The following is a 55,750-nucleotide window of genomic DNA, read 5'->3' as shown; positions in this document are numbered from 1 at the left end:
CGGCCGGAGCTGCTGATCGCGCGGCCGTACCTGCTGGATGCGCTGACAGGGGCGCTGGACGTGCCGATCGAGTTCGGCAGCCGGGTGCGCGACGTGGAGGATCTCGCGGCCGGTCACGACCTGGTGGTCGGCGCGGACGGCATCCGCAGCGCGGTGCGGGAGGGGCGCTTCGGCGGGCGCAGCGGCCCGCGCCACGTGGGGACGGTGGCATGGATCGGCATCGCCGGATTCGACAGCGGCATCCACGGCGAGACGTGGGGCACGGGGCGGTTCTTCGGGATGACGCCGGTCGAGCCGGGCAAGACCAACTGGTACGCGACGGTGCCGGAGGCCACCACCGCCGGGGAACTGCGTGAGCTGTTCCGCGGCTGGCACGACCCGATCCCCCGCATCCTGCACGAGACGGATCCCTCGGAGTGGATCCGCTACGAGATGCGCCACCTCCACCCCGCCCTGCCCTCCTTCACCAGCGGCGGGAACGTGGCGCTCGTCGGCGACGCGGCGCACGCGATGACGCCCAACCTGGGCCAGGGGGCGTGCACGGCGATCCTCGACGCCGAGGCGCTGACCAGGGCGATCGCCACGCACGCCACGCTGCCGGCGGCGCTGCGGGCCTACGACGCCGAGCGGCGGCGCAGCGCGCAGCGGGTGGCGTTCGGCTCGCGCAGCCTGCACCGGTTCATGACGGTACGGCGCACCGGGCTGCGCGACTCGCTCCTGCGCCTGCTGCCGGCGTGAGCCGGGCGCTCACCAGCCGACCTTGCCCTTACCGCTGATCAGGGCTTTGGCGATCACCAGGCGCTGCACGTCGTTGGTGCCCTCGCCGATGGCCATCAGCGGGGCGTCGCGGTAGAGGCGCTCCACGACGTACTCCTGGCTGTAGCCGTAGCCGCCGTGGATGCGCATCGACTCCAGCGACGCCTTCAGCGCCACCTCGGAGGCGAAGTACTTGGCCATCGCGGCCTCCATGTCCACCCGCTTGCCGCCGTCGGCCTGCGAGGCGGCCCAGTAGGTCAGCAGCCGCGCGGCCTGGATCTCCGTGGCCAGGTCGGCGAGCTTCAGCTGGACCGCCTGGAACTCGGCGATCGGCTGCCCGAACGCCTCGCGCTGACGGGAGTAGGAAAGGGCGGCGTCGTAGGCGGCCTGGGCCACCCCGACGGCCCTGGCGGCGATGTTGACCCGGCCGATCTCCAGGCCGGACAGCACCTGCTGCATGCCCCTGCCTTCCTCGCCGCCGAGCAGGGCCGAGACCGGGACCCGGACGTCCTGCAGCGCGACCTCGCAGGTCTCGGTGCCCTTGTAGCCGAGCTTGGGCAGGTCGCGGCTGACCGTGAACCCGGGCGTTCCGGCGTCCACGAGCAGCACTGACATGCCCTTGTGCGCGGGCTCGGTGATCGCGGTCTTGACCAGCACGGGAAGCGGGTCGGCGTGGCGGGCGTTGGTGATCCAGGTCTTGACGCCGTTGACGACGTAGTGCTCGCCGTCGCGGACCGCGCGCGTCTGGATGCCCTGCAGGTCCGTGCCCGCTCCCGGCTCGGTCAGCGCCAATCCGGTACGGCGGGCGCCGCTCGCCAGATCCGGCAGGTAGCGGCGTTTCTGCTCCTCGGTGCCGTGGCGGGCGATCATCCAGGCCGACAGCGAGTGGGAGCCGATGGTCCCGGCCACGCCCATCCAGCCTCTGGCGATCTCCTCGAAGACCAGGGCGAAGGTCACCATGTCGGCGTCGAGCCCGCCGTACTCCTCGGGGACGGTCAGCCCGAACAGGCCCATCTCCTTCATCTTCGCCACGATCTCTGTGGGATACCTCCCGGAGTGCTCCCACTCGGTGGCCACGGGGACGATCTCCTTCTCGACGAAGGCGCGCAACGTCTCCCTGAAGGCCCTCTGGTCGTCGGTCAGCTCGAAATCCATGGCGCGTTACTCCTTCTCGAAGACGGGCAGCCCTTGCCACCAGGTGAGCCGTACCCGCTCGTCGCAGGCCCACGGGCCGGGGCCGGCCAGGCGGGTGAGCAGGACGGGGCCCTCGTCCAGGCGGACTCGGGCGATCACGTACGGGGGTTGGAAGTCCTCGGACGGGGCGCGGCGGACCTCGGTGAAGGTGTCCACGGAGCCGCCTCCCTCCGCCTCGCGCGGGGCCAGGTCGCCCGAGCCGCAGCCGAGGCACAGCGGCCTCGGGTAGTGCTGGCGGCGGCCGCAGTCCCGGCACTCCTGCAGTTCCAGGCGGTCAGCCACGGTCGGCTCCCAGCAGCACGGTGGCGTGTGTGGACAGGATGCCGCCGGTGCCGTGGGCCAGCGCCACCTCGGCGCCGGGCGCCTGGCGCGGGCCGCACGCGCCGCGCAGCTGGCGGACCGCCTCGACCAGCAGGAACAGGCCGAACATGCCCGGGTGACAGTGGGACAGGCCGCCGCCGGTGGTGTTCAACGGGAACGCGCCGCCCGGCCCCGCCTCCTTCACGAGGTCGCCGGCGCGGCCCGGCTCGCAGAAGCCCAGGGCCTCCAGGGTGAGCAGGACCGTGATCGTGAACGAGTCGTACACCTGGGCCACGTCCACGTCGCCCGGTGAGAGGGCGGCCATGGCGAAGGCTCTCCGGCCCGCTTCTGCGGCGCCGGTGTCCAGGATGTCGGGGGCCTGGGACATGCTGGCCGTCGCGGTGGCCTCGCCGTACCCGAGGACCGTGACGGGGAGCTTCGGCAGGTGGCGGGCGCGGTCGAGGGCGGTGAGCACGATCGCGGCGCCGCCGTCGGTGACCAGGCAGCAGTCCGCGGCGGTGAGCGGCGTGGAGATCATGGGTGCGGCGAGGACCTGCTCGACCGTCAGGGGACCGGCGGCGTGGCGGTAGGCGCGCGGGTTCAGCAGCGCCCACTCGCGGGCGGCCACGGCGACCTGGGCCAGGTCGGCCCGGCTTCTGCCGTACTGGTGGAGGTAGCGCTGGGCGGCCATCGCGTAGTAGGAGATCGGGTAGAGCGGGCCGTACGGGGCCTCGTGGGTGGTCTGCGGGACGTCACCCTCGTGGACGCCGGACAGGGAGCGGGTGCGGGCGCTGCGCTGGTTCGAGCCGTAGGAGATCAGCACCGTCGCGCACTGCCCGGCCCCGATCGCCTGTACGGCCCGCGCCACGTACATCTCGAAGGCGGACCCGCCGGCGAATGTGGAGTCGGTCCAGGCCGGGCGCAGCCCCAGGTACTCCGCGACCTGGGTGGCGGCGAACCTGCCCACGCCCGCGGTGGCCAGTCCGTCGACGTCGCGCAGGGTGAGGCCGGCGTCGGCCAGGGCGCGGGTGGCCGCCTGGGCCTGGAGTTCGAGCGCGCTCCTGCCGGTGACCCCGAGATCGGACTCGGCCGCCCCGACGATGGCCACCGCGGTCATGGCCGCCTCTTCACCACGGACGTCGCGGGGGCCACGGCGACTCTGGGGTTGTCGCCGATGACCTCGACCTGCTGTTCCACCGTGAGCAGGCCGTCCTGCTCGGCCACCACCCGCCCGGTGCAGCGCACGGTCTCGCCCGCGAACACCATCGAGCGAAGCCGGAAGCTCATGCGGGTGATCCGCGCCCTCGGGCCGAGCCAGTCCTGCAGGTGCTCGGCAAGGAGCGCGCCGAAGAGCTGACCGTCCACGACCGGCGCCGGCAGGCCCCTGTCCGCCACGTAGACGGAGTCGTGGTGGAGGCGGTGCCAGTCCCAGGTGGCCCCGGCGTACGCGATCATGCCGGCTCGGTCGATCTCGCGTTCCAGAGGGGGGATCACGGGGCCTCCAGCGGCACGTAGATCAGGGTCTCCTCGTTGACGGCCAGCAGGTCGGCGTGCTGGTTGGTGTAGGTGGCGGTGGACGTCACGAAGATCTTGCCCGCCTTGCGGACGATGTCGCCCAGGCGCCAGGTGACGGTGATGACGTCGGCGGGCCGTACCGGCTGGTGGAGTTCGTAGGTGTTGCCGCCGCGCACGAGGCGGGTGCCGGGGAAATCGAGGTCCCAGGTGTGGCCGCAGTAGCCGTCGGGGTCGCGGGGCAGGCCGGTGAACTGGTTCGTCTCGAAGATCAGGGTGGGCGGGGCGATGACGCCGTCGTAGCCGTGCTCGCGGGCGTAGGCGTCGTCGGTGTAGAGCGGGTTGGCGTCGCCCACGGCCTGGGCGAAGTAGCGGATCGCGGCGCGGCCGAGCTCTTCTGGGGCGGTGTAGGTGACCTCGTTCACCGGAGTACCGCCGTGGGGACGACCTCGATGAGGAACTCGGGGCGGAGCAGAGCCGTGCAGACGACTGAGGTGAGGGCCGGGCGGTTGGGGAAGTGGCGCTCCCTGACCGCCACTATTTCCGGATATTTCGTGATGGCGGGTGGGGTGATGTATTCGACCAGTCTGACCACGTCCGAGCCGGTCAGGTTCTCCTCGCGCAGCACGGCGGCGATCGCCGTGTAGGTGTACTCGGCCTGCGCCACCAGGTCCCCCTCGAACAGCGAGCGCTGGGTCGCCGGCTCCAGCGCGCCGAAGCCCGACATGAACAGCGTGCCGCCCGCCGCCACCCCCGGCTTGTACGTGAGCGTGTCATAGCGCGTCCAGCCGGGGTTGACGGCGCGCAGCGGCAAGCGCGAGCCCACCGCGTCCAGCGTGACCTTCGCGCCCTCCACGGCGGCGCGGTCCACCAGGATCCCGGCCGCGCCCGGATGCACGGGCCGCCCGTCGCTGCCCTCGCCGCCCAGCAGGTCCTTGCGGGGGCGGCCGCAGCGCGGGTAGTCGGCCCGGGTGGCGGTCGCGGTGTAGTCGGTGGTCTGCACCAGCCCCTCGGGCCCGATCCCGGCCACCTTGAGCAGCTCGGCCGCCACCTCCAGGCAGGAGCGGTACTGCTCGCCGAACCCCGCCGACAGGTCGGCCGGGACGACGGCGGGCAGATACACGATCTCCCCCGCCACGGTCACCACGCCGCGGCCGGTGGCGAACCGCTCGCCGCCCCCTCGGCAGGCCGTCACCTCGACGGCCACCTCGTGCCCGTCCTCCAGCACGCCCTCGACCGCGATCGCCGACAGCGTGACCCCTTCCGGCCTGGCCGCCGGGTCCGGCCGGGCGCTCGCGTACTCCCGCACGTGCACCGCGTCCGCCCACGTCAGCCCGAGCGCGCCCAGCGCGACGCGGGCCCGTTCGTAGGCGTCGCGGGCGTCGGTGCCGGTCAGCGCGGGCAGCCGCACGGTCCTGTCCCTCACATCGGCTCCTCCATCACGCTCAGCTCCTTCAGCAGGTCGTCGAGGGCGGGCAGTTCGTGCAGGCGCAGCGCGAGGTTCACGGCGCGCTCGCTCAGCCCGTTTTCCAGAGCCTTGCCGGTGACCAGGCGGTCGATGCGGGGGTCGCCGGGTCCGCCCGAACCGCGCGCCACCTCCGCGACCACCCTGCGCCCGTCCGTCAGCAGCGCGCGCAGGCGTCCGTGCTGGTCGGCCGCGGGGCCCCGGTGCCCGGATGGCACGTGCCGTACCCTCGCGGCGAGATCACACACGTCGGCGCGTGCGGGCCGGGCGAACGTGCGCGCGGTCAGCTCGCCGTCGACCAGCATCGCCGCCACGCACCAGGCCAGGCTGAACTTCGCCGCGTACGGCGTGCGCGGCCGCTCCTTGCCCGCCCCGCACACCAGCGCCGCGGCGTCGTCGTGGACCTCCGCCTCGATCTCGGCCACCTCCTCCGCGGCGGCCAGCCCCCGCAGGACCTTCGCGGCGTCGACGGCGGCGTGCAACAGCCGGCAGGCGGGATACGGCTTGATCGTGATCCGGCCGACCTCCCAGCCGCGCCCCAGGTCGCCGAACGGGTCGACGCCCGGGCGGCCGAGCAGCGCGCCGTACAGGCCGTGCTCGCCCTCCACCACCGTCGCGGGCCCGCTCGCCCCCGCCCGCGCCAGCCGCGCGGCCAGCACCCCCGCCTGGGCGGCGAAGCCCGGGTGGAGCTGTTTGGTGGAGGCCCCGGTGTTCAGGAACTCCAGCAGGCCACCGGACATGCTGCCCGCGATGCCCAGCGCGGCGACCGCCTCGCGGTGCGCGAGCCCGTACAGCCGGGAGGCGACGAGCGCGGCGGCCAGGGGTCCGCAGGCCGAGGTGGCGTGCAGGCCACGAGCATGAAATCCATGCGGTACGGCACCGCCGAGCCGGCAGATCGCCTCATACCCGGCGAGGGCGGCGGTGAGCACCTCGGCCCCGCTCGCCCCAGTCTCCTCCCCCACCGCGAACGCCACCGGCAGCACCGGGGCGGTGGCATGAACCAGCCCCCGGGCATGGGTGTCGTCGAAGTCCAGCGCGTGCACCAGCGCCCCGTTGGCCAGCGCCGCCGCCACCGCCCCGACCCGGCGCCCGGTCCCGAACACCGTCGCCTCCGGCGGCCCGCCCATCTCCCCGGCAACCCGAACAGCAGCCCAAGCCCCGCCGTCCCGCACCACCCCGTCGTCCTCTGCCACCCTGTCGTCCCGCGCCGCTCCGTCTTCTCGTGCCGTCTCCCCCGCGGCCCCTCCGGGCCACGCCCTTGTGACCGCCCCGGGCCACGCCCCGTCCCGCGCACCGTCTTGGGAGGCTGCCTCCGGCCGTTCGCCCTGCCCGGCGGCCGCGGCGGCGCAGCCGAGGCCGTCGAGCAGGTGCCGCAGGGCGGCGGCGCGCGCCTCGTCGGGGACGTCGTCCAGCCGGAGCCCCAGCCCCCACGCGACCAGCGTCTCGGCGGCCGTCATCCCGGCTCCCCGAAAGCGCCCGCCCCGGCCAGGGCTTTGACGTGCGCCTGCGTGTATCCGAGCAGCCCTCGCAGCACCTCCTCCGCGTGTTCGCCCAGCCGGGGCGCCCGGTGATGCCCGGCCGGCTCGCCGCCCACCCGCACCGGCGACCGGAGCTGCAGCACCCGGCCGTAGCGGGGATGGGCGGTCTCCACCACCAGCCCCCTGGCCGTGGTGTGCTCCTCGGCCAGCGCCTCGTGCACGGAGTTGACCGGCCCGCACGGGATTCCGGCCGGCCGCAGCACCGCCAGCCACTCGTCCACGGTCCTGGTCAGGAAGACGTCGGCGAGGGCGGGCAGCAGCCGGTCGGCGTTGCGCCTCCGGCCGGCGAAGTCGGCGTACCCGGGATCGGTGTCGAACGGCGCTCCGAGGATCGCGGCCAGCCGCCGCCAGAACTTCTCCTTGGCGCATCCCACGACCAGCCACCCGTCGGCCGCGGCGAAGTTCTGGAACGGCACCAGCGACGGATGCGCCGACCGCGCGGTCCGGGCGGGCTCGTAGTCCGTGTTCAACGCCCAGGTCCCGACATAGGTGAGCATGGTGATCGCCGTGTCGTACAGGGACAGGTCGCAGTCCAGCCCCACCCCGTCCCTGCGCGCCGCGTGCACCCCGGCCACCAGCGCGAGCGCCGCGACCAGCCCGCCGGAGTAGTCCACCAGCGAGAGGCCGGACTTGGCCGGCGGACCGCCGGGTTCGCCGGTCAGCGTCATCCATCCGGCCAGGCCCTGGAGGATGTAGTCGTAGCCGGGCTCGGCCGCACGCGGCCCGGTCATCCCGAACCCGGTCAGCGAACAGCAGACCACGCGGGGGTTGAGATGCCGGAGATCGGCGTAGGTGAGCCGCATCTTGGCCGGGACGTCGCCGCGCAGGTTGGAGTAGACGGCGTCGCCGTGCCGTACCAGATCCTCGAGGACCTCCCGCCCCGCCGCGCACCCCAGGTCCAGCGCGATCGACTTCTTGTTGCGGTTGAACGTCTCGAAGAACAGCGAATCCCCGCCCTCCGCATACGGCGGAACGTACCGCCCCACATCGCCTCCGGCCCGGGGGTCCTCGACCTTGATGATCTCCGCGCCGAGGTCGGCGAGGTGCACGCTCCCGAACGGCCCGGCGCCGTACTGCTCCAGGCTGATGACCCTGACGTCCTCCAGCGGCCTCATGTCAGCTCCTTGATGAGCGCGATGATGCGGGCCTGCGACTCGCGCACGGCCTCGGGCGGCCGGCCGTACACGGGCGGGGTGAGCTTGATCGTGGTGGCGAGCCCGCGGTAGGCGTCGATCCCGGCCGCGACCTGCGCGGGCGTGCCGGCCAGTGCCAGCCGCTCCACCATCCGATCCGGTACGGCTGCCGCCAGCCCGTCGGCCGGCGTCCCCGAGCGAAAGGCCTCGATGACCGCCTCCTGCTCTTCGGCCAGACCGTGGAAGGCGAAGAAGTCGCGGTAGGTGGCGACGCTGGCGTAGAAGCCGAGGACGCCCTTGGCCTGCCGGCGCGCCTCGGCAGGGTCGGCGTCGATGGCGCAACAACCCGAAACCACCACATCCACCCCCGGCCCGGCGGGCAACCCCGCTCCCGGGTCCGCCCGCGCGCCCGGCGGCACGTCCGCCCCCGAGTCCTCTCCTGGATCTGGGCTGTTGCCGTGGTCCGGGGCTGGCGCCCGGCTCAGGTTGGGCAGGACGTGCTCGCGGACGTAGGCGGGCGAGCACAGCTCATGCGAGATCCACCCGTCGGCGATCCGCCCGGCCAGGCGGGTGAGCTGGGGCCCCACGGCGGCCAGGTAGATGGGGATGGCGGCACGGACCGGCCGGTGCGGCCGCCGGAACCCGCGCAGGTCGGCGCGCCGCGTCTCCCCCTCGACGACCGGCGGGGTACCCGCGACCACGGCCCTGATGATCTCGACGGTCTCGCGTAATCGGGTGACGGGACGGTCGGCCGCGACCTGATGCCAGCGCTCGTTCAGGCGGCGCGCCCCCACGCCGAGGCCGAGCACGAACCGTCCGCCGGTCAGCTCGTCCAGGTCGAGCGCCTCCAGGGCCAGGGTCAGCGGGCTGCGGGTGAAGGCCAGCGCGACCGCGGTGCCGACGCCCGCCCGGCTCAGCACCGGCGCGACGGCGGCGGCGGTCACGGTGGCGCTGCGGTGCAGCTCGGGCAGCCACACCACCTCGGCCCCGGCCTCCTCGGCGGCCCGCGCCGCCCCGGTCAGTTCGGCGAGCGTCTCGCCCCACGGGCCGTAGGTGATCCTCATGTGGTCATGGGACCGTTCTTGGCCTGGGGGAAATAGTCCTTGTCGTGCGGGGCGTCGCGCTTGTACACCATGACCGTCCTGGCCCAGGACATGATCTCGTCGCCGTCCTGGTTGAGCCCGCGCGTCCGTGCCGTGACGATCCCCGCGTACGGCCGCGACCGCGACTCCCGCTTCGCGGTGACCAGCGATTCTGCGTAGACGGTGTCGCCGATGAAGACGGGGTGGGTGAGCTTGATGTCCTCCCAGCCCAGGTTCATGATCGCGGTCTGGCTGACGTCCATCACGGACAGTCCCAGCACGATCGCCACCGTCAGGCCCGAGTTCACGATGACCTTGCCTACGGGGGCTTTGGCGGCGAAGTGGGCGTTGAAGTGGTTCTGGTTCGTGTTCATCGTGAGCAGCGTGAACCACGTGTTGTCGGCCTCGCTGATCGTGCGCCCCAACGGGTGCTGGTAGACGTCGCCGACCACGAAGTCCTCGTAGTAGCGGCCGATGGCCGCCTCATGCACGGTCACCTTCGCCACGTTAATCGTCAGACGTTTTCCCGGTCAACGCCCCACACCCACCCCCTCCCCACCACGCCGAACCCACCACCCCCGAGAACCCACCCCCAGCCACACCGGTACCCGCACCGGCAGACACCGCAGTCGATCACGGCCCGCCACCCAAACACGTGTTCCTCCCACGCGGGCCACACCCCGCACGAGCGCCCATCCAACGCAGGATCCACCCCGCACAGGAGCCGTCCCTCGCGTGGACACACCTCGCACCGCCCCGGGGCCGGCTTGTGTGCGTGGGGCCGGTGGGCTTAGGGCTGGTGGGTGGTTTCTGGGGTGCGGCCGGACAGCTTGGCCACTACGTCGGCGATGCGGGTGGCGCGGTGGAGTTCGGCTCGGTGGAAGGCGGGGCCGACGGAGCGGGCCACCACGATGTGGAGTTCGGCGACGGGCAGCACCATGAGGCGTAGGTCGGTGCCGGCTCGGGCGGCGGGGCGCAGGGGTGGGTCGGGCAGGTCGAAGGCGGAGGGGGCGGCCAGGCTGGCATGCCGTACCACTCCATCGGCCAGCGCGAGCGCCCAGTCGGCCCCGCACAGGCCGGGCAGGGCGTCCACCAGCGTCGCGAGCCCGCGCGCGGGGTCGGCGGCCACCTGCGTGAGGACGTCGTAGTCGGGCGCGGAACCCGGGACCTCCTTGGTCGGCCAGCAGCCCTCCACGCGCACGCCGGGCGCGCCGGACAGGCGGTCGCTCACCTCGCCCGCGGCGGCCGGCCAGTTGACGGTGAACTCGTCCAAGGCCCGACCGGCCTCGCGTTCCAGGACGGTCACCTGAAGGATGTCGGCGCCGAGTGCGCCCAGTGCCCTGGCTACCTGGCCCAGTCCACCGGGCCGGTCCGGCAGGGACACCCTGATCCGAAGCAGCATCGTCCGCCCCCTTTCGTGAGGGTCCACGGTGCCGTGTCGAGGTTTCCACCACGTTCCACGGAGATGTCACGCATGATGCGGCTATATCGCATTATTGCTGGTCGAACATCTGGGTGTAGAGCCGTTCCAAGGCCACCACGACCGCGCCGCGCAGTACCGGATCGCCCTCGACCGTTCCGGGCACCACCCGCGTGGGCAACGGGATCAGCGCCGCCAGCCGCTCCTCCACCCTGGCCGCCAGGTCTTCCCCTCCGGCCCTGCCGATGGTCCCCGCGAGGATCAGGACACCGGGGTCGAGCACCGCGCAGACGGCCCGCGCCCCGAACACGATCCGATCGGCAAGAGCGTCCAGAAACGCGGGTGGCGCCTGCCTGACAACCTCACCAAGCTCCTCCGCCCCCAGCCGCCCCACGGCCAAGCCACCTGCCTGTCGGGCATCGGGTGAAGGGGTGCGGGGCGTGCGAGCAGAAGGCCAGGAGATGGCGGCCGAACTGCCGAGCGTGGGGTCAGAAGCTCCGAGTGGTGCGACCGCGCCGCCGGGAGCGTGGGGCGCGGAGGAGCGTTCCGGCGACGCGGAGGTGCCGCCCGGCGGGTTGGGTGTGGCTTCGCGTGGGGTGGGAGGGGCCTCGGCGGAGGTGGAGGTACCGGCAGGTGGGGCGGGGGTAACGGTGGGTGGGGTGAGGCCGTGGGTTTGGGCGAGGGTCAGGAGGGCGGGGGCGGCTATCAGGTCGGGGAAGGTGGAGCCGGTCAGGCCCAGGGGGAGGTAGGAGATTTCGCCGGCGCCGCCCGATCGGCCCCGGTGCAGGCGGCCGTTCAGGATGACGGCCATGCCGACGCCCGTGCCCAGCGACAGCAGCGCGAACGTGGTTTCGCCCTGGGCGGCGCCGAGGCGGTGTTCGGCCAGACCCACCAGGTTGACCTCGTTCTCGACCAGGACGGGCAGGCCGCCCAGGCGGGCGCGCAGGCCCGGCAGGAGGTTGGCGTGCCAGGTGGGCAGCGCGCCGACGTAGGAGACGTCGCCGGTCTCCGGGTCGATGAGGCCGGGGGTGCCGACCACGACGCCGTCCAGGCGCCCGGGGTCCAGGTGGGCGTCCAGAAGAGCGGCGGTGATGGTGTCGAAGACGAGCTGGTCGGGTTCGGCGGCCGGGTCGAGGGGACGGCGGGCGGAACCTACCTGGTTGCCGGTCAGGTCGTTGACCGAGGCCAGTACCTCGCCCGCCCGCACCTCCACGCCCGCCACGTGCGCCCGGTCGGCGACCACGCCGTAGAGGACGGCGTTCGGGCCGCGGCGCCGGGCAGGGGACTCCCCCACCGGGGTGATGAGGTTGCCGGCCTCCAGGCGGTCCACCAGATCGCCGATGGTGGCCCGGGAGAGCCCGGTGCGCTGCTGCAACTCCGCTCTGGACAGGCTGCCGTGCTCCAGCAGCAGGTCGAAGGCCGCCCGGTCGTTGATGAGGCGGGCGGTGTGGGGCGAGGCGGTGCGCGGCATGGGCCAAGATGTACCACATAGCCTTTCTTTCTGGATACCATCCTGTTAATTTGCTGGCATGAGCGATCGATACGCACTCCTCGTCCCTGCTCCCCGGCACGCCGCGGCCCGGCCCGGCTCGTTCACGCTCGACGCGGGCACGCTTCTGCACGCGGAACCCGAGGTCGCCCACCTGGTACGGCGCCTCCTGCACCCCCTGAACCTGCCCCTCGCACCGGGCTCCGCACCCGAGGGGGTGCTCTCGGTCCGGATCGAGGACGGCGGGCAGGCCGAGGGCTACCGGCTGCGCGTCTCCGGCGACGGCATCGCGATCACGGCGACGGACCTGGCCGGCGTACGGCATGCCGTACAGGCGCTGAAGCAACTGCTCACGGCGGACGCGTGGCGGGCGGCGGCGCTGCCGGGACGGTGGGAGGCGCCGTGCGGCGAGATCGAGGACGCGCCCGCGGTCGGCTGGCGCGGCGGGATGCTCGACGTGTCACGACATTTCATGACTAAGGGGGCGGTGCTCAAGTACGTCGACCTCCTCGCCATGCACCGCATGAACCGCCTCCACCTCCACCTCACCGACGACCAGGGCTGGCGGGTCGAGAGCCGCCGGCACCCGGCGATCAACCGCAGGTCCACGCACCGGCCCGACACGCTCATCGGCCACCGGCGCCACTCCAACGACTACGACGGCACCCCGCACGGCGGCTACTACACCCTCGACGACCTCGCCGAGATCTCCGCCTACGCGGCGGAGCGCGGCATCACCGTCGTGCCGGAACTGGACCTGCCCGGCCACGCCTCCGCCCTGCTGGCCGCCTTCCCCGAACTGGGCACCGGCAGCCGCGAGGTGCTCGGCGGCTGGGGCGTCTCGGCCGGGGTGCTCAAGCCGATCCCCGCGGCCGTCACGCTGGTGTGCGAGCTTCTGGACGAGGTGCTGGAGGCCGTCGACACCCCGTACGTGCACCTCGGCGGCGACGAGTGCCCGACCGAGGACTGGCCGCTCGACCCCGAGGTGTCCGCGCACATGGCCGCGCTCGGCGTCACGCGGGCACGCGAGATGCACGGCTGGTTCCTGCGCGAGATCGCCGAACACCTGGCCACGCGGGGCAAGCGCATGATCGTCTGGGACGAGGGCTTCCAGAGCGGCGGCGTGCGCGCGGACTCGATCGTCATGTGCTGGCGCGGCGACGCGATCGCCCGCCAGGCCGCCGCGGCCGGGTACGACGTGGTCCGCGCCCCCACCTACCCCACCTACTTCGACTACGACCAGTCCACGCTGCCCAGTGAGCCGCTGTCCATCGGCGGCCCGATCACGCTGGAGGACGCGGCGACGTTCGAGGTCCTGCCCGGCGCCTGGTCGGAGGAGGAGCGCGGGCGCGTGCTGGGCGGGCAGTTCCAGGTGTGGCGCGAGTACATCCCGGACGACCGCCACCTCGACTACATGACCTTCCCGAGGGCGTGCGCGATCGCCGAGGCCGTGTGGTCCGGCCGCCCCGCCGACTTCGCCGACCTGACCCGCCGCCTGAGCGAGGCCCACCTGGCCCGGCTGGAGGCCGCGGGCTGCGAGTACCGCCCGCTCGACGGCCCGCGCCCGTGGCAGACCGGCGGCACCGGCCGCCGCACCCGCGAGACCAACGACCCGCACCGCACCCGCGAGAACTGGCTGGCCTGGCGCGCCCAGCTTCCCCCCACCGACGTGCACGTCTCCGCCGTCGACCGTCCCTCCTAAACCTCTCCCATAAGTTACGGCCCAGCCGCCCCGCCCCCACCCCGCGCACGGGGCTGGGGGCACTCCAGGAAAACGGCAGGCAGGCCGCGCGGGGCGGGCCGCCGTAACGCCCGCCCCGTGGACCGGCCAGGTGGCCAAGGCAAAAGAGCAGTGGGTCAGGGCTTCAGGCCGGCCAGGACCGCGTCCAGGCGGCGGTAGCCCTCGCCCACCCCGCGTTCCATGGGTGACCGGAGCGCCACATCCCGCACCTCCCGCGACGAGTACGTGATCGTCGTGGTCAACGTGGTCCGCCCGCCATGCTCGTCCAGGGTCTGCGTGGCCAGCGACTCCCCCTCCACCCACTGGTCGTCGTACGACTCGGTGAACACCAGCCGCGACTCAGCCACGATCTCCCGATAAATCCCGCCATGCGCCATCTCCGCCCCACCGGGCCCGGCCGACACGAACCGCCACGCGCCGCCCACCCGCAGGTCGATCTCGCACCGCACGATCTGCCACCCCTGCGCCCCCATCCACCGCGGCACCAGCGCGGGATCGGTCAGCGCCGCCCACAGCAGGCGCCGCGGCGCGTCGAACGGGCGGATCATGATGATCTCGGTCTCGCCGAGCGCCTCGACGGTGAGCGTCACGGCCGCTCCTTCAGCTCGTCCAGCAACGCGTCCAGCCGCGCGTAGCTCTCCTGCCAGAAGTCCCGGTAGTTCTCCAGCCAGTCGGTGGCCTCCTTGAGCGGGCGGGCCTCCAACCGGCAGGGACGGCGCTGGGCGTCGCGCCCGCGCGAGATGAGCCCGGCCCGCTCCAGCACCTTCAGATGCTTGGAGATCGCGGGCTGGCTCATCGCGAACGGCTCCGCCAGTTCGCCGACGGTCGCCTCCCCCGCGCGCAACCTGGCCAGGATGGCCCGGCGGGTCGGATCGGCCAGCGCGGCGAACGTGGCGTCCAGATGTTCATAACTGTCCAGTTCCATAACTAGACGGTTTTATATGACGTGCGCATGCCGTATGTCAAGAGGATCTGACCACCTGCGGACCCGAGCCGGTCGAGCCGCGCACGATCAGCTCCGGCTGGAAGACCAGCTCGGAGTGCCGCGGCGGCGCGCCGCCGAACGCCTCCATCAACGTCTGCACCGCCGCCGTCACCATAGCCCTGATCGGCTGCCGGACCGTCGTGAGCGGCGGGTCGGTGAACGCGATCAGCGGCGAGTCGTCGTAACCGACCACCGAGACGTCGCCCGGCACCGAAAGGCCGCGCTCGCGGCAGGCGCGGATCGCGCCGAGCGCCATGAGGTCGCTGGCGCACACGATGCCCGTGCAGTCCTGGTCGAGGAGCTGGGCGGCGGCGGCCTGACCGCCCTCCACCGAGAACAGCGAATGGGCCACCAGGCCGGGACCGCCCACGGCCTCCCGGTAGCCCTCGATCTTCCTGATCACCGGGACGAACCGGGCAGGCCCCGCCGCCAGGCCGATGCGCGCGTGCCCGAGGTCCACGAGATGCTGTACGGCCAGCCGCGCCGCCAGCCGGTCATCGGGGGAGATGAAGGGCGCCGGCACGTCGGCCGCGTAGCCGTTCAGCAGCACGATCGGCACGCCCTGGCCGATCAGCTGCACATAGCGGTCGGAGCGCGCGGCGGTGTCGGCGTGCAGGCCGGACAGGAAGACGATGCCGCTCACCCCGCGCTCGACCAGCAGTTCGGTGAACTCGTCCTCGGCCGCGCCGCCGGGTGTCTGGGTGCACAGCAGCGGCGTGTAGCCGTGCTGGACCAGGGCGCGCTCGAAGGCCTGGGCGAACGCAGGGAAGATCGGGTTCTCCAGTTCGGGCGTCACCAGCCCGACCAGTCCGGCGCTGCGCCGGCGCAGGCGGGGCGAACGCTCGTACCCCAGCACGTCGAGCGCGGCGAGGACGGCCTGCCGGGTCGCGGGCGAGACGCCCGGCCGGCCGTTGAGCACTCTGCTCACCGTGGCCTCGCTCACCTCGGCCTGGGCGGCGATGTCGGCGAGCCTCACAGCTTCGTGGCGCCCGCGGTCAGCCCCGTCACCAGGTGGCGCTGGACCAGCAGGAAGACCGCCGCGGCCGGGATCGCGATGAGCGCGGCGGCCGCGGTGAGCAGCCCCCAGTCCGACCAGTGCTGCCCGACGAACTGCTGGAGGCCGACACCGAGCGTGCGCTTCTCCTCCTGTGACATGAACACGGTCGCGTAGGCGACCTCGCCCCAGGCGGTCATGAAGCAGTAGAAAGCGGTGACGGCCAGGCCGGGGCGGGCCAGAGGCAGCACCACCCGCCAGAACGCGCCGAACGGGCTGAGCCCGTCGACCATCCCGGCCTGGTCGATCTCCTGCGGGATGGTGTCGAAGTAGCTCTTCATCATCCAGGCGCAGAACGGCACCGCCACCGTCATGTACGCGATGACCAGCCCGGGAAGCTGGTTGAGTAGCTTGAGCGAGGCCATCAGGTTGTACAGGGGCACGATGAGGATCGCCACCGGGAACATCTGGGTGATCAGCAGCAGCCACATGACGCCCCGGTAGCCGGGGAAGCGGAAGCGGCTGATGGCGTACCCGGTGGTCGCGGCCAGGAACACGCCGAGCAGCATGGTCAGCCCGGCGACGAGCACCGAGTTGAGCAGCCACGTCGGGAACGCGGTCTCCGACAGCACCCGGCCGTAGTTGCCGAGCGAGGGGCTGTTGAACAGCTCCAGCTCGGTCGAGAGCCAGCCGTCGCGCGGCTTGAGCGAGGTCAGGATCAGCCACACGACCGGGAAGATCGAGATCAGCGAGGCGACGATCAGCGTCGCGTGCAAGGCGATCGACGCCAGCGGGCCTCTCTCGCCCCTCTTATGCTGCTTTTTCACCACACCTCCCCGGTCTTGCGCAGTGCCCGCCGGTAGCCGAACGCCATGAGCACGAGCAGCAGCAGGATGATGACGCCCCAGGTGGCCGAGCCGGAGTAGTTCCTGACGCCGGTGAAGGCCTCGCGGAAGGCGTAGGTCACCAGGATCTCCGTCTCGCTGCCCGGTCCGCCGCCGGTGACGAGGAAGATGACGGGGAACATGTTGAACGTCCAGATCGTGCCGAGCAGGATCACCGTGCTGGAGACGGCCCGCAGCGACGGCAGCGTGATGTTGGTGAACCGCTGCCACGGCGAGGCGCCGTCCACCTCGGCCGCCTCGTACAGCTCCTTGGGGATCGACTGCAGCCCGCCGAGCATGGCGACCATCATGAACGGCACGCCGAGCCACACGTTGACCGCGATCACCGCGATCCTGGCGGTGAACGGGTCGTTCAGCCAGCCCACCGCGCCGATCCCGGCCGCCTCCAGCATCGCGTTGATGACGCCGTAGTCGCTGTTGTAGAGGTAGCGCCAGATGAACGCGGCCACGAACGCGGGGATCGCCCACGGCAGGATCAGCAGCACCCGGTAGACCGAGCGGAAGCGCAGCTTGCGGTGCAGGAGTACGGCCAGCCCGAGCCCCAGCCCGTAGTGCAGGGCCACGCAGGCCACGGTCCAGGTGACCGTCCAGCCGAGCTTGGCCCAGAACAGCCCGCTGCCGAGGATGTCCAGGTAGTTGTCCAGTCCCACGAACTCGTAGCGGGACGGGATGACGTTGACCCCGATCGTCCGGCCGACGTTGGCCTCGGTGGCGTCGGTGAGCGACAGGTAGACGCCGCGGGCCAGCGGCCAGCCGATCAGCACCGCCATGACGATGAGCACGGGGGCCACCATCGCCCAGGCGTACCAGTGGCGCAGCCAGGCCCGCCGCCCTGCCGGCACGCGCTCAGATGTGCCCGAGTCCGGCACCGGTCAGCTCCAGTCCTTGAAGATGCCGCGGTACTTCTCGTCGACCGTCTTCACCATCTGCTCGGGCGTCTCCTTGCCGCCGACCAGCGCCTGGTAGCCCTCGAGCAGCGGCTGGAACAGCTGGCCGCCCTCGGGGATCCACGGCCGCGGCACGGCCGAGTCGAGCACCGGCTTGAACACGGTGACGTCCTTGTTCGCGGTGACCGCCGGGTCGGTGAAGGCCGAGGTACGCGGCGGCAGCAGGCCGAGCTTGCCGGACATCTTGGCCAGGCTCTCCTTGGAGGTCATGAACCTGACGAACTCGGAGCTGGCCGGGATGTTCTTGGACCCGGCGTAGATCGCCAGGTTGTGGCCGCCGGTCGGGGAACCGGCCTTGACGCTGCCCGCGGGGACCGGCGCGATGCCCAGGTTCGCCTTGTCCTTGAACTCCGCGCCCTGGTAGATCTCCGACAGCGCCCACGGGCCGTTGTAGATCATCGCGGCCTTGCCGTCCTTGAAGGCGGTCATGGCGTTGACGTAGCTGTCCTGTACGGCGGGCTTCGCGGCGGCCCCCGAGGTCACCAGGTCGGAGATGGTCCGCATGGCCTTCACGTTGGCCGGGGAGTTGACCACGATCTTCTTGGCGGCCACGTCGAGGGTGTCGCCGCCCTCGCCGTACATGAAGGGGAGCAGGAAGTAGGCGTCGACGTTGAGCGCCAGGCCGGTGACGCCGGCCTTGGACTTGACGTCGAGGGCGAACTGCTTGAGCTCGGTGACGTTCTTGGGCGGCTCGGTGTGGCCGGCCTTCTCCAGGAGCTTCTTGTTGTAGAGCAGGGCGAGGGTGTCGGTGACCTGGGGCACCGCATACGTCTTGTCCTGATATTTCGTGCTACTGAGGGGTCCGGGGAGGAAGTCCGCCTCGTTGTCGATCGCCCGAGATCCGTCGAGCGGCTGCAGGTAACCCAGCGAGGCGAACTGCGACGTCCAGGCCACCTCGGCGCGGATCACGTCGGGCGCGCCGGTGCCCGCCTGGGCGGCGGTCTGGAACTGGTTCTGCGCCTGGTCGAAGGGCACGTTGACGTACTTGACCTTGATGGCCGGGTACTTGCCCTCGAACTCCTTGATCAGCTCCTGGAAGACCGGCCCTTCGCTGTCGGGCCTGGTGGTGTCCCACCAGATGATCTCGCCGCTGATCTTCGACGGGTCGGCGGCCGACTGCGCCGGGGCGGGAGCCGCGCTCTCACCACCACCACAGGCGGAAACCGCCAGCGCAAGGGCCGCCACGACCGCCGCAGCAGGGAAGGCTCGCCGCATGGTCCATCTCCTCAAGTACTCGAAACCGGGGTCAAGCAACCGGGACGTTACGCTCGCATGACCAATTTCGGAAGAACTTTCTGCAAGGTCTGCAAACTTGTTACATCTGAGGCCCCGATCTTCGGCGCTTTTGCTGCAATCCCCTGCAAGGCATTGCAAGGCCCTCCGCCAACGCGTACGTTCCGGGCAACGTCCTCCCTTTCTCCTGGAGTGCCTGTGAGCTCCCGCCCCGCCCTACGCACGCTCACCGCCCTCGCCCCGGCCGCCGCGCCGCTCGCCGTACCGGCGGGCAGAGGTATCGCAGGCAGAGGTACGGCGGCGCCGGCCGGCGGGCCCGTGACGACCCCGCCGAGCGACCGGGCGCAACCGGGAGACGAGTCGCCGGCCGGGGACGCCGCGCGGAACGAGCTGTCACGCGAGCGCTTCTCCTTCGCCATGACCGAGCGTGGAACGCCCCGCTGCCTGCGTCCGGTCGCGACGCCTTCGGTGTCTACTGGAGGGTGCCGCCGGCCGACGGCGCGAAGGGACTGAGTCACATCGTGCACAAGGGCGAGGAGAAGGACCAGCCCGCCGACCAGCGCCTGGACGGCGACGAGGTATGGAAGCTGTCCGGTGCCGACGGGGACGTTCTGCCGCAGCGGGCGGGCGGCGCGGACGTGGACCTGAAGAAGCTGCGGGCCCACTGGATCGCCCGCGACACCGTCGTCTGGCGGCCCGGCGACGACCAGACCGGCGACGACACCGTCAAGGCGATCGAGTCGACGACCGGCACGGTCAAGCGGCTCATCCGGCTGCTGCCCGGCACGCTCACCGACGCGCAGAAGGCCAGGTGGCCGCATCTCAAGGCGCTGCCCGCGTACACCGTGGACCCGCGCGACGCCGCCCTGGTGCCCGAGGCCCTGCGTGGCCAGGTGGCGGCGGTCGAGCGCGACGCGGACGGCCGGCTGCTGACCGCGACCGGCGTCCAGCTCCCCGGCGTGCTCGACGACCTGTACGCCACCGACGAGCCGCTCGGCTACACCGGCGACCGCCTCGCCCTGTGGGCCCCGACCGCCCAGCGGGTACGGCTGGCCCTGTACGACGGCGACTCGCAGACGTACACGGAACACGCCATGCGGAGGGAGGCGAAGACCGGCGTGTGGTCCGTGCGCGTCCCCCGGTCCTGGCGCGGGCGCGACTACACCTACCTCGTCACCGTCCACTCCCCCGCGCACGGCGGCGTCGTCACCAACGAGGTCACCGACCCCTACAGCCTGGCGGTGGCCGCCGACGGCGTGCGCAGCAGGCTCGCCGACCTGGACGCGCAGCGCCCGCCCGGCTGGACGGACCTCGCCAAACCCCCGCCCAGACCCGCCAAGACCGTCTACGAGCTTCACGTACGCGACTTCTCGGCCGCCGACGCCACCGTCCCGCAGGACCTGCGCGGCACCTACCGGGCGTTCACCGGCGACGGCGCGGGCATGCGGGCGCTGCGCGACCTGGCCCGCGACGGCCTCACGCACGTGCACCTGCTGCCCGTCTTCGACCTGGCCACCGTGCCGGAGCGCCGCGCCGACCGGAGCGAGCCGCCCTGCGACCTGGCCGCGCTGCCACCGGACTCGCCGCTGCAGCAGGAGTGCGTCGCCAAGACCGCGGCCAAGGACGGCTTCAACTGGGGCTACGACCCGCTGCACTACACCGTGCCCGAGGGCTCGTACGCCACCGACCCCGACGCGCGTACCCGCGAGTTCCGCTCGATGGTGGCCGGGCTCAACCGGTCGGGGCTGCGCGTGGTCATGGACGTCGTCTACAACCACACCCACTCCACGGACGTGCTGGACACGATCGTGCCCGGCTACTACCACCGGCTTCTGCCCGACGGCACCGTCGCCACCTCCACGTGCTGCCCGAACACCGCGCCCGAGCACGCCATGATGGGGCGGCTCGTGGTCGACTCGGTCGTCACCTGGGCCCGCGACTACAAGGTGGACGGCTTCCGCTTCGACCTCATGGGACACCACCCGAAGGCCAACATCCTGGCCGTGCGCCGGGCCCTGGACGCCCTGACGCCCGCCAAGGACGGCGTGAACGGCAAGGACATCCTGCTGTACGGCGAGGGCTGGAACTTCGGGGAAGTGGCCGACGACGCCCGCTTCGAGCAGGCCACGCAGGCCAACCTGGCCGGGACCGGGATCGCCACCTTCAACGACCGGCTGCGTGACGGGGTGCGGGGCGGCGGGCCGTTCGACGCCGACCCGCGCGTGCAGGGTTTCGGCTCCGGCCTGGCCGGCGATCTCAACGGCGGCCCGGCCAACGGGGACGCGGCGGCGCGCCTCGCCCACTACCGGGACCTCATCATGCTCGGGCTGACCGGCAACCTGCGCGACTACGTGCTGCCCGACGGGCGTACCGGCGCGGACGTGCTCTACAACGGCCACAAAGCCGGATATGCCGCCCACCCCTCCGATGTCGTGACTTATGTGGATGCGCATGACAACGAGACGCTCTACGACGCACTCGCCTACAAGCTCCCGCCCGCCACGGACATGGCGGCGCGGGTGCGGATGCAGGCGCTGTCGCTGGCCACGGCGTTGCTGGGGCAGGGGACCGCGTTCGTGCACGCCGGCAGCGAGCGGCTGCGCTCGAAGTCGCTGGACCGCAACTCCTACGACTCCGGCGACTGGTTCAACCGCCTGCACTGGGACTGCGCGCGGGGCAACGGGTTCGGCGCTGGGCTGCCGCCGAAGGCGGACAACGAGGTCAGATGGCCCTACGCGCGGCCGCTGCTGGCCGATCCGGCACTGCGGCCGGACTGCGCGGCCATCTCCGCGGCGCGCGAGCGGTTCGGGGAGTTCCTGCGCATCCGGGGCTCCTCCCCGCTGTTCGCGCTGGGCGCGCGGGCGCGCGAGCGGGTCTCGTTCCCGGCCGCGCCGCCCGGCGTGATCGCCATGCGGCTGGACGGCACCGGCCTGGATCCGCGCTGGACCGCGATCACCGTCGTCTTCAACGCCACCCCCGAGACGCGCGGCGTGACCGTGCCGGAGCTGATGGGCACCGCGACCACGCTCCACCCGGAGCAGGCCGACCCGGTGGCCGGGCGGTCCCGCTTCGACGCCGCCACCGGCACGCTCGCCGTACCGGGCCGGACCGCCGCGGTCTTCGTGAGCGCCCCCTAGAATCCGCCTGTGGACCACCGGCTCATTCAGGCGGCGCTGGAATGCATCGCCACCTACGGCTACCGCAAGACCTCCCTGAGCGACGTGGCCGCCAAAGCCGGGGTCTCGCGGGCCACCGTCTACCGCGCGTTCGGCTCCAAGGACCGGATGGGCGAACTCGTGGTACGCCACGAGGGGGCCAGGTTCATCGAGCAGATCGAGGAGATCTTCGCCTCCGAGGAGCCGCCCCAGGAGCAGATCGCGCGCTCGGTGGAGTTCGCGCTGGAGTTCACCGGCAACCACGACGTGCTGCAGCGCATGCTCATGGAGGAGCCGGAGGAACTGTTCACGATGCTCATCGAGCGGCCGGGGCACACGGCGTTCATCACGTTCCTGACCGAGGGGATGGCGCCGTTCCTGGCCGCCGGTCCGAACGCCCACCTGCTGCGGGTCACACCCGAGCAGGCCGTGGAGTTCACCACCCGGGTGATCCTCAGCCTGATCGCCCACCCGACCACCTCGCTCGGCGGCAGCGCGGAGATCGCCCGGTTCATATGGGCAGCGATTGGCCGCCCAGCGTCACCCGCATGAACCATTCCTCGGTCCGCGCCACGGCCGGATGGTCGCGGTGGGCGTCGAGCACCCAGCGCCACGTGGGGTCGGCCCGCGCCTGCTCGTCGTAGGCCCGCCGGACGACGTCGGGCGGGGCTCCGTCCTCCAGGAGCGTGTCCATGCGGGCCCCGAGCGCGGCGTACCACCGCCGCGCCAGATCGCTCAGCACGTCCTCGGGAACCGCCGGATCGCCGCTCGCCCTGACCCTCGCCAGGACGGCCTGGAGTTCCTCTCGCCGGGTCTGCATCGACCCTCCTCAACCGAGACGCTGAGACGAATGGATCTAGCTGTCTCATGTCTACTACACCGGAGAGGGCGGCGGGCGGCGATCGCCCGTGAGCCCCGTCACACGCGGCCCCCCTACGGCAGCGACGGGCGGCGGGAGCGGTGGCGGGCGCGGCGGGTGAGCTGGCGGGCGTCGAGGATGAGAAGGTCACCGCCGTCCCTGGTGATCCAGCCCCGGCGGGTGAAGTCGCCGAGGATCTGGTTCACCCGCTCGCGCGAGGCCCGTACGTGGTGGGCGAGGTCGTCCTGGCTGAGGTCCAGCGTCAGGCGCAGCCCCACACTGGTACGGCGGGCGAAACGGGCCCCCTGCTCCACCAGCACCCTGGCCACCCGGGTGGCCACGTCCACGCCCGCGGCGTCCTCGATGCGGTCGTTCATGCGCCGGATGCGCGCGGCCAGCAGGCACATGACCCGGCGGGCCGCCTCGGGATGCCGGTCGACCCAGTCCGACATCTCCTTGACCGGAGCGCGGTAGGCGGTCGTGTCCTGGACGGCGGTGGCCGTGGCCTGGCGCGGGGCCGTGTCGAACAGGCACAGCTCGCCCAGGAGTTCCCCCGGCCCGGCCATGGTCAGCAGGATCTCGCCGCCCTCCGGGCTCGGCCTGGTCGCCTTCACCTTGCCGCTCAGCAGGACCAGGACGCAGTCACCCGGCTCCCCCTCGGTGAACAGCCGGGCGCCGCGCGGGAAGACGGCCCGCGCGGCCAGCGACAGGAAATCGGCCACCACCTCCTCCGCCAGCCCGTCCAGCAGCGGGATCCCGCCGGTCATGGCAGCAGTCCGAAGGTCTCGGCGAGTGCGTACTCGTCGGCCAGGAACCAGGCTTCCACCACCTTGCCTCCGGCCAGGCGCCAGATGCCGACCTCCAGCACCTCCACCGGCCGACCTGTCGGCTCATGGCCGAACAGCGGGCCGCCGTGGGTGGCGTGGATGGTCCACACCGCCCACACCCGGTCCCCCTTGGCGATCATCGCGTGAATCTCGTCGGCCCGGTCGGGCAGGCCCTCCGGCGCGTAGGAGGCGCCGGAGCGCGCGGCCAGATGGGCCATGCCCCGCCGGTGGATCCGGGCGCCGGGCGCCATGTAGGCCTGCCGGCCCGCCACGGTGGCGTGGCGCAGGGCGCGGACGACCTCCAGGTTGCGCAGCTCTTCCTCGGTGTGGGCCTGCGCGGCGGGCTCTGCCAGCAACAGCGTGCTCCTCTCACGGGCTCACCTGAATCCAGCCTCTCACGGGCTGGTCAGGAAATATCCGGACACGTCGATGGGCTTTTCGGCCAGGCCGTAGGTGCGCATGGCGTCGGCGATGCGCTGCACCTGCGGGCGCAGCGTGGCGACGTCCGCCGTCTCCAGGTACCTGTTGATGACGACCTTGTTCGCCACCGCCGCGTCGATCGTGGTGAACTTCGGCAGCGCCGCCTTCACCTCCGCCGGATGGGCGTTGGCGTAGGCGGTCGCCTTGAGCAGCGCCCGCTGGAACCCGGCCAGCGCCCTGCCGTTGGCCGCGGCGTACTTCTCCGAGACCAGGTAGCCGCCCACCGCGTAGCCCTCCAGTTCCCCGGAGGAGGTGTCGTAGACCGGCCTGGCCCCGAGCTGGTCGATCATGAGCGTCCTGAACGGGTCGCTCGTGCAGGTCGCGGCCACCTCTCCGGACTCCAGCACGTTCGCGTGCTCCGGCGGCGCCACCGGCGTGAACGCGATCGTGTCCGCGGGCAGCCCCTTCGCCTTGAGCTCCGAGCGCACGTTGAGGATGCAGACCGTGCTCGGCGACAGCACGGCCAGTTTCTGCCCCTTCAGGTCGGCCAGGCTCCGGGCGCGCGAGCCCTTGCCCACGAGCACCTGCTGCGACCCGGTGACCGCGGTGTCGGTCAGGGCGACGAGCTTGACGCCGAGGCCCTTGGAGTACGCGCTCAGCCCGCTCACCACGTTGGACCAGGCCATGTCCACCTGACCGCCGACGACCGCCTCGACGGTGCTGCCCGAGCCGAGGTCCACGTCGGCTTTGACGGTCAGGCCCTCGGCGGCGAAGAAGCCCTTGTCCATGGCCAGGTGCAGCGGAACGTTGCTGACGTTGGCCGGATTGCTGATGGTGATCGAGACGGGACCGGCCGGCGTGGGCCCGCCCCCGCAACCGGCGACGAGCAGGGCTGCCACGCAGAGGACGATGGTGCGTTTCACGAGGCTCTCCTCAGGACGCGTCTTTGATGTGCTGGGCCACGACGCTGCGCTGGCGCACGAACGCCGGCAGCGACTTGGTGACGATCTGATCGCGTACGCGAGGCAGCTCGATGACGAGCTCGGCCAGCACGCTCCCCGGCGACCTGCGCAGGACGACGAGCCGGTCGGCCAGATAGACCGACTCGTCGATGTCGTGGGTGACGAACAGGATCGTCATCCCGAACTCCAGATGGACCCGGCGGGTCAGGTCCTCCAGGCCCGAGCGGGTCTGGGCGTCGACGGAGGCGAACGGCTCGTCCATCAGCAGCACCTTCGGCCGGTAGGCCAGCGCGCGGGCGATGGCCACGCGCTGCTGCATGCCGCCGGACAACTGCCAGGGGTAGCGCTCGTGCTTGCCCTCCAGCCCGACCGCGGCCAGCGAGCGTTCCACCCGCTCCTGGCGCTCGGCCTTCGGCAACCGCAGCGTCTCCAGCGGGAACTCGACGTTCTGTCCCACCTTCATCCACGGGAACAGCGAGCGCCCGTAGTCCTGGAAGACCACGGCCAGGCCCTCCGGTACGCCGCTCACCTCCTCGCCGTGCACCCGCACCGCGCCGCGCGTGGCCGGGACCAGCCCCGCCACGCACTTGAGCAGCGTCGTCTTGCCGCAGCCCGACGGTCCGACGATCGACAGCAGCTCGCCCTCCCGCACCTCGAAGGAGAGGTTGTGCAGCGCCGGGTTCCCCTCCCCGTAGGTCTTGGACAGGTTGCTCACCTGGAGTGCGGTCATGAGGGGCGACTCCTTAGAACGCGCCGCTCGGCGGCGAGGAAGAGCACGTTGAGCAGGTATCCGAGCAGGCCGAGCAGGACGATCGCCGCCCACACGTCGAGGATCTCGAAGGTGCGCTGGGCGGTGATGAGGAAGTGGCCGAGCCCGTGGTCGGCCAGCAGCCACTCCGACAGCACCATGAGGATGAGCGAGAGCGACAACGTCACCCGCATGCCCGCGAAGATCTTCGGCAGCGCGGCCGGGATCACCACCCGCAGGAGCTGGGTGCGGGGCGGGATGTGGAAGGCGCGGGCCGTCTCCAGGTACATGGGGTCAACCGACCGCACCCCCTGCATGGTGTTGAGCAGCACCGGCCACACGCAGCCGAAGGTGATCAGCCCGATCCGCATGAGGTCGCCGGAGCCGAAGACCAGCAGGAACACCGGGACGATCGCCGGCTTGGGCAGCGAACGCAGGAAGTTGACCGGCGGATCGACATATCCGGCGGCGGCCTTCCACCGACCGGCGGCCAGCCCGACGACCACCCCGGCCGCCGCCCCGGCCAGCCAGCCGGTCAGCGCCCTGAGCACGCTGGGCCCGGCGTCCTGCCAGAACCGCTCGGTCAGCAGCGGCTCGCTGAACCACAGCTCGGCCACCCGCCCCGCGATCCGTCCCGGCGGCGGGAAGAACGGCGAGCCGGCCGCCACCGCGGCCCACTGCCAGAGCAGCACGGCCAGCACCACCGGACCGAACCGGGCGAGCGCCCCCCGCGCCGGCTCGCCCGCGCCCCTGCCGGCCGGGGCGTGCGCGGGCGCCTGCGCCACACTCATGAGGGTCCCTTTCCGTCCCAGACCACCAGGCGGTTCGTCACCGCGACGGTGATCCCGTTCATCAGGTAGCCGAGCACCCCGGCGAGCGTCACCGCGGCGAAGACGGTGTCGGCGTGGAATCCGGCATAGCTGGCGCGCAGGATGAAGTAGCCGACCCCGTCGCGCGTGCCCACCGCGATCTCGGCGGCGATGCCCACGGTCAGCCCGGTGGCCAGCGCCAGCCGCAGCCCGGTGAGCATGAGCGGCAGCGCGCTCGGCAGCACGACCCGCCACCAGGTCCGCGGCACCGGCACCCGGAAGGCGCGGGCGGTCTCCATCGCGACCGGGTCGACGCCGCGCACGCCGTAGACGGTGTTGAACAGCAGCGGCCACACCGCCACGAACGCCACGATCGTCACCTTCATCGACAGCCCCTGGCCCATGACCAGGACCAGCAGCGGGATGATCGCGATCCCCGGCACCGACCGCAGCGAGTCGATGATCGGCGTCAGCCCCAGCGCGACCAGCCGGTAGGAGCCGATGAGGACGCCGAGCGGCACCGCGATCGCCGCGGCCAGCGCCACACCCCCGAGCACCGCCACGAGCGTGGCCCACACCTCGACCAGGAACGCCGGATCCACCAGCAGCCGCAGCGCCTCGCCCAGGATCACCCCGGCGGGCGGCAGCAGCCGCGGATCGACCAGCTCCAGCCGGGCGAACACCTCGAAGGCGAGGGTCAGCAGCGCGGCGCCCGCCGTACCCCTGAGGAAGGCGGCGAGCGCGCCGCGCGGGGAGGTGCGGCGGCGCACGCCGGGACGGCGCGGCTCGGCGCGCACGCCGGTGGTGGTGACGGGCGCGTTCACGGCGCCCCCGCCGGTCCCGCGGAGACCTTCCCGGTACGGCTGGCCGAGACGATCACCCCCGCCAGCAGTCCCGCACCCACGAGCACCGCGCCCCAGGTGGCGCCGGCCAGCGAGAGCCCCAGCAGCGCGTCCACGGCCAGCGCGCCCGGCCCGGTGAAGGCGAGGCAGCAGGTGGCCGCGAGCAGCACCAGCTCGTACTCGAAGCCGTTGCGGCGGCGCGAGAGCCCGTTCGGCAGGTGCAGGATGACGATGTTGGCGAACGTGCCGGCCAGCATCAGCACCGCGAGCGGGGTCAGCGCCCCGGCGGCCAGCAGCAGCCCACCGGCGGTCTCGGCCAGACCCGCCACCGCCGCCATCAGCAGCGGCGGCCGGTAGCCCATGCGGCCGAAGAACGCGGCGGCGCCCTTCAGCCCGTCGGCGCCCCACCAGCCGAACAGCTTCTCCGTGCCGTGGTAGACCATGACCAGGCCGACCGCCAGGCGGAGGATCAGCAACCCGATGTCCATCACCGTGCTCCGTTCAGCTGAAGGCGGGAAGTACCTGGTCGAGGAACAGGCGCAGCGACCGGTCGGAGACCTCGGGCGACATGAACCCGTAGTTGAACAGCAGCGCCATATGCCGGACTCCGGCCGCCTCGTACTCCCTGATCTGCTCGGACACCGAGCCAGGGTGGCCGATGAGCATGGCCTGGTCGAGGAACTCGTCGGGGTTTTGCGGCGAGACTCCGACGACGCTCTTGAGGTGGGCGGCGTCGCGCACGTCCTTGACCATGCCGAAGCTGCGCCGCTGGTGTTCGGCCATGAGCACGAGACGCTCGCGGATCTCCCGCTCGGCCTGCTCGCCGGTGTCGGCCACGTAGACCTGCTTCTGGACCATGCTCCAGTCGAGCCGGTCCTGCACGGCCTCCTCGCCGAGGCCGCCGTCGCGCAGCGCCTGTTCATAGACGCGCCAGCGGGTGGTGAGCGGCTGCGGTTTCTCCCGGGCGGTGAACAGGTACCAGCCCTTGCGGCCGGTCCACTCGGCGCCGGAGTCGCTCTGGGTGGCGCGGGCGAAGGCCGGGGCGGAGCGGTGATGGGCGGCGGGCATGATGCGGGTGTGCAGGGTGCCGCGCTCGAAGGCGGTCTCCCACTCCAGGGGCGGATCGCCGGGTCGCTTGGCCAGGGCGGCTTCGAGGATCTCCAGGTTGTGCATCATCTGGGCGTGGCGCTGGGAGGGGTCGCGGCCCATGCCGGCGTACTCCAGCGGCGAGCCGCCGGCGGCGAAGCCCACGATCAGCTCGCCGCCGGTGAGGATGTCCAGCAGGTTGCAACGCTGGGCCAGCCGCATGGGGTTGTGCAGCGGGGGCACCGCCACGGCCAGGGAGAACCGGGTGCCGCGGGGTGCCATGGCGGCCAGGTGGGCGGCGTACATGAAGTTGTCGCCATAGGTGTTGTAGCCGGAGAAATGGTGCTCGGTGAGCACGATGCCCCGGACGCCGGCCCGGGTGGCCTCAAGGGCCTGGCGGGTGAGGGTCTCGATGATGCCGACGTCCTCGTGCGGGCCGCGGGTCTGGGCGTTCAGGTAGATGGAGAAGCGCATCCGGGGTTCCTCCTTCGTGGTCGCTAGGCCGGGAATCCGGCGTAGCGGCGGCGGTGGTAGAGCAGCGGGGCGGCCTCCCGCTCGCGGGCGCCCTCGACGACGAGGCCGATGACGATGAGGTGGTCTCCGCCGCCGACGGTCTCCAGCACCTCGCAGATCGCGTGGGCGACGGTGCCCCGGGTCAGCACCGGCACGCCGTGGCGCCCCGGCCGCCAGGCGATGCCGTCGAACTTGCCGTCCCCGCCGCCGGCGAAACGCTCCGACAGCGAGGCCGAGCCGGCGTCGAGGACGTTCACGCAGAAGGCGCCGGACCGTTCGATCGCCGTCAGCGTGCGCGAGCCGCGGCCGATGCACACGAGCATCAGCGGCGGGTCGGCCGACAGCGCGCAGACCGCCCCCGACGTCAGGCCCGCCGGGCGCCCGGGTCCTGCAAGGCTCGTCACCACCGTGACCCCGGTCGGCAGCGAGCCCGCCAGGGTCTTGAACAGCTGCGCGGGCACCGCCGCGGCGTCGTCGGTGAGGCTCATGCGGCCATCCTGCGTGACCTGCGGCGACGCGGGCCAGCGGATGTGGAACATGCAACAACCGCTGGTCAGGCCAGGATCGCGAGCGGATTTTCCAGCAGCGACAGGAAGACGCGCAGCCACTCGGCGGCCACCACGCCGTCCACCGGACGGTGGTCCACCGACAGCGTCACCGTCAGGACCGTGGCCGCCACGACCGCCCCGTCCCGGACCACCGGCGCCTGCCTGGCCGCGCCGACGGCCAGGATCGCGGCCTGCGGCGGGTTGACGATCGCGGTGAACTCCTCCGGTCCGTGCATGCCGAGGTTGGTGACCGTGAGCGTGCCGCCCTCCAGCTCGTCCTGGCGCAGGCGGCCGGCGCGGGCGCGCTCGCCGTACTCGCGCAGGGTGCCGGCCACGAGGGAGACGGGCGCGCGCTCGACGGCGCGCAGGACGGGTGTGAGCAGGCCGCCCGGGGTGGCGACGGCCACGGCGATGTCGACCTGGGTGTGGGCGCGGACGGCGGTGTCGGTCCAGGTGACGTTCATCGCCGGGACCCGGACGTGGGCGTGGGCGGCGGCCTTGACGATCAGGTCGTTGACCGAGACGCGGGGGCCGCCGCCCTGGTTGAGCTGGGCGCGCGTCGCCAGCAGGGCGTCGGCTCTGGCGGTGCCGCGCAGGTAGAAATGCGGGGCGGTGCGTTTGCTCTCGGTGAGCCGGGCGGCGATGGCCCGGCGCATCGGCGTGTGCGGGACCTCGATGTAGACGGGCGTCCGCGTGGCCTTCACCTTCACCGAGGCGGCCACGGCCGCTTCCACGTCCCTGCGGACGACCCGGCCATTGGGTCCCGAGCCGGGGATGTCCTCCACCCGCAACCCCGCCTCCTTGGCCAGGCGTCTGGCCAGCGGACTGGTGAAGACCCGCTCTCCGGTACGGCCCGCAGACGCCCGCCCGGAGGCGTGCGGACCGCCGGGCGAGTCACCCGCAACGGGCTTGTCGGCCGGAAGGGCGCCGACCTCCGGTGCCAGGGCCTCCGGGACCGCCAGGGCCTCCGGGACCAGTGTGTCGGGGGGCTCGCCCGGGGTGCCCAGGACCGCGATCGGCGCCCCCACCTCCACCATGGCCCCGTCCTGCACCAGCGTGCGCAGCAGGACCCCCGCCTCCTCGGCCTCCACCTCCACCACCGCCTTGTCCGTCTCGACGGTGGCGATCACCTCCCCCTTCCCGAACGGGGCGCCGGCCGCGACCGCCCACCCCCGCAGGATCGCCTGGATCGCGCCCGCCGCCACCTCGGGCATGCGCAGGACTCTGGCCATGGCTTGTCAGCTCCTCGTCATCTCGGCCAGCGCCGCGGACACCTCGGCGGCTCCGGCGATGGCGGCGCGTTCGAGCACCTTGCTGATGCTGGGCGAGGCTTCTCCTCCGGTCACCCGCCGCACGGGCTGGTCGAGCCAGTCGAAATAGCGCCGCTGGATCTCATCGGCCAGCCAGCCGCCGTAGGAGGTGCCGAGCGCCCCCTGTTCGGCGATCAGCACCGCGCCGGTCTTGCGGACGCTGGCCCCGACGGTGTCCCAGTCGAGGCTGGCCCGGTCCAGCCAGCGCAGGTCGATCACCTCCGCGTCCGCCTCGCCGGCCACCTCCAGCACCAGGGGGGTCATCGCGAGGTAGGTGAGCACGGTGACGGCGTCGCCGGTACGGCGGACGGCGGCGCTGCCGACGGGCAGGCAGTAGTCGAGGTCGCCCACGGGCCCGTCGCCGACGGCGCCGTAGAGGTCCACGTGTTCCAGCACGAGGACGGGGTCCTGGCACCGCAGAGCGCTGTTCATCAGGCCGACGTAGTCGTAGGGGGTGGAGGGGGCGGCGATGCGCCAGCCGGGGGCGGTGGCGAAGATCCCGGCCGGGTCCATGGAGTGCTGCGAGCCGTACCCGGTGCCCATCGCGACCTTGCTGCGCAGCACGAGCGGCACCGGGCCCGCACCGCCGAACATGTGCCTGGCCTTGCCGATCTGGTTGAAGAGCTGGTCGGCGGAGACCCACATGAAGTCGGCGTACATGAACTCGACCACGGGGCGGAAGCGGCCGTCGAGCGCGATGCCGCCGCCGAGGCCGGAGAAGGCGTTCTCGCTGATGGGCGTGCCGAGCACGCGGTCGGGGAAGCGTTCCTTGAGCCCTCGGGTGGCGCCGTTGGTGCCGCCGCCGAGGCGGTGCACGTCCTCGCCCAGCACCACCACGCCGGGGTCGGTCTCCATGCGCCGGGCCATGACGGCGGCCACCGCGTCGATGAACTTCTGCCCGGCCAGCGTGCCCTCGAAGGTGAACCGGGCGTCGCCGAACTCGCTCAGGTCGCCCCTGACGCCCACGTCGGCGAACGACGGCCGCGGCCACTCGGCGGGCTTGATCCGCCGCACCGCCGTCCCTTGGCGGCCGGCGGCGCCCGGGTCGGGCTCCAGCAGCGTGTCCGCGATCCCGGCCATGAGCGTGGCGGCCGCGGCGCGGGCCTTGTCCAGCTCAGTGGGGGTGAACAGGCCGCGCCGCTCCAGGTGCCGCGCGACCTGGTCGAGCGGGTCGCGGGCGCGCCACTGCCGTTCCTCCTCCTTGGTGCGGTAGCCGAACGCGCTGCCGGGGAAGGGGCCGTTCTGGTGGAAGTACCGGTAGACGTCGGCTTCGATGAGGACCGGGCCGCGGCCGGACCGCAGCAGGGCCAGGGCCTCGCGCATGGTCTGGTGAACGGCCAGCGGGTCCATCCCGTCCACCTTGAAGCTGGCGATGCCGAAGCCGGGCCCGCGCGCCGACAGCCGCGGCTCGCCGGTGGCCTCCCGCACGCCGGTCGAGACGGCGTAGCGGTTGTTCTCGACGAAGAAGCACAGCGGCAGCTTCCACGCGGCGGCCAGGTTGAACGTCTCCAGCGTCGAGCCGATGTTGATCGCGCCGTCGCCGAAGTAGGTGACGGCGACGGCGTCGGTACCCGCCTGCCGGTGCGCCCACGCCGAGCCCGCGGCCAGCGGCACCCCGCCGCCGACGATCGCGTTGGTGCCGATGGCTCCGGCTTCGGTCCACTGCAGGTGCATGGAGCCGCCCCTGCCGTGGCTGAAGCCGCGCTCCAGCCCGCAGATCTCGGCGAGGCCGCGCAGCAGGACGGCGCGCGCCCGCGGCGAGAGGTCCACGCGCGGGTCGAGGCCCTCGGGCTCCACGTGGCACAGCGCCTTGGCCAGGAACTGGTGGTGTCCCCGGTGGGAGCCGTTGACCGTGTCGCCGGGGGCCAGGGCGAGGACCGAGCCGACCGCCCCGCCCTCCTGCCCGATGCTGGCGTGGGCGGGGCCGTGGACCAGCCCGGCCTTGGCCAGTTCCAGCACCTGCTCCTCGAAGGCGCGGATGAGGACGAGCTGGCCGTACATGGTGGTCAGCAGGGACGGGTCAGCGGCGTCCCAGTCGGCCTCCGTGGCGACGACCTCGATCCAGGGGACGACGGGTTCTAGCCTGTGGTGTTCGCTCATGTTAGTCTCCGCAATCGATTGCGTCCCGCGACGGAAAGGGTCACGATGCTCCCCGGACTGGCAAGGCTCGATCACATCGGCTTCACCGTGCCCGACATCGACGAGGCCAGGGCGTTCCTGGTGGACGTGCTCGGCTGCGAGTACATGTACAAGCTCGGCCCCTACGAGCACGCCGACGACTGGATGGCCGAGCACCTGAACGTGCACCCCCGCGCGGTCATGCGCGAGCTGCACTTCTTCCGCTGCGGCGGCCAGGCCGTCTTCGAGGTCTTCCAGTACGAGGCCCCCGGCCAGAGCAAGACCCAGCCCCGCAACAGCGACGTCGGCGGCCACCACATCGCCCTGTACGTCGACGACATGGACGCCGCCGTCGCCTACCTCAAGGACCGCGGCCTGACCGTGCACAGCGGCCCGACCGCGAGCAAGGGGCCCAGCGAGGGCCAGCGCTGGATCTACTTCCTGTCCCCGTGGGGCATGCAGTTCGAGCTCGTCTCCTACCCGGACGGCAAGGCCTTCGACCGGGGCCTCACCAGCTGACCGCCACATACTGGGTCTCCAGGTAGTCCAGCAGTCCCTCGTGGCCGCCCTCCCGGCCGACGCCGCTCTGCTTCATCCCCCCGAACGGCGCGGCCGGGTCGCTGACCAGTCCCCGGTTGAGGCCGATCATCCCGGCCTCGATCCGCTCGCCGACCCGCAGCCCGCGGGCCAGGTCGCCGGTGTAGACGTAGGCGACCAGCCCGTACTCGGTGTCGTTGGCAAGCCGCAGCGCCTCCTCTTCCCCGGTGAAGGCCACGATCGGCGCGACCGGGCCGAAGATCTCCTCGCGCAGGATCGGCGCGTCCGGGCGTACCCCCGCCAGAACGGTCGGCTCGTAGAAGAAGCCGGGACGGTCCGGGCGCCCGCCGCCCGCCAGGGCCTTCGCGCCGCCCTCCAGCGCCTGCCGGACCAGGCCGTCCACTTTGTCCACGGCCTCCTGGTTGATCAGCGGGCCGACCTCGGCGCCGGGATCGGTGCCGGGGCCGAGGCGCAGCGCCGACATCCGGGCGGCCAGGCGGCGGGCGAACTCCTCGGCGACCGGCTCCTCGACGTAGAAGCGGTTGGCGGCCGTGCACGCCTCGCCGGCGTTGCGCATCTTGGCGATCATCGCGCCCTCGACCGCGGCGTCCAGGTCGGCGTCGGCGAAGACCAGGAAGGGGGCGTTGCCGCCGAGCTCCATCGAGCTGTTGATCACCTGGCCCCCCGCCTCGCGCAGCAGCAGGCGGCCGACCTCGGTGGAGCCGGTGAAGGAGAGCTTGCGGACGCGCGGGTCGCGCAGCATGGTCGCCACGACCTCGCCGGAGCGGCGGGCGGGCAGCACGTTGACCACGCCCGGCGGCACGCCGGCCTCCTCAAGCAGCCTGGCCAGGGCCAGCGCGGTGAGCGGGGTGTCGCTGGCGGGCTTGAGCACGACCGTGCACCCGGCCGCGAGCGCCGGGCCGATCTTGCGGGTGGCCATGGCGGCGGGGAAGTTCCACGGGGTGACCAGGACGCAGACGCCGACCGGGCGGCGCAGCACCAGGATGCGGTTGCCTCCCGATGGCGCGGTCAGCACCGATCCGCCGGCGCGCACGGCCTCCTCGGCGTACCAGCGGAAGAACTCGGCGGCGTAGGCCACCTCGGCGAGGGCGTCGGGCAGGGCCTTGCCGTTCTCACGGGAGATCAGCGCGGCCAGGTCGTCGGCCTGCTCGCTCATGAGCTCGAACGCCTGGCGCAGGACCTCGGAACGGTAGCGCGGCGTCGTCGCCGACCAGGACTCGGCCGCGTCGGCGGCGGCGGAGACCGCGGTGAGCGCGTCGGCCGGCGTGGCGTCGGCCACGGACGCGATCACCTCGCCCGTGGCGGGATCGGTGACATCGAACCGGCCGCCGTCGCCGGCGGGCGTTGATCGACCCCCGATGTGAAGCATGGGAACCTCCCGGTTCAGTACGGGCTGGCGATGACGAGGTCCTGCGCGGGGAAGAGCGTGAGCAGGCGGGCGCCGTCCTCGGTGACGACGACCTCCTCCTCGATGCGGGCGGCGGAGAAGCCGTCGCTCGCGGGGCAGTACGTCTCCAGCGCGAAGACCATGCCGGGACGCAGCTCGACCGGCTCGCGCATGCTGTTGAGCCGCGAGATGATCGGCCGTTCGTGCAGGCCCAGGCCCAGGCCGTGGCCGAACTGCAGGCCGAAGGCGGCCATCTCGCTCTCGAAGCCGAACTCCTCCGCCCTGGGCCAGAGCGCGGCGATCTGGTCGGTGCCCGCGCCCGGCTTGACCGCGGCGATGGCGGCGTCCATCCATTCGCGGGCCCTGGTGTAGGCCGCGCGCTGGGCGGCGGTGGCGCTGCCGACGCCGAAGGTGCGGTAGTAGCAGGTCCGGTAGCCGTTGAAGGAGTGGATGATGTCGAAGAAGGCCTGGTCGCCGGGGCGGATGAGGCGGTCGGAGAAGTTGTGCGGGTGCGGGTTGCAGCGCTCTCCGCTGACCGCGTTGACCGCCTCGACCTGGTCGGAGCCCATCTCGTAGAGGCGTTTGGCGACCAGGGCGACGATGTCGTTCTCGCGTACGCCGGGCCTGAGCGCCTGGACCACGTCGTGGTAGACGCCGTCCACCATGGCGGCGGCCTGGTTGAGCAGCGTGATCTCGTCGGCGGACTTGATCTCGCGGGCGGTCAGCATGTGCTGCTGGGCGTCGCGTACCCGCAGGCCCTGGCGCTCCATCTCGAACAGGAACGGCGGCTCCACGAGGTCCACGCCGACCGGGGCGGACGGGTCGTCCAGCAGGTCCTTGAGCTGGGTGACCGCCTCCCTCATCAGGCCGGCGCTCGGCGCGATCGCGCCGCGCAGGCCCAGCATGCCCGCGTGGCAGTCGGCCGGGTCCAGCCACGGGCTGAACAGGCGGTGGTGGCGGGCGGCCGAGCCGAAGTCCCAGAGCATCGGCGGCTTGTCCCTGGTCAGCAGCGCGTATCGGGTCATCTTGTCCCCCAGCGCGCCGCCGATCCAGGTCTGCGTGACGTAGCGGATGTTGTAGAAGTCGAACAGCAGGAACGCGCCGCACTCACTGGCCTCCAGGGCCGCGCGGGCCCGTTCCAGCCGGTAGGCGCGTAAGCGATCGAAGTCGACGCGCTGCTCGAAGTCGACCGCCATGTGTCCGGGCGCGGGCAGCGGCCGCGCGTGCTCAGGCATGGCCCAGCCCGTCGTCCACGGGCACGTTCTCCGGCTTCAGCTCCAGGCCCGAGGCGGCGGCCTGCAGGTCGAGCAGGATCGCGAAGTCCTCATCCACCCGGCCGGTGCTGACGCCGGCCTGCACGAGCTGGGCGGTCAGCGCGGCCAGCGGCATGGGCACGTCGAGCTCGCGGGCGGAGGCCAGGCCCAGGTCGAAGTCCTTGCGCAGCAGGACGGGGGTGAAGGTCGGGGTGTAGTCGAGGTTGACGAAGGCCGGTGACTTGTAGCGGGTGAACACCGAGCCCATGACGCTGTTGTTGAGGAACTCCAGGAAGGCGTGGCGGGGCACGCCGCCCTTCTCGGCCAGCACGGTGATCTCCGCCAGGCACTGGGTGACCACGCCGAGCATGAGGTTGTGCGCGATCTTCACCAGCCGGGCGCTCTCGCCCTCTCCGGCGTAGGTGACCGCCTTGCCCAGGCGGGCCAGCAGCGGCGCCACCCGGTCGTAGTCCTCGCGCGGCCCGGAGACGACCAGGCTCAGCCCGCCGGAGGCGACCACCTTCGCGTTGCCGCTCACCGGCGCCGCCAGGAAGGCCGCGCCGCGCTCGGAGCAGGCGAGCCTGGCCTGCGCGGAGGCCCGCGTGGAGACGGTCGAGCAGTCCACGACCAGTCCGGGCGCCCGCTCGCCGCCGAGCAGCTCGCCCAGCACTTCGGTGAGGTCCTCCGAGGTGGACAGCATCGTGAACACCACCTCGCGATCGCGTAGCCGGGCGATCGAGGACGCCAGCGTGGCGCCGAGCTCCGTGAGCGGCTCGGCCTTGGCGCGGGTGCGGTTCCAGACGGCCAGGTCCGTGCCGGGCCCGGCCAGGCGTGCGGCCATGGCGTATCCCATGCGGCCGGTGCCGATCCAGCCGACTCTCATCGTGCCTCCTCGTCGCTACGCAATCGATTGCGTTGCCAGCAGCATGGGAGTATATTCCCCAACATGTCAAGAGCAAAGCAATCGACTTCGCTGACATTAGGAGCCTTCAGTCCCTCGGTGCCGTTGCGGGTGTGCCGCCGCCTCGGGCTGCTGGACGCGTACGGCCTGACCGTGGCCGAGGAGCCGGTCGCCTCCTCGCCCGCGCAGTTCCGCGCACTGCTGGACGGCCGGGTGGGCGCGGTGCTGACCAGCCCTGACAACGTGCTCGCCTACCGCTTCACGGCCGGCAACCCGCTCGGCGAGACGGCCGACGTGCGCATCGTCTCGGCGGTCGACCGCGGCCTCGGCCTCGGCCTGTACGCCCATCCGGCCCTCCGCCTGCCCACGCCGTCCAGGCTGGTGACCGCCGGGGTCGACGTTCCCGGATCGGGGTTCGCCTTCGGGCTCTACACGCTGATGGAGCACGTGGGCCTGCGCGCGTACCGGGTCGAGGCCATGGGCTCCACTCCCCGCCGCCTGGAGGCGCTGCTGGCCGGGCGGTGCGAGGTCACGATGCTCAACGCGGGCAACGAGCTGATCGCCGAGGACCGGGGCATGGTACGGCTGGCCGGGCTGGCCGAGGTCTGCGGGCCGTACCTGGGAACCGTGCTCGCCGCCAGGGGCGCGGACCTCGCGGCGGCGCGGGCGCTGGCCGGAGCGCTGCGCGAGGCCTGCGACCGCATTCTGGCCGGGACGGCCGACGCGCTCGTGCTCGAAGAGGCCGGGGCGGCGCTCGGCCTGACCGATCCCCTGGCCCGCCGCTACCTTCAGCGCCTCAAGGACCCGCTCGAAGGGCTGATCCCCGGCGGCGCCGTCGACGCGGGCGCGCTGCGCACCGTGCTCGGCCTGCGGCTGCGCCATCTCCCCGACGAGGGGCTGGAGGGCGCCCTCGATCCCGCTCGTGGTCTGATCGAGGTATGACCCCCGCCCCCCGACTGCTCCTGGCCGTCCCGTTCGTCAGCACGCTGGACCGCTTCGCCATGCCGCCCATGATGGTCTCGATGGCCGCCCAGCTCGGGCTGCCGTTGTCGCAGGTCGTGCACGCGGTCGGCGCCTACGTCCTGGCGTACGGGATCATGCAGCCGGTCTGGGGGATGGTCTCCGACCGGACGGGACTGGTCAGGACCATGCGGGTGGCGCTCGCGCTCGGCGCGGTGAGCACGATCGCCTCGGCGTTCACCGGCTCGGCGCTCGCGCTGGCCCTGACGCGCGGCCTGGCCGGCGCCTGCTTCGCAGCGGCGATCCCCGGCAGCCTGGTCTACCTGGGCGACACCGTCCCGGCCCAGCGCCGCCAGCGGGAGATCACGAACCTGATGGCGGGCGTGGCCGTGGGCACCGCGGTGGCCTCGACGGCGGCGGGCGTGCTGGTCCAGTACGCCACCTGGCGGGTCGTCTTCGGCGCGACCGGCCTGGCCGCGCTGGCCCTGGCGTGGGCGCTCGGCCGCCTGCCCGCTCCCCCGCGCTCGCGCGCCCACCTCGGTCTCCTCTCCCCGCTGACCGCCGTCACGCGCTCGCGGCCCGCGCTGCTCGTGCTCGCGCTCGCGTTCGTCGAGGGCGGCGTGCTCATCGGCGTGCTGACGCTGCTGCCCGCCGCGGTCGAGGCGGCGGGCGTGAACGCCGCCGTCGCGGGCGCCGTCACCGCCGCCTATGGCATCGCGGTCCTGGCGTTCTCGCAGCTCGTCGGCTTTCTCTCGCGCCGCGTGCACGCCTGGCGGCTCATCGCGTACGGCGCCGCCGCCGCGGTGGCCGCCTGCGCGCTGGTGGCGTTGTCCCGTTCGCCCGCCGCCGCGCTCGCCGGAGCCACGCTGCTCGGCGCGGCGTGGGCCGCCATGCACTCCTCGCTGCAGACCTGGGCCACCGAGGTGCTGCCCGCGGCAAGGGCGACGGTGGTGTCGGCGTTCGCCGGGTCCCTCTTCCTCGGCAGCGCGGTGGCCGCCGTCGTGGTCGCCGGTCTGGCCGAGCAGCAACGGTATGCTCAGATCTTCGGCTGGGCAGCGGCGCTGGCCGCCCCGCTCGGCCTCTTCGGGGCCCTGGGACGCAAACGATGGATCCGACCAGAAGGAGAGCCCGGCCGATGAAAGCCAACCGGCCATCCGCTCCGACGCTGCGCGACATCGCCGAGGCCGTGGGCGTCCACACCACCACCGTCTCCCGGGCACTCAACCCCAGGACACAGAACCAGGTCGGCGCCGACACCGTGCGCCGGGTGCGCAAGGCCGCCAAGGACCTCGGCTACCAGCCCAACCCGATCGCGCTCAGCCTGCGCACCTCCCGATCGCGCACGGTCGGCCTGGTCATCCCCGACATCACCAACCCGCTGTTCCCGCCGATCGTGCGCGGCATCGAGAGCGCGCTGGAGGCCGGCGGCTACAGCGGCTGGATCGTCAACACCGACAACGACCCGCAGCGCGAGCGCAAGCTCATCGAGTCGCTGCGCTCGCGGCAGGTCGAGGGGCTGATCGTGGCCACCGCGCGGCTCGAACACCCGCTGCTGTCCGAACTGCACGCGGCCGGGGTGCCGCTCGTGCTGGTCAACCGGCGGGTCGAGGGCATCGACGTGCCGTGCGTGACGGCCGACGACGCGGCCGGGGTGAGCGCGGCCGTCGCCCATCTGGCCGGGCTCGGGCACACGCGCATCGCCCACCTCGCCGGGCCGCAGACCACCTCGACGGGGGCGGCCAGGGCCAGGGCGTTCCGGCATGCCGTACGGGATCTGGGACTGTCCGACGAGCCGGGGCTCGTCGTGGAGTGCGCGCAGTGGAGCGAGGAGGCGGGGGCGAGCGCGGCGCGCTCGCTGCTGGACGCGCGCACGGACGTCACGGCGGTGGTGGCGGGCAACGACCTGATCGCCCTGGGCTGCTACGACGTCTTCGGCGAGCGCGGGATCGACTGCCCCGGCGACATCAGCGTGGTGGGCTTCAACGACATGCCGTTCCTGGACAAGCTGCGCCCGCCGCTGACCACCGTGCACGTGCCGCACCACGACGTCGGGGTGGAGGCGGCGCGCATGCTGCTCGAGGGCATCGAGGATCCCGAGCGGCCCGCCCGGTCGCTGCTGCTGCCGGTCTCGCTGGTCGTCAGAGGTTCGACGGCACCCCGCTGAACCGGTCTTTTACCGTATGGATCGCGCAAACCTTTCGTCTCTTCGGCGTACACGACAAATCACACTTAGTAGCCTCAGGACGTGTCACGCATGTGGGCGGGGTCCCTGCGCGGACGGGTCACGCTCATCGCCACCGCAGTGGCCGCGTCCGTGCTGATCCCGGCGGGGGTCGGCGGCGTCGCGGTGGCCAGATCCGTGGTGGAGAACGGCCTGTGGCGCTCCACCCGCGAGGCGGCCTCGCAGGTGTCGGCCAAGGTCCGCGACGGCGGGCTGCGCGGGGGCACGATCCCGCTGACGGATGCCACCGTGAACCTCGTGCAGGTCGTCCAGCCGGGCGGACGGGTCGTCGCGCGCAGCGCCGCCGCCGCGAACATGCCGCCGCTCACCACGCTGTGGCCGCCGCCCGACAACCGCATCATCAGCACCACCAGGTGCCGGGACGAGGAGTGCGTCCACCTGAGCGCCATCCGGATCGACACCGCCCCCGACTCCCCCGTCGTCTACGCCGGCCGCGCCACCCCAGGCGTGCTGTCCACACGGGTGCTCGAAGCCGTGGTGTTCGCGCAGGTGGCGATCCTGGTGGGGCTGGCGTCCTGGGCCACGTGGCTGGTCACCGGCCGCGCGCTGCGCCCCGTCGCCGTGATGCGCGCCGAACTCGACGCCGTCAACGCCAGCGACCTCAGCCGCCGCGTCGCCCAGCCGCCGGGCGACGACGAGGTGGCCGAGCTCGCTCGCTCCATCAACAGCACGCTCGCCCGCCTCGAACGCTCGGCCGACCAGCAGCGCCAGTTCGCCTCCGACGCCTCCCACGAGCTGCGCACGCCCATCGCCGGCCTGCGCGCCCAGCTGGAGTCCGCCCAGCTCTACCCGGAGGACACCGACGTGAGCGAGCTCGTGTCCGGCGCCCTGCGCGACACCGACCGGCTGGAGGCCATCATCACCGACCTGCTCCTGCTGGCCCGCATCGGCTCGCGCGTGGACGTGGTCAAGGAGACGGTCGACCTGTCGGAGCTGGTGCGCGAGGAGCTCATGGCCCGGCACGACCTCATCCCCGTGCGCGACGCCCTGGCCGACGGCGTGATCGTGGAGGGGGTACGCATGCAGCTGTCGCGCCTGCTCACCAACCTCCTCGACAACGCCGAGCGCCACGCCGAGACCCACGTGACCATCTCCGTGGAGGCCGAGGAGGGTTACGCGGTCCTGGAGGTCTCCAACGACGGGGCCGAGATCCCGACCCAGGACCGCGAGCGCATCTTCGACCGCTTCACCCGCCTGGACGCCGCCCGCAGCCGCGACGCCGGCGGCACCGGCCTGGGCCTCGCGATCGCCCGTGACGTGGCCCTGGCCCACCGCGGCATCATCAGCGCCGAGGAGGCGATCGGCGGCGCCCGCTTCGTGGTACGCCTCCCGCTGGCCCCCGGCCACCGGGAAATCGGCCCCCCACAAGGGACAGATAACGCGAATCCATAGAAATCGCACGGCACTGCCGCGATCATGTGGGGATGACGGAGCAGGCTCCCCTGGGCGTGGACCCGCGGATCCCGAACGCGGCCCGCATGTACGACTACTTCCTCGGCGGCAAGGACAACTTCCAGGCCGACAGGGAACTGGCCGAGCTGGTGCTGGCCGTACTGCCCGAGGCCCGCGAGGGAGCGCTGCAGAACCGCCTGTTCATCGGCCGCGTGGTCCGCTACCTCGTGGACCAGGGGATCACGCAGTTCATCGACCTCGGCTCGGGGCTGCCCGCGCGGGAGAACGTGCACGAGGTGGCCCACCGGTACGCGCCCGAGGCCAAGGTCGTCTACGTCGACAACGATCCCGTCGTCTGCACGCACGGCCGGGCGCTGCTGGCCGATCCGGAACGGGTGCTGATGCTGGAGGCCGACGCCCGGCGGCCGGAGCGCGTCCTGGACGACCCCGGGGTCAGGAAGCTGATCGACTTCGAGCGGCCGGTGGCGCTGCTCATGATGTTCTTCCTGCACCTGATACCCGACTCCGACGACCCGCACGGGTTCGTCGCGGCGTACCGGGAGGCGATCGCGCCCGGCGGCTACCTCGCGCTGACCCACCTGAGCACCGACTGGAAGAGCGAGCGCACGCAGCGGATCGTCGAGGTGTACCAGCAGGCCAGCGCCCCATTCTGCCCCCGGCCCGGCAAGGAGATCGAGGCGTTCTTCGGCGACTTCGCGCTGATCCCGCCGGGGCTGGACACCGGCCTCGGCACCGTCTGGCCGTTCGCCGACCCCGAGGCCACGATGTTCCTGGACGAGGACCTGGCCCGCATGGGATACGCCGGCATCGGCCGCAAACCCACCCCCTCCTAGCGACCCGCAGGCGCGTCGGGCCGAGGGGAGCAACCGAAAGGGAGACCCCCAGGGCAACACCCCCGAGGTGTGACCCCCGGGGGTTGTGACCCGAGTGGGTGCCCCAGGGTCTAGCTGACGGGTTGCATCTCGGGGGTGCGGGCCTCGGACCTGCCGGGCGTGTGCTCGTCCTCGTCCAGCAACGTCGCCTCGTCGAACGGCGCCCGCCCCGCCAGCACGTCCAGGGCCCGCTCCCGGTCGAACTCCTTGGTCCACGTCCCCACCAGCACCGTCGCCACCGCGTTGCCCGCGAAGTTCGTCAGCGCCCGAGCCTCGGACATGAACCGGTCGATGCCGACGATGAGCCCGACCCCGTCCACGAGCTCGGGCCGGTGCGACTGCAGGCCGCCCGCCAGCGTGGCCAGCCCGGCCCCGGTCACGCCCGCCGCCCCCTTCGAGGCGATGATCATGAACAGCAGCAGGGAGATCTGCTCGCCCATCCCCAGCGGCGCCCCGGTGGCGGAGGCGATGAAGAGCGTGGCCATCGTCAGGTAGATGGCGGTGCCGTCGAGGTTGAAGGAGTAGCCGGTCGGCACCGTGATGCCCACGACCGGACGGCTGACGCCGAGGTGCTCCATCTTGGCGATGAGCCGCGGCAGCGCCGACTCCGACGACGACGTGGACAGGATGAGCAGGAACTCCCGCCCGAGGTAGCGCAGCAGCGACCACAGGTTGATCCGGGCGACCAGCCACAACATCGGCCCGAGCACCAGCCCGACGAACAGCAGGCAGGTCGCGTAGAAGCCGATCATGATGACGGCCAGCGACTGCAGCGCCTTCACTCCGGTCGAGCCGACCACCGCGGCGATCGCGCCGAAGGCGCCCACCGGCGCGGCCCACATGATCATGGCGAGGATCCGGAACACGAGCCGCTGGATGTGCCCGATGCCGTTGAGTATCGGCGTCGCCTTGGGGCCCATGGCCTGCAGGGCGAATCCGGCCAGCAGCGCGACGAGCAGCGTCTGCAGCACCTGTCCCTCGGTGAACGCCGACACGAGCGTGGTCGGGATGATGCCGAGCAGGAAGTCCGTCGTGCTGGCCTCGCCGCCCTTGGCCGCCTCCGTCGCCGCCGATTCCCTGGCCGCGTCGGTCAGTTGCAGCCCGGCGCCGGGGTCGAGCATGTTGCCCACGACCAGGCCGATGACGAGCGCGACGGTCGACATGGCGATGAAGTAGCCGAGCGCGAGGCCGCCGACCTTGCCGACCTTGGCCGCCTTGGTGACCGAGCCGACGCCGAGCACGATGGTGCAGAAGATGATCGGGCTGATCATCATCTTGATCAGCGCCACGAAGCCCGTGCCCAGGGGTTTGAGCTCCTTGCCGACGTCCGGCCAGACGAGTCCGATGGCGATTCCGGCCACCACCGCGACGATGACGGCCAGGTAGAGATAGCGGGTGCGATCACGCATGGGAGGTCTCCGGCTTTGGAGGAAACTTCTGGTTGTGCGAATATGCGCTGCACAGTGACCCAGGTCACCATTGCGTTCATTTCGTACACGGGAGGATCCGATGCGGCGCTGGAGCCTCGCAGGTCAGATGCTCCTGCTGCAGCTGGTGGTGGTCGCCGTCACCGTCGCGGGCGGGGCTGGGCTCGCGGTGGTGCAGGCCCACCACCTGCTCACCGAGGAGGCGGCGAACACGGCGAGCGCGGTCGCGCAGACCGTCGCCGCCTCGCCGGACGTGCTGGCCGCCCTCGGCGCGGCCGACCCGTCGGCGACGCTGCAGCCCTACGCCGAGCGGGTACGGCTGCGCGCCGGCGTCGACTTCGTGACCATCATGAAGCCGGACAGCACCCGATACACCCACCCGAACCCGGCGGAGATCGGCAGGCGTTTCCTCGGCCACACCGCCCCTGCGCTGGCCGGGCACACGTTCACCGAGACGTACACCGGCACGCTCGGCCCCTCCAAGCGCGCCGTCACCCCGGTGATGCCCGACGGACGCGTCGTCGCGCTGGTCAGCGTGGGCTTCACGGTCGACCGGATCACCGCCCGGCTCTACGACCAGCTCGTCTGGGGTCTGGTGGCCCTGCTGGCGCTGCTCGCGGGCGGGGCGGGTACCTGGCTGGTCACCGCCCGGCTGCGCCGCCAGACCCACGGGCTCGGGCCGGTGGAGCTGGGGCGCATCCATGCCCACCACGAGGCCGTGCTGCACGCCGTACGGGAAGGGCTGCTTCTCATCGGCAGGGACGGGACGCTGACGCTCTGCAACGACGCGGCCCGCACGCTGCTGGAACTGCCGCCCGACGCGGAGGGACGGCCCGCGCCCGAGCTCGGCGAGGACCGCGTGCACCTGATCGGGGATCGGGTCCTGCAGGTCAGCAGCACGCCCAGCGAGCTGGGTGCGGTGGTGACCGTGCGCGACCACACCGAGCTGCAGGCGCTGGCCGGGCAGCTCGACGCCGAACGGGGCTTCGCCGAGACGCTGCGCTCGGCGGCGCACGAGGCGGCCAACCGCCTGCACACCGTGATCACGCTGGTGGAGCTGGGGCGGGCCGAGCAGGCGGTGGCCTTCGCGACCGCGGAGCTGCGCTCGGCGCAGGAACTCACCGACCGGGTGGTGGGTTCGGTGCGCGAGCCGGTCCTGGCCGCGCTGCTGCTGGGCAAGAGCGCCCAGGCCGCCGAGCGCGGCGTGGAGCTGGTGATCAGCGAGGACAGCCGGCTGGACGACGTGGAGATGGCGGCGCGCGACCTCGTGACGATCGTCGGCAACCTGCTGGACAACGCGATCGAGGTGGCCTCGCGCGTGGAGGTGACGGTGCGCACGGAACCGGACGGGATCGTGGTCAGGGTGAGCGACGACGGCCCGGGGCTGCCGGAGCCGGAGGCGTTCGCGAAGGGATGGACGACCAAGGGCGACGGCAGGGGACTCGGCCTCGCGCTGGTCGGCCAGGCGGTACGCCGCCTGGGCGGCACCATCGAGGTGGACGGCTCGGCCTTCACGGTGAGGCTGCCATGATCTCCGTGCTCGTCGTGGAGGACGAGGAGATCACGGCCGAGGCCAACCGCATCTACGTGGAGCGTGTCCCCGGTTTCGAGGTGGCCGGGGTGGTCCGCTCCGGCGGCGAGGCGCTGCGCTTCCTGCGCGCGACCCCGGTGGACCTGATCCTGCTCGACCTCTATCTGCCCGACATGCACGGACTCGAGGTCATCCGCGCCGTGCGCGCCGCCGGCCTGCTGTGCGACGTCATCGCGATCACCTCCGCGCGCGATCTGGCGATGGTGCGTTCCGCCGTTTCTCTGGGCATCTCGCAATACCTTCTCAAACCGTTCACCTTCACCGCCCTCCACGAGAAACTCGAGAGGTACGCCAGATTTCGCCAGGACGCCGGGCAGATCATCGGCCAGGGCGACGTGGACCGGGTCCTGGGTACGTTGCGCGGGACCTCGCGCCTGCCCAAGGGCATGCAACAGGACACCCTGGACGCCGTCGCCGCGGAGCTGAGCGCGGCCGGGGAGGGGATGTCCGCGCAGGCCCTGGGCACGGCGACCGGGATGTCCCGCGTCACCGCCCGCCGATATCTGGAATATCTAGTAGAAATCGGCTCAGCGGTACGGCTCCCGCGCTACGGAGGCGTCGGACGGCCAGAACTTCTCTACCGGATGACCCCGCGCAGTTAATTCGGGGTTCAATTCGGGGGCCTAGCTTCGGGTGGCACCTACGTATCTCAAGGAGTCACCTTGCGAGTCCTGGCCGTCATTCCCGCCCGCGGAGGTTCTGTGGGCGTCCCCCTGAAGAACCTCGCCCCGGTGGGCGGCATCCCGCTGGTCACGCGGGCCGTACGTGCCTGCGTGCGCGCGGAGCTGATCGACCAGGTCGTCGTCAGCACCGACCACGAGGGGATCGCCACCGCGGCGCGCGAGGCCGGGGCCCTGGTCGTGGACCGCCCGGCGGAGCTGAGCGGCCCGTCGGCCTCCAGCGAGTCCGCGGTGCTGCACGCGCTCGACACCGCGCGGGAAGAGCCCGAGGTCGTGCTCCTGGTGCAGTGCACCAGCGCCTTCATCGACCCGGCCGACCTCGACGCGGCGATCTCCAAAGTCCTGGACGGCGGCGCGGACGCGGTCTTCTCCGCCACCGCGACCCACGAGTTCCTGTGGAACGCCGCGGGCGTCGGCATCAACCACGACCGCTCGGTCCGCCTGCCCCGCCAGCAGCTCGACCCGCAGTACCGCGAGACCGGCGCCTTCTACGTCATGCGCGCGACCGGCCTGCGCGAGCACGGCCACCGCTTCTTCGGCGAGGTCGCCGTCCAGCCGGTCTCCCCGAGCCACTCGGTCGAGGTGGACTCCGCCGCCGACCTGGAGATCGTGCGCGCGCTCGCCCCGTTCGTCGACACCCCGGAGCCGATCGACGTCGACGCCGTCATCACCGACTTCGACGGCGTGCACACCGACGACCGCGCCTATGTCGACTCCGACGGCCGCGAGATGGTCCTCGTCAACCGCTCCGACGGCATGGGCATCGCCCTGCTGCGCCGGGCCGGGGTCAAGCTGCTCGTGATGTCCACCGAGCACAACCCGGTCGTGGCCGCGCGGGCCCGCAAGCTCGGCGTACCGGTGCTGCAGGGCCTGGCCGACAAGGCGACGGTACTGCGCGACTGGCTGGCCATCGAGGGCCTCGACCCGGCGCGCGTCGCCTACGTGGGCAACGACGTCAACGACCTCGGCCCGATGGGGCTGGTGGGCTGGCCGGTGGCGGTGCCCGACGCGCACCCCCGGGTACGGGCCGCCGCTCGGGTCGTGCTGACCAGGGCGGGCGGGGCGGGAGCCGTACGCGAGCTGTGTGACCGGGTGACGGCGGCGCGGCCGGAGCCCGTGGGCGAGCCCGCGCAGGTGCGTGCGGCGCTGCGGCTGAAGTCGGCGCCGGTGGCGGTCGGCGACCTCCTGGTCGGCGACGACCAGCCCGTTTACGTGATCGGCGAGATCGGCATCAACCACAACGGCGACCTGGAGCTGGCGCGCCGGCTCATCGACGTGGCGGCCGACGCGGGCTGCCAGGCGGTGAAGTTCCAGAAGCGCACGCCGTCGATCTGCGTGCCGGTGGAGCAGCGCTCGCAGATCCGGCAGACGCCGTGGGGCGAGATGACCTACCTGGAGTACAAGGAGCGGACCGAGTTCGGCCGCGACGAGTACACCCAGATCTCCAAGTACTGCGACGAGCGGGGCATCCAGTGGTTCGCCTCGCCGTGGGACGTGCCCTCCGTGGAGTTCCTGGAGGAGATGGACGTCCCGGTGCACAAGATCGCATCGGCCAGCGTCGCCGACCGGGAACTGCTGCGCGCGCTCGCCGCGACCGGCAAGCCGCTGATCCTGTCGACCGGCATGTCCACGCTGCCGGAGATCGACGAGGCCGTCGAGATCCTCGGCACCGACAAGCTGATCATCATGCACGCCACCAGCACCTACCCGCTGCCTCCCGAGGAGGCCAACCTCCGCACGATCACCACGCTCAAGCAGCGGTACGGCGTGCCGGTCGGCTACTCCGGCCACGAGCGCGGCCTGCAGATCTCGCTGGCCGCGGTCACGCTCGGCGCGGTGGCGGTGGAGCGGCACATCACCCTCGACCGGACCATGTGGGGCTCCGACCACGCCGCCTCACTCGAACCCTCGGGGCTGGAGCACCTGGTGCGCGACATCCGCATCATCGAGCAGGCACTGGGCGACGGCGTCAAGCGCGTCTTCCCCGGTGAGGAGGCCCCCAAGGCCCGCCTGCGCCGCATCACCGTCTGATGGCGGCGCTGCTCACGGTGATCGTCCCGGTGCGGGACGGCGAGGCCTACATCGGTGACTGCGTGGCCTCGCTGGCCCGCAACGCGCGGCCGGACTTCGAGTTCATCGTCGTGGACGACGGCTCCGTGGACGCCACCGGGCAGATCGTCGAGGACGCGGCGGTGCCGGGGCTGTCGGTGCTGCGGCACCTGACGCCGGTGGGCCTGGCCGACGCCCGCAACGCCGGGCTGGCCGCGGCCACCGGCCGCTACGTGAGCTTCCTCGACGGCGACGACTGGCTGGCCCCGGGCTACCTGGCCGAGATGGTCGCCGCCATCGAGGGGCTCGGCTGCGACTTCGTACGCGCCGACCACGTGCAGGTCACGGGCCGCAACCGGGTCGTGCACCGCGCCCCCTGGGCACGGCGGGGCGTGGTCGTCGACCCGAAGGAGGCGATCCTGCCCGCCGAGGTGAAGACCATGGTCGACTACCCGTACGCGTGGGCGGGGGTCTACCGGCGCTCGCTGCGCGACCTGCTGCAGTTCCCCGGATCGCTGCACACCGCCGAGGACCGGCCGTGGATCTGGCGGCTGCACCGCGAGGCGGCCACGTTCGCGGTGGTGTCGGCGGCCGGCGTCTTCTACCGTCGGCAGGTCTCCGGCTCGCTCACCCAGGTGGGCGACGAGCGGCAACTGCACTTCTTCGACGCCTTCGACCTGGTCTTCAAGGATCTCGAAGCACGGTATCTGAGCAAGGCGGTGCGCAACTTCTGCGCCCTGCTCGCTCACCACCTGGAGCTGGCCGACCGCTTCACCCCGGAGCTGCGCGCCCGCTTCACCGAGCGCGGGGCCGCCATGGTGCGCGGCCTGCCCGCCGACCTCGTGGCCGACTCGGTCGCGCGGATGTCCGTCGAGCGCGAGGAAGTGCTGCGCGCGCTCGTCCCCGACCTGCCCGACAAGGCCGTGCGCCTGCGCCGGGACCGGGAGGAGCTGGCATGACGCAGGTGTTCTACGCCTCCACGCTCTACGGCGCGATGTCGCTGGCCGCGGCGATCGACGAGGGCGCCTTCGGCCCGCACGAGGGCCGCAGGACGCTGCTGGTGTCGAACAACGCCGCGGTGCCCGAGGTCTCGCTGCCGCTGGACCGCACGCCCGGCTTCGCGGTGCTGCGCTCGCGCTTCGACGAGGTGGTGTCGTGGAACGAGCTGATCGCGCCGCTGCACCCGTCGGCGTGGAAGGCCCGCGTCATCGAGGTCCCGATGCTGGAACGGCTGCTGCGCACGCACCTCGAACTGGACCGGGTCGACGAGCTGGTGCTGGAGTCGATCGCGGTGCCGCCCGCGCGCACGATCGCCGGTCTGGTGCGCGACTGCCCCATCACCGTCTACGCCGACGGCCTGATGAGCTACGGCCCCACCCGCGACCCGCTGCCCGCCGAGATCTTCCGCCGCATCACCCGCCTGCTCCACCTCGACCTGCTGCCGGGCCTGTCGCCCATGCTGCTCAGCGAGTACGGCGTGGCCGCCTCGACCATCTCCGACGACGCGTTCCTGCGGGTCGTCACCGAGGTGGCCGCGACCGCCCCCGACATGCTGGCCGGTCAGGCGATGATCCTGGGCCAGTACCTGTCGGCGCTGGAGATCCTCACCCCGCAGGAGGAGGCGTCGCTGCACGAGTCGATGCTGCGCGCCCTGGCCGACCTCGGCTACTCCAGCGTCGTGTTCAAGCCGCACCCGGCGGCGGGACGCCGGCACGCCCGGCTGCTGCGCGCCGCTGCCGAGCCGCTCGGGGTGAAGCTCTCGGTGGCCGACGAGAGCGTGCCGGCCGAGGTGTGCTTCTCGGCGCTGCGGCCGGAGCTGGTCGTGGGCTGCTTCTCGACCGGGCTGGTCAGCGCCCGCCACTTCTACGGGCTGCCGGCCGCCGCGTTCGGGACCGAGCTGGTGCTGGAACGGCTGTCGCCGTACGAGAACAGCAACCGCATCCCCGCCACGATCGTGGACGCGCTGCTGTGCGACGGGCGGCCGCCGGTGGAAGAGGTGGTCCAAGCGGTCGGGTACTGCATGCAGCCCGAGTCGCACCCCGAGCTGCGTCCACGGGCAGCGGCGTTCATCGAGGCCCACGGCAGCGGCCGCTACTTCAAGAAGCAGCGCCTTTCCGCCGTCGGCCTGCTGCCCGGCTCCGAGCAGCCGAGCCCGCTGTCGCGGCTCAAGAAGAAGCTGAGCCGCGCCCTGTCCTGAGATCTCCTGACATCCGCCCTGGCTCCGTGACAGGGTGGAGTCATGATCGGCAGGTTGAAGCACAAGCTCGCCGTCACCACGATGCGCGCCGCCCGCGCCGCCAACCGCAGCCGGCTGGCCCGGGTACTGCTGCGCGGACGCAGCGTGCGCAGGCTGCCGCTGGTCAACGTCGTCTACCACCGCGTCTTCCGCATGGGCGTGGCACCGGGCGCCGTCGTGGCCTACCGCGGCGTACGCCTGACCGGGCCCGCGTGGGACAACACGATCATGCCGTCGATCTCGGGCGGCTACTACGAGGAGTTCGAGGTCTCGCTCTTCGAGGACCTGGCCGCCCTCGGCGGGCTGGTGGCCGACGTCGGCGCCAACATCGGTGTCTACGCCTGCGCGGGCGGCGCCCGGATGCCGTCCGGGCGGCTGATCGCCTTCGAACCGGTGCCGGAGAACCTCGGCCACCTGCGCGCCAACGTCGAACGCAACGGGCTGGGCGAGCGGGTCGAGGTGGCCGGGACGGCCGTCGGCGCGGAAGCCGGGTCCCTTGAGCTGCACCTGTCGGCGGAGCAGTCCGGCAAGCACTCGGCCGACGTCCGCAACGCCGGTCCCGGCGGGCAGTCGGTGACGGTCGCGATGACCACGCTCGACGCCTACCTCGGCGGCCGGACCTGTGACCTGATCAAGATCGACGTCGAGGGTTACGAGGGCTTCGTGCTCAAGGGCGCCGCGGCCACGCTCGCGGGGCGCCCGGCGCTGCTGTTCGAGCTGCATCCGGAGCTGCAGGCCAACTGCGGCTGCGACACCGGCGAACTGCTCGACCTCGTCTACGCGCACTATCCCCAGGTCTATCTGATCGACGAGCTGCACAACACGCTGGTGCCGTGCGAGCGCGCCTACTTCGACCGGCCCGACGCGGTGGGTCTCTACCGCTCGAACGTGATCGCCGCGGGCCGCCCGGAGCACCTGGACGTACTCCGGCCCCACATCACCCCAAGCTAACGCTTGGCACGCCCGCCACACCCCACACGGACGCCACACCCCACACGAGCGCCACACCCCGCGCACCCCGGCCACACCCGCACCCCGGCCACACCCGCACGCGCGCCACACCCCGCACGCGCGACACGCCCGCCACACCCCCACGCCCCGCACTCCCGGCACGGGCGCGCTTGGGGACACGCGCTTTGAGGCACTCCCTTGGCGCGCATTCAGGGCGCGCCCCCACAGGTTTTGGGAGCGCGCCCCTAGCGTTTGAGGGCATGCGGGAGGCGCGTTTCGAGGGCGTGTGCCCGGTAAGTCAGCCGGTGCGCAGGGCGCGGGAGAGTCTGCGCTTGGTGCGGTAGCCGATGCGCAGCACCTCGGGCGGCACCTCCACCCGCAGCCGCGCCCGGCGCCGGGCGGCCAGATGCTCGGCGCCGTCCAGCAGCGAACGGGCCGGCTCGCGAGGACCCGCAAGCAGCTCGTCCAGCAGCCCCACCCACGTCCCCGCCGCGGCCGGGTGGAAGTAGTTCGCCGCCCGCCACGCCCCCCGCGCCTCGCGGAAGGCCCCGTCGGCCAGGTCGTCGAGCGTGCCCAGCAGCCCGCTGCCGGTGAAGACCAAGTTGATCATCTCGGCGCTGACGCCGAAGTCCTCCAGCACCAGCGACGGCACGTCCCGGGCGATCGCCTCCAGCGCCGCGGTCGAGCTCACCGTCACGAACCCCGCCGCCACCGCCAGGTGCTCGTCCATCGAACCGGCGGCGAAGCGCAGCCGTCCCGGCTCGCCGAGTTCCTGCCAGAGCCGCTGGTAGGGGTGACGCTCGTTGTGGGTCTGCCGCTCGCCGTCCAGGGCGCGCAGCTTGACCACGACGTCCAGGTCGGGACGGCGCTCGGCCAGCTTGGCCAGGGCCAGCAGCACCTGCTCGCGCTCCTCGCGGCCGCGCGGCACCTTGGCCTGCGTGGCGAAGACCACCCGGTCGCGCTCGCGTCCGTCGGGCTCGAAGCGGGTCCCGTCCTCCGGAACGCGCAGGAACGGCAGGCGGGCGAGCCCCACCCGCCCCCCGCCACCGAGCCGGCCGGCCACCTCGCCGAACTCGGCCGCCTCCCGCTCGCTGTGCACGACGAACAGGTCACATCCGCTGCGGAACAGCCAGGCCTTGTCGGTGGCGGGCACTGAGATGCCGGGCAGTCCGGTGACGAAGACGGGCCGGGGCCGCAACTCGTCGAGCACCTCGGCGACCAGCACGTCCACCACCGGGCCGGTGCACGCCACGACGATCGCGTCGGGTCTGGTCCGCTGCGCCGTACGCCGCAATGACCGCGCCGACAGCACCGGCGGCAGGGGACCGTCGCCGACGGCGGCGGCGATCTGCAGCGGCGAGGGCACGATCGGCGTGCGGACCACCGCGAGATCGCGCTCCCAGTCCCCGGGCAGGTCGGCGAGCAGGCAGGACGCCCACTTCAGATACGAGTCAGAGTCGGCAACGGCCAGGATCCTCACCCGGCAACCCCCGTCAGATGTGAGCGAAGCGCCGGGGCGGCCCGGCTGGTCCACCAGTCGTCCGGCACCTCGACCGGTTCGACCGCGACCCCGCGGGTGCCGAGCAGCACGCGCAGCGAGGTGATGGCGGTCGAGGGCAGGCTCAGGACGCGCTGGCTCGCGTCCAGGCCACGAAGCGTGAGTTCGGCGGGCACACCGGCGTCGTGCACGGTGATGCCGGGCCGTTCCCTGATCACGGCCACGTCGACGGGGTCCTCGCGGCGGTGGGGAAAGTAGGCGAGCGGCTCGCTGGCGGCCAGCTCCGTCAGCCAGCGCAGGTAACGCTCGCGGTGCACGAGCCCGTTGCGCACCAGCGAGGTGCCGAGCACGACCGTGCGCTCGGCCGGGCCGGGCGAGCGCAGGGGCTGCGCGCGCAGCCAGCCGAAGTCGTGGCAGATGAGGTCGATGCCGCGCTCGCGCACGGCGCCGGCGAGGTCGTCCTTGACCGGCAGCGCGGTGAACACCGCCGTGCTGGAGGCGGCCAGCCGCAGCGCCGCCGCCGTCCCGAGGACCCTGCGCGGCAGTCCCGCCTTGTGCCTGGCCCTCAGCAGCGCCCGATACGGCCCCGCGGCCAGCAGTTCGAGCAGCCGGAGCGTGGCCAGCCCGTCGTCCACGATGACGATGCGGCCCGGCCGCGAGGTCAGCCAGCGCAGCTGCACCCGCCCGGAGAAGGCGTCACCGACCACCTGGACCGGCCGCGGCATCTCCTCGCTCGGCCTGGCCAGCTCGAGCCCGTCGGGCAGGTCGAGCCCGGCCAGCTCGCGGCGCGTGGCCACAAGTGCGCGCTGACGCGCCCTCGGCACGATGACCGTGCGCTCACCGAGCAGCCCGGCGTGGTGGGCCTCGACGGCGCAGAGCATCTGGAGCGGCGATTCCACCCAAGCCCATTGCTTCTTCACGACGGGTTCAAGCTAGCCCGGTCGCCTTAAGCCGCAGGGAACGCCATATGAACAATGGGTCGCATGAACTCGCTGCTGCTCAACACCGACGGTGTGCAGATCCCGCAGCTCGGCTTCGGCGTCTGGCAGGTGCCCGATGACGAGGCCGAACGCGCGGTCGCCACCGCGTTTCAGGCGGGATACCGCCATATCGACACCGCCAGGCTCTACTACAACGAGGAAGGGGTCGGCCGCGCCTTCCGGGAGTCGGGGCTGCCACGGGAGAAGGTGTTCATCACGACCAAGCTCTGGAACGCCGACCACAGCCGCGCCGAGGAGGCCTTCGAGGAGAGCCTGGCCCGTCTGGGCCTCGACTACATCGACCTTTACCTCATCCACTGGCCGGTTCCGGATCAGGACAAGTACGTCCAGGCATGGAAGTCCCTGGAAAAGATCTACCGAAACGGCCGGGCGCGCGCGATCGGCGTATCGAACTTCGGCGTGGAGCACCTCACCAGGCTCATCGACGAGGCCGAGATCACTCCCTCGATCAACCAGATCGAACTGCACCCGAACTTCCCCCAGATCGCCCTGCGCGCCTTCCACGAGGCCAACGGAATCCTCACCGAGGCGTGGAGCCCGCTGGGCCAGGGCAAGGGCCTGCTGAACGACCCCGCCCTCGCCACATTGGCCGGAAAACACGGCAAATCGCCCGCCCAGATCGTGCTCCGCTGGCACATCCAGCTCGGCAACGTGGTGATCCCCAAGTCGGTCACGCCGGCGCGGATCAAAGAGAACATCCAGGTCTTCGGCTTCACGCTCGACCCTGAGGACATGGCTGCCATAGGAGCCCTCAACAACGGCACCCGTCTGGGACCTGATCCGGCAAATTTTAACTGGATGGGATGACCGGCTGGTGCGGCCTTTTGGCCGCACCAAGCCTTGGATGGTCATTTATGAGTTTGTAATCCCCTTGCCCCATGTATTACCTTCAGGTCATCCAAGGCATACGTCCGGGCTACCCGTTCGTTGCCAGACCATCGCACACACATCACAGGCTTTGCCTGTGACCGCTGAATCCGCACCCTCGCGGAACCGGGGACCCAGGTCCTTTGGGGTGAATCGGCGCCTCGCGCCGTAGGGCAGCTTCCAAGCCCGAACCCGTCAGCTAACCCGGTAAGCGGCATGGAAGCAAGGAGTCACCCCACCCGATGGCGAAGCATCGTCTTACCCGTGCCCCCAAGATCGACCTCACCCGCGCCGCTCTCGGCGTGACCATCGCCGCCACCGCGGCGTTCGCGACCCACCCCGCCCAGGCCGAGACGCACGCCGCGTCCGCCGCCGCGAAGGGCGTCCCGGAGACCGTCGTCCAGGCCGAGCCCGGCAAGAAGGCCGGCAGCGACCGGCCCAAGCCCACCGCGGCCCAGGTCCTCTCGCTGGCCAAGAAGCAGATCGGCACCCGCGAGGACTCCAGGGGCGGCGGCACCAAGTTCCAGAAGTGGTACATGTCCTCCCCCCGCGCCGCCGAGACCGTCAAGCGCGACGGCGGCAACCGCCAGGCCTACCTGAACGCCGCATGGTGCGCCATGTTCGTCAGCTGGGTCGGCGAGGAGACCGGCGCCCGCACCACCGTCGGCTGGGACGCCTACACCGTCACCCACGCCAAGTGGTTCAAGAACAACAACCGCTGGGGCGCCAGCGCGAAGCCCGGAGCCGTCGTCTTCTTCGCGTGGAGCGGCAGCAAGAGCCTCGACGCCATCAACCACGTCGGGTTCGTCATCAAGGACAACGGCAACGGCACCATCACCACCGTCGAGGGCAACACCGGCAACGGCAAGGTCGAGGAGCGCATCCGCCCCGCCTCCCAGGTCGTCGGCTACGGCTACCCCGACTACTCCGCCTGACTTTCCCCCTCTCCCCCTCTCCCCCTCTCCCCCTCTCC

55 protein-coding genes and 1 riboswitch (1 of these 56 cut by a window edge) are annotated in these 55,750 nt (G+C 72.0%); of the genes, 19 read left to right on the top strand and 36 right to left on the bottom strand.

Annotated elements, in window-relative coordinates; genetic code table 11:
* A protein-coding gene (locus ACFWYW_RS53040; RefSeq protein WP_379626558.1) for an FAD-dependent oxidoreductase crosses the window boundary here: on the top strand, nucleotides 1-738 show its 3' portion. It extends 288 nt beyond the left edge of the window; only the last 738 of its 1,026 coding nucleotides appear in the window; its start codon lies beyond the left edge, outside the window; its stop codon occupies nucleotides 736-738.
* 9 nt (nucleotides 739-747) lie between these two features.
* On the opposite strand, the gene ACFWYW_RS53035 is transcribed toward ACFWYW_RS53040, so the two are convergent.
* The 12 genes from ACFWYW_RS53035 to ACFWYW_RS52980 all read right to left on the bottom strand — a co-directional run bounded on the left by ACFWYW_RS53035 (nucleotide 748) and on the right by ACFWYW_RS52980 (nucleotide 11,871).
* The gene (locus ACFWYW_RS53035) at nucleotides 748-1,911 is read right to left on the bottom strand and encodes an acyl-CoA dehydrogenase family protein (protein WP_379626560.1); all 1,164 of its coding nucleotides are present in this window, start codon (nucleotides 1,909-1,911) and stop codon (nucleotides 748-750) included.
* Between the two features lie 6 nt (nucleotides 1,912-1,917).
* Nucleotides 1,918-2,232: a Zn-ribbon domain-containing OB-fold protein gene (locus ACFWYW_RS53030; protein ID WP_379626562.1), complete on the bottom strand. Its 315-nt coding sequence runs from the start codon at nucleotides 2,230-2,232 to the stop codon at nucleotides 1,918-1,920.
* Nucleotides 2,225-3,367, bottom strand: coding sequence for an acetyl-CoA acetyltransferase (locus ACFWYW_RS53025; protein ID WP_379626564.1), 1,143 nt, complete (start codon nucleotides 3,365-3,367; stop codon nucleotides 2,225-2,227). Before ACFWYW_RS53025 ends, ACFWYW_RS53030 begins: the two co-directional genes overlap by 8 nt.
* Nucleotides 3,364-3,744 carry a MaoC/PaaZ C-terminal domain-containing protein gene (locus ACFWYW_RS53020; RefSeq protein WP_379626565.1) on the bottom strand — a complete coding sequence of 127 codons (381 nt, stop codon included), beginning with the start codon at nucleotides 3,742-3,744 and terminating at the stop codon, nucleotides 3,364-3,366. The genes ACFWYW_RS53025 and ACFWYW_RS53020 overlap by 4 nt, the downstream gene beginning before the upstream one ends.
* Nucleotides 3,741-4,187 carry a MaoC family dehydratase N-terminal domain-containing protein gene (locus ACFWYW_RS53015; RefSeq protein ID WP_379626567.1) on the bottom strand — a complete coding sequence of 149 codons (447 nt, stop codon included), beginning with the start codon at nucleotides 4,185-4,187 and terminating at the stop codon, nucleotides 3,741-3,743. The genes ACFWYW_RS53020 and ACFWYW_RS53015 overlap by 4 nt, the downstream gene beginning before the upstream one ends.
* Nucleotides 4,184-5,188, bottom strand: a complete 1,005-nt coding sequence (locus tag ACFWYW_RS53010; RefSeq protein WP_379626569.1) for a RidA family protein — start codon at nucleotides 5,186-5,188, stop codon at nucleotides 4,184-4,186. Before ACFWYW_RS53010 ends, ACFWYW_RS53015 begins: the two co-directional genes overlap by 4 nt.
* A complete protein-coding gene (locus ACFWYW_RS53005; protein ID WP_379626571.1) occupies nucleotides 5,185-6,684 on the bottom strand; it encodes an MmgE/PrpD family protein in 1,500 nt (499 codons plus the stop codon). Before ACFWYW_RS53005 ends, ACFWYW_RS53010 begins: the two co-directional genes overlap by 4 nt.
* Nucleotides 6,681-7,880 (bottom strand): CaiB/BaiF CoA transferase family protein, encoded by a 1,200-nt coding sequence (locus tag ACFWYW_RS53000; protein WP_379626573.1) that lies wholly within the window; start codon nucleotides 7,878-7,880, stop codon nucleotides 6,681-6,683. Before ACFWYW_RS53000 ends, ACFWYW_RS53005 begins: the two co-directional genes overlap by 4 nt.
* Entirely contained in the window at nucleotides 7,877-8,962 is a 1,086-nt protein-coding gene (locus ACFWYW_RS52995) for an LLM class flavin-dependent oxidoreductase (RefSeq protein ID WP_379626575.1), read from the bottom strand. The genes ACFWYW_RS53000 and ACFWYW_RS52995 overlap by 4 nt, the downstream gene beginning before the upstream one ends.
* Nucleotides 8,959-9,477, bottom strand: a complete 519-nt coding sequence (locus tag ACFWYW_RS52990; protein WP_379626577.1) for a MaoC family dehydratase — start codon at nucleotides 9,475-9,477, stop codon at nucleotides 8,959-8,961. Before ACFWYW_RS52990 ends, ACFWYW_RS52995 begins: the two co-directional genes overlap by 4 nt.
* A gap of 293 nt (nucleotides 9,478-9,770) precedes the next feature.
* Nucleotides 9,771-10,382 carry an ACT domain-containing protein gene (locus ACFWYW_RS52985; RefSeq protein ID WP_379626579.1) on the bottom strand — a complete coding sequence of 204 codons (612 nt, stop codon included), beginning with the start codon at nucleotides 10,380-10,382 and terminating at the stop codon, nucleotides 9,771-9,773.
* A gap of 91 nt (nucleotides 10,383-10,473) precedes the next feature.
* Nucleotides 10,474-11,871, bottom strand: a complete 1,398-nt coding sequence (locus tag ACFWYW_RS52980) for an ROK family transcriptional regulator (protein WP_379626581.1) — start codon at nucleotides 11,869-11,871, stop codon at nucleotides 10,474-10,476.
* Nucleotides 11,872-11,929: 58 nt separating this feature from the next.
* Here ACFWYW_RS52980 and ACFWYW_RS52975 point away from each other — a divergent pair, with 58 nt between their 5' ends.
* Complete coding sequence (locus ACFWYW_RS52975) at nucleotides 11,930-13,591, top strand: beta-N-acetylhexosaminidase (protein ID WP_379626584.1); 1,662 nt, start codon at nucleotides 11,930-11,932, stop codon at nucleotides 13,589-13,591.
* 155 nt (nucleotides 13,592-13,746) lie between these two features.
* Here ACFWYW_RS52975 and ACFWYW_RS52970 read toward each other — a convergent pair whose 3' ends face one another.
* From ACFWYW_RS52970 to ACFWYW_RS52945, 6 genes are read right to left on the bottom strand one after another with little or no spacing between them, the layout of a single operon-like run.
* Nucleotides 13,747-14,220: an SRPBCC family protein gene (locus ACFWYW_RS52970; RefSeq protein WP_379625413.1), complete on the bottom strand. Its 474-nt coding sequence runs from the start codon at nucleotides 14,218-14,220 to the stop codon at nucleotides 13,747-13,749.
* Nucleotides 14,217-14,555, bottom strand: a complete 339-nt coding sequence (locus ACFWYW_RS52965; protein ID WP_379625411.1) for an ArsR/SmtB family transcription factor — start codon at nucleotides 14,553-14,555, stop codon at nucleotides 14,217-14,219. Before ACFWYW_RS52965 ends, ACFWYW_RS52970 begins: the two co-directional genes overlap by 4 nt.
* Nucleotides 14,556-14,592: 37 nt before the next feature.
* Nucleotides 14,593-15,591: a LacI family DNA-binding transcriptional regulator gene (locus tag ACFWYW_RS52960; protein ID WP_379625409.1), complete on the bottom strand. Its 999-nt coding sequence runs from the start codon at nucleotides 15,589-15,591 to the stop codon at nucleotides 14,593-14,595.
* The gene (locus ACFWYW_RS52955) at nucleotides 15,588-16,436 is read right to left on the bottom strand and encodes a sugar ABC transporter permease (protein WP_379625407.1); all 849 of its coding nucleotides are present in this window, start codon (nucleotides 16,434-16,436) and stop codon (nucleotides 15,588-15,590) included. Before ACFWYW_RS52955 ends, ACFWYW_RS52960 begins: the two co-directional genes overlap by 4 nt.
* Nucleotides 16,433-17,356, bottom strand: coding sequence for a carbohydrate ABC transporter permease (locus ACFWYW_RS52950; protein ID WP_379625405.1), 924 nt, complete (start codon nucleotides 17,354-17,356; stop codon nucleotides 16,433-16,435). The genes ACFWYW_RS52955 and ACFWYW_RS52950 overlap by 4 nt, the downstream gene beginning before the upstream one ends.
* A 30-nt stretch (nucleotides 17,357-17,386) precedes the next feature.
* Nucleotides 17,387-18,676, bottom strand: a complete 1,290-nt coding sequence (locus ACFWYW_RS52945; RefSeq protein ID WP_379625403.1) for an extracellular solute-binding protein — start codon at nucleotides 18,674-18,676, stop codon at nucleotides 17,387-17,389.
* 216 nt (nucleotides 18,677-18,892) lie between these two features.
* Between ACFWYW_RS52945 and ACFWYW_RS52940 the strand changes: the two genes are divergently transcribed.
* From ACFWYW_RS52940 to ACFWYW_RS52930, 3 genes are read left to right on the top strand one after another with little or no spacing between them, the layout of a single operon-like run.
* The gene (locus ACFWYW_RS52940) at nucleotides 18,893-19,207 is read left to right on the top strand and encodes a hypothetical protein (RefSeq protein WP_379625401.1); all 315 of its coding nucleotides are present in this window, start codon (nucleotides 18,893-18,895) and stop codon (nucleotides 19,205-19,207) included.
* A complete protein-coding gene (gene pulA, locus ACFWYW_RS52935) occupies nucleotides 19,177-21,831 on the top strand; it encodes a pullulanase-type alpha-1,6-glucosidase (protein WP_379625399.1) in 2,655 nt (884 codons plus the stop codon). Before ACFWYW_RS52940 ends, pulA begins: the two co-directional genes overlap by 31 nt.
* A 9-nt stretch (nucleotides 21,832-21,840) precedes the next feature.
* On the top strand, nucleotides 21,841-22,401 hold the full coding sequence (locus ACFWYW_RS52930; RefSeq protein ID WP_379625397.1) for a TetR/AcrR family transcriptional regulator: 561 nt from the start codon (nucleotides 21,841-21,843) through the stop codon (nucleotides 22,399-22,401).
* Here the strand turns inward: ACFWYW_RS52930 and ACFWYW_RS52925 are convergent.
* The 12 genes from ACFWYW_RS52925 to ACFWYW_RS52870 form a co-directional block, all read right to left on the bottom strand.
* Nucleotides 22,361-22,669, bottom strand: a complete 309-nt coding sequence (locus ACFWYW_RS52925; protein WP_379625395.1) for a hypothetical protein — start codon at nucleotides 22,667-22,669, stop codon at nucleotides 22,361-22,363. The genes ACFWYW_RS52930 and ACFWYW_RS52925 overlap by 41 nt on opposite strands.
* A 113-nt stretch (nucleotides 22,670-22,782) precedes the next feature.
* Nucleotides 22,783-23,475, bottom strand: coding sequence for a Crp/Fnr family transcriptional regulator (locus tag ACFWYW_RS52920; protein ID WP_379625393.1), 693 nt, complete (start codon nucleotides 23,473-23,475; stop codon nucleotides 22,783-22,785).
* Nucleotides 23,472-23,891 (bottom strand): ester cyclase, encoded by a 420-nt coding sequence (locus ACFWYW_RS52915; protein WP_379625391.1) that lies wholly within the window; start codon nucleotides 23,889-23,891, stop codon nucleotides 23,472-23,474. Before ACFWYW_RS52915 ends, ACFWYW_RS52920 begins: the two co-directional genes overlap by 4 nt.
* 39 nt (nucleotides 23,892-23,930) lie before the next feature.
* Nucleotides 23,931-24,878, bottom strand: a complete 948-nt coding sequence (locus ACFWYW_RS52910; protein WP_379625389.1) for an ABC transporter substrate-binding protein — start codon at nucleotides 24,876-24,878, stop codon at nucleotides 23,931-23,933.
* A 10-nt stretch (nucleotides 24,879-24,888) separates the two neighbouring features.
* A complete protein-coding gene (locus ACFWYW_RS52905; RefSeq protein WP_379625387.1) occupies nucleotides 24,889-25,647 on the bottom strand; it encodes an ABC transporter ATP-binding protein in 759 nt (252 codons plus the stop codon).
* A complete protein-coding gene (locus ACFWYW_RS52900; protein WP_379625385.1) occupies nucleotides 25,644-26,456 on the bottom strand; it encodes an ABC transporter permease in 813 nt (270 codons plus the stop codon). Before ACFWYW_RS52900 ends, ACFWYW_RS52905 begins: the two co-directional genes overlap by 4 nt.
* Nucleotides 26,453-27,298, bottom strand: a complete 846-nt coding sequence (locus ACFWYW_RS52895) for an ABC transporter permease (RefSeq protein ID WP_379625383.1) — start codon at nucleotides 27,296-27,298, stop codon at nucleotides 26,453-26,455. The genes ACFWYW_RS52900 and ACFWYW_RS52895 overlap by 4 nt, the downstream gene beginning before the upstream one ends.
* Complete coding sequence (locus tag ACFWYW_RS52890; RefSeq protein WP_379625381.1) at nucleotides 27,295-27,804, bottom strand: DoxX family protein; 510 nt, start codon at nucleotides 27,802-27,804, stop codon at nucleotides 27,295-27,297. Before ACFWYW_RS52890 ends, ACFWYW_RS52895 begins: the two co-directional genes overlap by 4 nt.
* A 13-nt stretch (nucleotides 27,805-27,817) precedes the next feature.
* Nucleotides 27,818-28,876: an LLM class flavin-dependent oxidoreductase gene (locus ACFWYW_RS52885; RefSeq protein WP_379625379.1), complete on the bottom strand. Its 1,059-nt coding sequence runs from the start codon at nucleotides 28,874-28,876 to the stop codon at nucleotides 27,818-27,820.
* Nucleotides 28,877-28,899: 23 nt separating this feature from the next.
* A complete protein-coding gene (locus ACFWYW_RS52880; RefSeq protein ID WP_379625377.1) occupies nucleotides 28,900-29,403 on the bottom strand; it encodes a flavin reductase family protein in 504 nt (167 codons plus the stop codon).
* A gap of 65 nt (nucleotides 29,404-29,468) precedes the next feature.
* Entirely contained in the window at nucleotides 29,469-30,695 is a 1,227-nt protein-coding gene (locus tag ACFWYW_RS52875; protein WP_379625375.1) for a dihydrolipoamide acetyltransferase family protein, read from the bottom strand.
* Between the two features lie 6 nt (nucleotides 30,696-30,701).
* Complete coding sequence (locus ACFWYW_RS52870) at nucleotides 30,702-32,873, bottom strand: thiamine pyrophosphate-dependent enzyme (RefSeq protein ID WP_379625373.1); 2,172 nt, start codon at nucleotides 32,871-32,873, stop codon at nucleotides 30,702-30,704.
* A gap of 45 nt (nucleotides 32,874-32,918) precedes the next feature.
* Here ACFWYW_RS52870 and ACFWYW_RS52865 point away from each other — a divergent pair, with 45 nt between their 5' ends.
* Nucleotides 32,919-33,410, top strand: coding sequence for a VOC family protein (locus ACFWYW_RS52865; protein WP_379625371.1), 492 nt, complete (start codon nucleotides 32,919-32,921; stop codon nucleotides 33,408-33,410).
* Here the strand turns inward: ACFWYW_RS52865 and ACFWYW_RS52860 are convergent.
* From ACFWYW_RS52860 to ACFWYW_RS52850, 3 genes are read right to left on the bottom strand one after another with little or no spacing between them, the layout of a single operon-like run.
* Nucleotides 33,400-34,818, bottom strand: a complete 1,419-nt coding sequence (locus ACFWYW_RS52860; protein WP_379625369.1) for an NAD-dependent succinate-semialdehyde dehydrogenase — start codon at nucleotides 34,816-34,818, stop codon at nucleotides 33,400-33,402. The genes ACFWYW_RS52865 and ACFWYW_RS52860 overlap by 11 nt on opposite strands.
* A 14-nt stretch (nucleotides 34,819-34,832) precedes the next feature.
* On the bottom strand, nucleotides 34,833-36,071 hold the full coding sequence (locus ACFWYW_RS52855; protein WP_379625367.1) for a M24 family metallopeptidase: 1,239 nt from the start codon (nucleotides 36,069-36,071) through the stop codon (nucleotides 34,833-34,835).
* Nucleotides 36,064-36,972: an NAD(P)-dependent oxidoreductase gene (locus ACFWYW_RS52850; RefSeq protein WP_379625365.1), complete on the bottom strand. Its 909-nt coding sequence runs from the start codon at nucleotides 36,970-36,972 to the stop codon at nucleotides 36,064-36,066. The genes ACFWYW_RS52855 and ACFWYW_RS52850 overlap by 8 nt, the downstream gene beginning before the upstream one ends.
* Nucleotides 36,973-37,089: 117 nt before the next feature.
* Here ACFWYW_RS52850 and ACFWYW_RS52845 point away from each other — a divergent pair, with 117 nt between their 5' ends.
* From ACFWYW_RS52845 to ACFWYW_RS52825, 5 genes are all read left to right on the top strand, one after another.
* Nucleotides 37,090-37,932, top strand: coding sequence for a hypothetical protein (locus ACFWYW_RS52845; protein ID WP_379625363.1), 843 nt, complete (start codon nucleotides 37,090-37,092; stop codon nucleotides 37,930-37,932).
* Entirely contained in the window at nucleotides 37,929-39,089 is a 1,161-nt protein-coding gene (locus ACFWYW_RS52840) for an MFS transporter (protein ID WP_379625360.1), read from the top strand. The genes ACFWYW_RS52845 and ACFWYW_RS52840 overlap by 4 nt, the downstream gene beginning before the upstream one ends.
* Nucleotides 39,086-40,114, top strand: coding sequence for a LacI family DNA-binding transcriptional regulator (locus tag ACFWYW_RS52835; RefSeq protein WP_379625358.1), 1,029 nt, complete (start codon nucleotides 39,086-39,088; stop codon nucleotides 40,112-40,114). Before ACFWYW_RS52840 ends, ACFWYW_RS52835 begins: the two co-directional genes overlap by 4 nt.
* Nucleotides 40,115-40,204: 90 nt before the next feature.
* Nucleotides 40,205-41,584: a sensor histidine kinase gene (locus tag ACFWYW_RS52830; RefSeq protein ID WP_379625415.1), complete on the top strand. Its 1,380-nt coding sequence runs from the start codon at nucleotides 40,205-40,207 to the stop codon at nucleotides 41,582-41,584.
* A gap of 32 nt (nucleotides 41,585-41,616) precedes the next feature.
* A complete protein-coding gene (locus ACFWYW_RS52825) occupies nucleotides 41,617-42,438 on the top strand; it encodes an SAM-dependent methyltransferase (protein ID WP_379625356.1) in 822 nt (273 codons plus the stop codon).
* A gap of 110 nt (nucleotides 42,439-42,548) precedes the next feature.
* On the opposite strand, the gene ACFWYW_RS52820 is transcribed toward ACFWYW_RS52825, so the two are convergent.
* On the bottom strand, nucleotides 42,549-43,886 hold the full coding sequence (locus ACFWYW_RS52820; RefSeq protein WP_379625354.1) for a cation:dicarboxylate symporter family transporter: 1,338 nt from the start codon (nucleotides 43,884-43,886) through the stop codon (nucleotides 42,549-42,551).
* A 100-nt stretch (nucleotides 43,887-43,986) separates the two neighbouring features.
* Between ACFWYW_RS52820 and ACFWYW_RS52815 the strand changes: the two genes are divergently transcribed.
* The 6 genes from ACFWYW_RS52815 to ACFWYW_RS52790 are packed head-to-tail and all read left to right on the top strand — an operon-like array spanning nucleotide 43,987 to nucleotide 51,411.
* Nucleotides 43,987-45,435: an ATP-binding protein gene (locus ACFWYW_RS52815; protein WP_379625352.1), complete on the top strand. Its 1,449-nt coding sequence runs from the start codon at nucleotides 43,987-43,989 to the stop codon at nucleotides 45,433-45,435.
* The gene (locus tag ACFWYW_RS52810; RefSeq protein WP_379625350.1) at nucleotides 45,432-46,097 is read left to right on the top strand and encodes a response regulator; all 666 of its coding nucleotides are present in this window, start codon (nucleotides 45,432-45,434) and stop codon (nucleotides 46,095-46,097) included. The genes ACFWYW_RS52815 and ACFWYW_RS52810 overlap by 4 nt, the downstream gene beginning before the upstream one ends.
* A 60-nt stretch (nucleotides 46,098-46,157) precedes the next feature.
* Entirely contained in the window at nucleotides 46,158-48,206 is a 2,049-nt protein-coding gene (locus tag ACFWYW_RS52805) for an N-acetylneuraminate synthase family protein (protein WP_379625348.1), read from the top strand.
* Nucleotides 48,206-49,183, top strand: a complete 978-nt coding sequence (locus ACFWYW_RS52800) for a glycosyltransferase family 2 protein (RefSeq protein WP_379625346.1) — start codon at nucleotides 48,206-48,208, stop codon at nucleotides 49,181-49,183. Before ACFWYW_RS52805 ends, ACFWYW_RS52800 begins: the two co-directional genes overlap by 1 nt.
* Nucleotides 49,180-50,421 carry a polysialyltransferase family glycosyltransferase gene (locus ACFWYW_RS52795; RefSeq protein ID WP_379625344.1) on the top strand — a complete coding sequence of 414 codons (1,242 nt, stop codon included), beginning with the start codon at nucleotides 49,180-49,182 and terminating at the stop codon, nucleotides 50,419-50,421. Before ACFWYW_RS52800 ends, ACFWYW_RS52795 begins: the two co-directional genes overlap by 4 nt.
* A gap of 42 nt (nucleotides 50,422-50,463) precedes the next feature.
* On the top strand, nucleotides 50,464-51,411 hold the full coding sequence (locus ACFWYW_RS52790) for an FkbM family methyltransferase (protein ID WP_379625342.1): 948 nt from the start codon (nucleotides 50,464-50,466) through the stop codon (nucleotides 51,409-51,411).
* Between the two features lie 298 nt (nucleotides 51,412-51,709).
* Here the strand turns inward: ACFWYW_RS52790 and ACFWYW_RS52785 are convergent, their stop codons facing one another.
* Nucleotides 51,710-52,891, bottom strand: a complete 1,182-nt coding sequence (locus tag ACFWYW_RS52785; RefSeq protein WP_379625340.1) for a DUF6716 putative glycosyltransferase — start codon at nucleotides 52,889-52,891, stop codon at nucleotides 51,710-51,712.
* Entirely contained in the window at nucleotides 52,888-53,808 is a 921-nt protein-coding gene (locus ACFWYW_RS52780; protein ID WP_379625338.1) for a hypothetical protein, read from the bottom strand. Before ACFWYW_RS52780 ends, ACFWYW_RS52785 begins: the two co-directional genes overlap by 4 nt.
* 84 nt (nucleotides 53,809-53,892) lie before the next feature.
* Between ACFWYW_RS52780 and ACFWYW_RS52775 the strand changes: the two genes are divergently transcribed.
* Together ACFWYW_RS52775 and ACFWYW_RS52770 are read left to right on the top strand one after the other, a co-directional pair.
* Complete coding sequence (locus ACFWYW_RS52775; protein ID WP_379625336.1) at nucleotides 53,893-54,717, top strand: aldo/keto reductase; 825 nt, start codon at nucleotides 53,893-53,895, stop codon at nucleotides 54,715-54,717.
* Nucleotides 54,718-54,869: 152 nt separating this feature from the next.
* Nucleotides 54,870-55,006, top strand: a riboswitch (cyclic di-AMP (ydaO/yuaA leader).
* Nucleotides 55,007-55,019: 13 nt separating this feature from the next.
* Nucleotides 55,020-55,712: a CHAP domain-containing protein gene (locus tag ACFWYW_RS52770; RefSeq protein ID WP_379625334.1), complete on the top strand. Its 693-nt coding sequence runs from the start codon at nucleotides 55,020-55,022 to the stop codon at nucleotides 55,710-55,712.
* Nucleotides 55,713-55,750 lie beyond the last annotated feature (38 nt).

This window comes from Nonomuraea sp. NPDC059023 (assembly GCF_042740095.1).
GTDB lineage: Bacteria > Actinomycetota > Actinomycetes > Streptosporangiales > Streptosporangiaceae > Nonomuraea.
This window is presented reverse-complemented; position numbering and strand designations above follow the sequence as displayed.

Coding starts and splice junctions, on each gene's coding strand:
- ACFWYW_RS53035 (WP_379626560.1), bottom strand. CDS start 1,911: ATGGATTTCGAGCTGACCGACGACCAGAGGGCCTTCAGGGAGACGTTG.
- ACFWYW_RS53025 (WP_379626564.1), bottom strand. CDS start 3,367: ATGACCGCGGTGGCCATCGTCGGGGCGGCCGAGTCCGATCTCGGGGTC.
- ACFWYW_RS53005 (WP_379626571.1), bottom strand. CDS start 6,684: ATGACGGCCGCCGAGACGCTGGTCGCGTGGGGGCTGGGGCTCCGGCTG.
- ACFWYW_RS53000 (WP_379626573.1), bottom strand. CDS start 7,880: ATGAGGCCGCTGGAGGACGTCAGGGTCATCAGCCTGGAGCAGTACGGC.
- ACFWYW_RS52995 (WP_379626575.1), bottom strand. CDS start 8,962: ATGAGGATCACCTACGGCCCGTGGGGCGAGACGCTCGCCGAACTGACC.
- ACFWYW_RS52985 (WP_379626579.1), bottom strand. CDS start 10,382: ATGCTGCTTCGGATCAGGGTGTCCCTGCCGGACCGGCCCGGTGGACTG.
- ACFWYW_RS52980 (WP_379626581.1), bottom strand. CDS start 11,871: ATGCCGCGCACCGCCTCGCCCCACACCGCCCGCCTCATCAACGACCGG.
- ACFWYW_RS52975 (WP_379626584.1), top strand. CDS start 11,930: ATGAGCGATCGATACGCACTCCTCGTCCCTGCTCCCCGGCACGCCGCG.
- ACFWYW_RS52965 (WP_379625411.1), bottom strand. CDS start 14,555: ATGGAACTGGACAGTTATGAACATCTGGACGCCACGTTCGCCGCGCTG.
- ACFWYW_RS52945 (WP_379625403.1), bottom strand. CDS start 18,676: ATGCGGCGAGCCTTCCCTGCTGCGGCGGTCGTGGCGGCCCTTGCGCTG.
- ACFWYW_RS52925 (WP_379625395.1), bottom strand. CDS start 22,669: ATGCAGACCCGGCGAGAGGAACTCCAGGCCGTCCTGGCGAGGGTCAGG.
- ACFWYW_RS52920 (WP_379625393.1), bottom strand. CDS start 23,475: ATGACCGGCGGGATCCCGCTGCTGGACGGGCTGGCGGAGGAGGTGGTG.
- ACFWYW_RS52905 (WP_379625387.1), bottom strand. CDS start 25,647: ATGACCGCACTCCAGGTGAGCAACCTGTCCAAGACCTACGGGGAGGGG.
- ACFWYW_RS52900 (WP_379625385.1), bottom strand. CDS start 26,456: ATGAGTGTGGCGCAGGCGCCCGCGCACGCCCCGGCCGGCAGGGGCGCG.
- ACFWYW_RS52890 (WP_379625381.1), bottom strand. CDS start 27,804: ATGGACATCGGGTTGCTGATCCTCCGCCTGGCGGTCGGCCTGGTCATG.
- ACFWYW_RS52885 (WP_379625379.1), bottom strand. CDS start 28,876: ATGCGCTTCTCCATCTACCTGAACGCCCAGACCCGCGGCCCGCACGAG.
- ACFWYW_RS52880 (WP_379625377.1), bottom strand. CDS start 29,403: ATGAGCCTCACCGACGACGCCGCGGCGGTGCCCGCGCAGCTGTTCAAG.
- ACFWYW_RS52875 (WP_379625375.1), bottom strand. CDS start 30,695: ATGGCCAGAGTCCTGCGCATGCCCGAGGTGGCGGCGGGCGCGATCCAG.
- ACFWYW_RS52870 (WP_379625373.1), bottom strand. CDS start 32,873: ATGAGCGAACACCACAGGCTAGAACCCGTCGTCCCCTGGATCGAGGTC.
- ACFWYW_RS52865 (WP_379625371.1), top strand. CDS start 32,919: ATGCTCCCCGGACTGGCAAGGCTCGATCACATCGGCTTCACCGTGCCC.
- ACFWYW_RS52860 (WP_379625369.1), bottom strand. CDS start 34,818: ATGCTTCACATCGGGGGTCGATCAACGCCCGCCGGCGACGGCGGCCGG.
- ACFWYW_RS52855 (WP_379625367.1), bottom strand. CDS start 36,071: ATGCCTGAGCACGCGCGGCCGCTGCCCGCGCCCGGACACATGGCGGTC.
- ACFWYW_RS52850 (WP_379625365.1), bottom strand. CDS start 36,972: ATGAGAGTCGGCTGGATCGGCACCGGCCGCATGGGATACGCCATGGCC.
- ACFWYW_RS52840 (WP_379625360.1), top strand. CDS start 37,929: ATGACCCCCGCCCCCCGACTGCTCCTGGCCGTCCCGTTCGTCAGCACG.
- ACFWYW_RS52835 (WP_379625358.1), top strand. CDS start 39,086: ATGAAAGCCAACCGGCCATCCGCTCCGACGCTGCGCGACATCGCCGAG.
- ACFWYW_RS52830 (WP_379625415.1), top strand. CDS start 40,205: ATGTGGGCGGGGTCCCTGCGCGGACGGGTCACGCTCATCGCCACCGCA.
- ACFWYW_RS52825 (WP_379625356.1), top strand. CDS start 41,617: ATGACGGAGCAGGCTCCCCTGGGCGTGGACCCGCGGATCCCGAACGCG.
- ACFWYW_RS52820 (WP_379625354.1), bottom strand. CDS start 43,886: ATGCGTGATCGCACCCGCTATCTCTACCTGGCCGTCATCGTCGCGGTG.
- ACFWYW_RS52815 (WP_379625352.1), top strand. CDS start 43,987: ATGCGGCGCTGGAGCCTCGCAGGTCAGATGCTCCTGCTGCAGCTGGTG.
- ACFWYW_RS52810 (WP_379625350.1), top strand. CDS start 45,432: ATGATCTCCGTGCTCGTCGTGGAGGACGAGGAGATCACGGCCGAGGCC.
- ACFWYW_RS52800 (WP_379625346.1), top strand. CDS start 48,206: ATGGCGGCGCTGCTCACGGTGATCGTCCCGGTGCGGGACGGCGAGGCC.
- ACFWYW_RS52795 (WP_379625344.1), top strand. CDS start 49,180: ATGACGCAGGTGTTCTACGCCTCCACGCTCTACGGCGCGATGTCGCTG.
- ACFWYW_RS52790 (WP_379625342.1), top strand. CDS start 50,464: ATGATCGGCAGGTTGAAGCACAAGCTCGCCGTCACCACGATGCGCGCC.
- ACFWYW_RS52775 (WP_379625336.1), top strand. CDS start 53,893: ATGAACTCGCTGCTGCTCAACACCGACGGTGTGCAGATCCCGCAGCTC.
- ACFWYW_RS52770 (WP_379625334.1), top strand. CDS start 55,020: ATGGCGAAGCATCGTCTTACCCGTGCCCCCAAGATCGACCTCACCCGC.